The sequence below is a fragment of the Phenylobacterium sp. genome (assembly GCF_016793225.1).
Taxonomy (GTDB): domain Bacteria; phylum Pseudomonadota; class Alphaproteobacteria; order Caulobacterales; family Caulobacteraceae; genus Phenylobacterium.
Map to the genome: position 1 here is coordinate 1 of NZ_JAEUMN010000192.1, position 44700 is coordinate 44700.

Genomic DNA, 44700 nt, shown 5'->3' on the forward strand with positions numbered 1-44700 from the left:
CCCTCATCCGCAAGGGGCGCGACATCGAGCGCCGGGTGCTGGCCCGCGCCGTGCGCTGGTTCCTGGAGGACCGGGTGCTGCCGAACGGCCGCAAGACCGTGGTGTTCACCGACTGATGCGCGCCGCCCTGGCCCTCGCCGCTGCGCTCCTGGCCGCCACGCCGGCGGCGGCCCAGCCCATGGGCCTGGCCGGGCTGGACGGCGACCGGGACGGGCGGATCACCCGCGCCGAGTACCGCAGCGGGTTCGTGGGCGAGTCCATGAAGTTCGACAGGAACGGCGACGGTCGGGTCACCCGGGGCGAGCTGCCGGCGCTGGCCCGCCTTCCGGGCGCGAAGGGGATCGTCGACCGCGTCTTCCGGGGCAACGACGCCGACGGCGACGGGGCGCTGTCACGGGCCGAGCTGACCGCCCGGGCCGAGGTTCGGTTCCGCGAGCTCGACACCACCGCGGACGGCCATCTCGACGCGGCGGAGATCAAGGCGGCCCGCCGCAGCCGCTGACCCTTCCCTTCCCACTGAGGGAAAGCCAGCGGTGCAATGCGCTCGGGCTCGCCGATGTTGACGTCGCGGGATGAGGCTCGCCCTCTCCACCACCCGCTCTACGGCCGGCTCAGGCCGGCCTCGGCGAGCGGTCCCCCTCTCCCGCTGCGCAGGAAAGGAAGTCCGGCTTGCGCTTCTCGCGGTGGGAGGCGAGGCCCTCGGCGGCTTCGGGGCCGGTGAAACCCAGGAATTCCATGGCCAGGGAGGCGTCGAAGGTGGGACCGGCCGTACGCAACCAATGGTTTAGCGTATGTTTGGTCCAGGCGATCGCCCGGGTGGCGCCGTTCGCCAGCTTGGCGGCGACCTCAAGGGCCTTGGCGTCCAGCTGGTCGTCGGGCACGCACAGCGAGATGAGGCCGATCCGCTCGGCCTCGGCCCCGTTCAGCGGGTCGCAGGTCAGCAGGTAGTACTTGGCCTTGGCCATGCCGCAGAGCAGCGGCCAGACGATGGCCGCGTGGTCGCCCGCCGCCACGCCCAGGCGGGTGTGGCCGTCGATGATCCGCGCGTCCGGCGTGGCGATGGAGACGTCCGCGAGCAGGCCGCAGACCAGGCCCGCCCCCACCGCCGGCCCGCGGATGGCGCTCACCACCGGCGTCTGGCAGTCGATGATGTTGAGCACGATGTCGCGGGCCTCGCGCATCACCCGGACGCGGACCTCGAAGTCCTCGACGATCTGCTCGATCATCCCGAAGTCGCCTCCGGCGGAGAAGGCGGTCCCCTCCCCCGTCAGGATGGCGCAGCGGGTGTCGGGATCGGCGTCCACGTCGCGCCAGATCTCGGCGAGCTCGCGGTGCATCACCTCGTCCGCGGCGTTCAGCTTGCCGGGATTGCTCATGACGATGCGCAGCACGCCGGGCGCCGGGCGCTCGAACTTCAGCCGCTGGTAGCGGGCGTAGCGGTCGGCCAAGTCTGGCTCCTTTCGATGCCTTCCTCCTCGACGGAGGAAGGGGGACGACGGATCTCTCAGTAGATGGTGTAGCCGCCGTCGATGACGAAGCTGTCGCCGGTGTGGAACTTCGAGGCGTCCGAGGCCAGGTAAACGGCGATGCCGGCGAAGTCCTCCCATTCGCCCCAGCGGCGCATGGGCACGCGGCCGATGACCTTGTCGTTGAACTTGTCCCACTTCTGCGAGGCGGCGGTCATGTCCGTGGCGATCCACCCGGGCAGGATCGAGTTCGCCCGGACGCCGTAGCGGGCGTACTCCACCGCCAGTCCGCGCACCATCGACAGCACCGCGCCCTTGGTGGAGGCGTAGGCCTCGTTCCGCGGCGCGCCGTGGATGGCCGAGGTGGAGGACGTCACCACCAGGGAGCCGCCGGGATCGCCGGCCTTGGCCCGCTCCACCATGTGGCGCACCGTCTCGCGGAAGGTCCAGAACACGGCGTCCAGGTTCACGGTCGTGACGCGGCGCCAGCGCTCGGTGGTCATCTCCTCAAAGGCCCCGCCGCCGCCGATGCCGGCGTTCGCGGCGCAGAAGTCGATGCGGCCGAACCGCTCGAGCACCTCGGCCACGCCCTTCACCACCGACGCCTCGTCGGCGACGTCGACCTTCTGAACCAGCACCTCGACGCCGTGCGCCTTCAGGCGCGCCTCGGCCTGGGCGTTCTTGTCGGGGTTCTGACCCCAGACGGCGATCTTCGCCCCCGCCTGCGCCATGCCCTCGGCCATGCCGAGCCCGATGCCGCCGTTGCCGCCGGTGACGAGCGCCACCTTGCCGGTCAGGTCGAAGGGCTTGAACGTCATCTTGAAGGATCCTCCCGCGATTTGGGGAGGACTAGTCGCGGGCGCCGCGACGTCGGTCAAGCGGCCCTGTCGGGCGAATGCGTCAGGCGGGCCGCAGGCGCAGGCCGGCGCCCAGGTCGTCGTTCGCGGTCCGCATGGGCGCGGGGCGCTCGCCGCTCATCCGCTTCCACACCTGCCCGAACAGGGCGCGGACCTCGCGGGCGGCCGAGCCCTCGGCGTCGATCTCGAGCACCGAGCGGCCCTGGGCGAAGGCGGTCTGGTAGATCATGCGCGAGCGCATGGCGATGGCGGCCACCGGCAGGTTGGCGAAGCGCAGCGCCTCGAAGGCCTTCAGCACCGAGGGCGGCTCCACGCCGGCCCGCGCCGGGGGACACTGGTTCAGCACGATCTGCCCCTCGCGGCCCAGGCGCTGGATCACGGCCACCGACATCACCGCCGCCGCCAGGTCCAGGTAGGTCGGCCGCGCCACCGCCAGGCAAAGGTCGGCCACCTTCACCGCCTCGGCCACGTCGGCCTCGGGCGCCGCCGGGGTGTCGATGATCAGGAGCTCGACGCCCGAGCGCCGGCAGGCCTCGGTCAGGGCGAACAGCTTGGACGCGCTGGTCTCGAAGAGCAGCGATGGGGCCTCCTCGCGGCCCTTCAGCACCTCGTGGGCGCTGCGCAGGGGGTCGGCGTCGGCGAGCACGGCCCGCACGCCCATGGCGCGCGCGGCGAGCGTGAGGTTGACCGCGACGGTCGTCTTTCCCGCCCCGCCCTTGCGGGACATCACGGCAAGCGTCTTCACGCGTACGCCCTCGGCTATGCCGGCGCAGCGTCGGCCGCGCCCCCTCCGGCGCGCATCATGCACATGTTATCCACAGGCGGAAGAGCCAGCCTGTGGATGAGCCGCGGGCCGCGGCTCAGTTGCCCTGGAACGACTTCGCGCTCTGGGCCTTGTCGAGCATCTCCCGGTCGTCGCGCTGGCGCTGGTCCCATTCGGCCTGGGTCATGCAGACGCGCTGCTTCATCCGGCTGCCGAGGACGGCCTCGCGCTTGCAGACCTGGGCGCTCGGGTCCTTCGCCTTGTCGGACTTCGTGGGCGGGGCGGCGGCCGTCGCGGCGGGGGCCGCGGGCTCGGCGGCGGCGAACAGGGCGGCCGCCAGAACGAGGGAAATCATCGGCTTTACTCCTGGAGGCGGGCCCTCGCCCGCAGCCTCAGGCTTACCACCGCGCGGTGGTCAGGCAACATCGATCTCCCGTACGTTGTCGATGCCGGCGCCGCGCAGGGCGGCGACGAGCTCCGCGACCGCGCTCGAGAGCGCCTCGGCGTCGCGGCTGCGCACGACCAGGTTCGACCCGTAGCCGTCGGGTCCGAAGAACGGATAGCTGCCCAGGCTCATGTCCGGATGGGCCTTGGCGACCGCCTCCAGGGGCGCGGCGATGACGCCCTCGCCCGAGCCCTCGACGCGCACGGTCCGCGACACCGTCGGGCGGCCGCCGCGCATCCGCGGCCCCACATCCTCGAGCATCCCGCGCATGATGGTGGGCACGCCGGCCAGGGTGAAGACGTTGCCGATGGTGAAGCCCGGCGGGCCCTGGACCGGGTTCTTCACCAGGTCGCCGCCCACCGGCACCCGCGCCATCCGCCGGCGCGCCGCGTTCAGCTCCTGGCCCCAGCGGCGGGTCATCATCTCGATGATCTCGGGGTGCTCCTCGAGCTCCACCCCGAAGGCCAGCGCCACGGCGTCGGCGGTGATGTCGTCGTGCGTGGGCCCGATGCCGCCGGTGGTGATGACGTAGTCGTAGCGGGACCGGAGCGCGTTCAGCGCATCGACGATCTCCTCCATCACGTCGGGCACCGTCCGCGCCTCGGCCAGGTCGACGCCGATGACGTTCAGGTAGCGGGCGATGTCGCGCAGGTTGGTGTCCTGCGTCCGCCCCGACAGGATCTCGTCGCCGATGATCAGAACGGCGCAGGTGACGCGGTCGGGAGGAGTCTCAGCCATGGCCGCGATATGGCTTGAGCGTCCGGGCGAGTTCAAGCACCAGGGCGCATGGACTTTCCCTCGCCCCTCGTCCGCGGGACCCTGGTCAGCCGCTACAAGCGGTTCTTCGCCGACGTGGTCCTGGAGGACGGGACCCCGGTCACCGCCCATTGCCCCAACCCCGGCGCGATGCTGGGGCTGAACACGCCCGGGCTCGGCGCCTGGCTCTCGACGTCGGACGACCCCAAGCGCAAGCTGGCCCACACCCTGGAACTGGTAGAGGCCGATGGCGGCCTCGTGGGGATCAACACCCTGCACCCCAACCGCATCGTCGCCGAGGCGCTTGCGGCCGAAGCGATCCCCGAGGTGGCCGGCTATGCCACGCACCGGCGCGAGGTCAGGTACGGCGCCAACTCCCGCGTCGACTTCCTGCTGGAACACCCGGATCGGCCGCGCTGCTGGCTGGAGGTGAAGAACTGCCATCTGCGGCGCGAAGGGACGCTGGCGGAATTTCCCGACTGCGTGGCGGCGCGCTCGCTCAAGCACCTGCGCGAGCTGACCGCCATGGTGGCGGCCGGCGAGCGGGCGGTGATGCTGTTCGTGGTCCAGCGCACCGACTGCGACGCCTTCGCCGCCTGCCACGACCTGGATCCCGCCTACGCCCGAGGCCTGACCGAAGCCGCCGCGGCCGGCGTCGAGGTACTGGCCTACCGCTGCGCCATCACGCCCGGCGGCGTCGCCCTGGCCGACCGCGTGCCCTGGACCGGGGACGCCTAGGGGGCGTCGCCCGTCTCCCCCGTCATCCCGCGGCTCGTCCGCGGGATCCATGCCGGCGGCGGACTTCGAGGGGCCGGGCGCGCACGGGCGCCCATCCCGCCCGCCCCGCAAGCGGACGGAGGGGTCCCGCGGCCAAGCCGCGGGATGACGGCTGGGTCCGGTGGCCTGCCGGCGGCGAAGGCGCGGTCGACCGCAGAGGACGCAGAGACTCCACCTCCTCAGCGCCTGCCCAGGTCTCCCCCGTGGGCGGACGTTACGGCAAGCGGTCTAGCTTGGCGCATGACCACCGATCCGCATCCGCTGCTCACCGCCCCCGTCGCCAGCACGCTGGCGCGGATGGCGGCGCCGAACCTGATCGGGATGCTGGCGACCACCGCGGTGTCGATCGCCGAGACGGCCTACATCGGGGCGCTGGGACCCGAGCCGCTGGCGGCCGCGGCGCTGGTGCTGCCGCTGATCATGCTCATGGGGATGATGAGCGGGGGCGCGATGGGCGGCGGAGTCTCCTCGGCGATCGCGCGGGCGATCGGCGCGGGCGACGTGGCCCGGGCCGAGGACCTCGCCCGGCACGGCGCGGTGATCGCCCTCGGCTTCGGCGCGGTGTTCACGGTCGGGCTGGCGGTGTTCGGGGCGCCGGTGTTCCACCTGCTGGGCGGACGGGGCGAGACGCTGCAGCTGGCCACCGCCTACGCCGGCGTCGTGTTCTCGGTGGCCGTCGCGGTCTGGCTGGTGAACATCCTGGCCTCGGTCCTGCGGGCGTCGGGGGACATGACGCGGCCCTCGATGGTGATGATCGCGGGCGCCGGACTGCAGGTGCTGGTGGGCGGCTCGCTCTGCTTCGGCTGGGGCCCGGCCCCGGCGCTGGGCCTGATCGGCGTGGGTCTTGGCCAGGCGCTGACCGGCGTCCTGTCCGCCGCGGCCTTCTTCTGGCTGCTGAAGACCCCGCGCGCCCGGGTGAAGCTGACCCTGCTGGGGCCGCTCCGGCGCGACGCCTTCGCCGACATCCTGCGGGTGGGCGGCCCCGCGCTGCTGTCGCCGCTGCAGACGGTGGGCGCGATCCTGATCCTCACCGCCATCGCCGCCCGGTTCGGCACCGAGACCCTCGCCGGATACGGCATCGGGTCGCGGCTCGAGTTCCTGCTGGTGCCCATCGCCTTCTCGGTGGGCGTGGCGTCCCTGCCCATGGTGGGCATCGCCATCGGCGCGGGGCAGGTCGCGCGGGCGCGGCGCGTGGCGTGGACGGCCGGGGCCATGGGCGGTGCCGGGCTCGGCGTGATCGGCGTGCTCCTCGCCCTGTTCCCGGCGCTCTGGGTCAGCATCTTCACCCGCGATCCCGGCGTCGCCGCCGCCGCCGAGCTCTATCTGCGGGTCGCCGGTCCGGCCTTCCTCTTCTTCGGGCTCAACCTGGCGCTCTACTTCTCGGCCCAGGGCGCGGGGCGGATCGGCGGACCGCTGCTGGCGGGCACCCTGCGCCTGATCGTGATCGCCATCGGCGGATGGCTGCTGGTGACCCACGACGCGCCGGCCTGGACGCTCTTCGCCCTCGTGGCCGCGGGCATGGTCACGGCGGGCGCGGCCTCGGTCGTCTTCATGGCGATGACCCCGTGGGGGCCCCGGGCGGCGAAGGTGTAGGCCCGAGTCATCCCGCGGCGTCGCCCGGGCGGCCATCGGGCCGCGGCGTTCATCGGCGGTTGATTTTCCGTGGTAGGATCGCGACATAGCGCGCCGGAGCACCCCATGACCGACACCCTCGACGCGGAATACCGCACCGGCCAGATCAAGCTGCACGGCCCCGAAGGCTTCGAAGGCATGCGCAAGGCCGGACGGCTCGCGGCCGAGTGCCTGGACATGCTTACGCCCTACGTCGTGCCGGGGGTTTCAACCGGCCGTCTCGACGACCTGGCGCGCGAGTTCATCCTGGACCACGGCGCCCTGCCGGCCTGCCTGGGCTACCGCGGCTACACCAAGACCGTCTGCATCAGCCCCAACCACGTGGTCTGCCACGGCATCCCCGGCGACCGGGCGCTGCGGGAAGGCGACATCGCCAACATCGACGTGACGGTCATCGTCGACGGCTGGCACGGCGACACCAGCCGCATGTACGGCGTGGGCGCGGTGGCGCCGCGGGCCAAGCGGCTGGTCGACGTCACCTACGAGGCGCTGGAACGCGGCCTCGCGGCGGTGAAGCCCGGCGCGCGCACCGGCGACATCGGCGCGGCCATCCAGTCGTACGTGGAATCGATGCGCTGCTCGGTGGTGCGCGACTTCTGCGGCCACGGCCTGGGCCGGGTGTTCCACGACGCCCCGAACATCCTGCACTTCGGCCACAAGGGCACGGGCGAGCTGCTGCGGCCCGGGATGTTCTTCACGATCGAGCCGATGGTGAACCTGGGCAAGCATCCGGTGAAGCTGCTGTCGGACGGCTGGACGGCGGTGACCCGCGACAAGTCGCTTTCGGCCCAGTGCGAGCATTCGGTCGGCGTCACCGAGGACGGCGTGGAGGTCTTCACCGCCTCGCCGACGGGCCAGTTCCGGCCGCCGATCCAGAGCGCCTGACCGCCGCCGACCCGCGGATTCTGGACAGGGCCGCGCAATAGGGCGACGCTTGCGCCATGAAGCTCGCCGTCGCCGCCTGCGCCGCCATGATCGCCGCCACGCCCAGCGTCCTGGGCGGCGCGAACCTGGACCCGACCGTCCTGGGCATCGGGTTCATCTGCGGGGCCGAGGACACGCCCGGCGCCGCCGGCGGCTCGGCGACCGGCGTGATGCGCGCGGGCTTCGGCAACGCCCGCATCGCCGTGGACGGCGCCACGCCCGAGGCCGAGGCCTGGTTCAACCAGGCGATGAACCAGTACCACGCCTTCGCCCACGACGAATCCAAGGCCGCGTTCGCCCGCGCCGCGGCGGCGGACCCGACCTGCAGCCTGTGCGCCTCGGGCGTGGCGCTGTCCCTGGGGGCCACGCTGAACACCGGCATGACGCCCGCGGACCGGGCGGCGGCGCTGGCCGAGGCGCAGCGGGCGGTGCGGCTCGCCCGGCCGGGGGACGCCCGCGCCCGCGCCCTCGCCGAGGCCCTGACGGTCCGCTACGCCGAGACCGAGCCCAAGGGCGGCCGCGAGATGGCCTTCGCCGCGGCGCTGGAGCCGTACCTGAAGGCCGCGCCCGACGACGACATGATCGCCAACCTGGCGGCGCACGCGATGCTGATCCCCGCGCGGCAGGAGAACTACGCGGGCGTTGAGCCGGCCATCGCGCTGATCGAAGGGGTCCTGGCGAAGAAGCCGGACGATACGGCGGCCATCCACTACTACATCCACGCCACCGAGTTCGCCGGGCGCGCACCCAGGGCCCTGGCCTATGCCGAGCGCCTGGCCGACCTGGCGCCCGGCTCGGGCCACCTCGTGCACATGGGCACCCACACCCTCATGCGCGTGGGCGACTACGACGAGGTGGCGCTGCGCAACGCACGGGCGCTGAAGGTGGACGTCGAGACCCAGCCGCTGCTGCCGACCTCGGGGTCGCTGGCGCAGCGCTACTACCTTCACAACTACCTCTTCGGCCTGGGCGGGGCCCTGATGGCGGGCGACGACGCGCTCGCGCTCAAGTACGCCGACCACGCGGAGAAGGCGTTCCCGGCCGACGCGCCCGAGCGCAGCCGGGTCATCTCGCGGGCGCGCAGCCTGGTCGCCCTGGCCCGCTACGCCCCCGAGCGCGCGCTAGCGGTCCCCGCCGGCAAGGACGATCCCCGCGTGCTGGCCATCTACCGCCACTATGCCCGCGGCGAGGCCTACGCGGCCCGCCGCAACGTGCGCGCCATCCGCCGCGAGGCCGCCGCCATCGCCGCCCTGGCCAAGGCCGGGCCGCTCAACGACTACGGCCGCGAGATGGAGATCGCCGAGATCGCCGAGCAGGTTCTGCTGGGCCGGGCCGAAATGGCCGCCGGCCGCCCAGACGCCGCCGCGCCCCACTTCCAGCGGGCCGCGGCGGCCCAGGAGAAGGCCTATCCGGTCATCCGATTCTTCGATCCGCCGCGGTGGTGGTACCCGGTGCGGCGCAGCCTGGCCGCCGCGCACCTGAAGGCCGGCCGCCTGGACGACGCCGCCCGCGAGGCCCGCGCGAGCCTGGTGGAGTGGCCGCACGATGGCCTGGCGCTGCGCATCCTGGCCGAGGCCGACCGCGCCGGCGCGGCCGCGCACCGCGACGCCGCCCGCAAGGCCTACCGCGGCGATCCCTGGAAGGCGCCGCTGGAGATCCTCTGAGGCTCGAGGCCGTAACGGACGGCGGAACGTTACACATCCCTCACTTGCTCCCCCGGTCCGCAGGGGGCAGCTTCGGACGCAAGGGACGGGGGTGAAGGTGAGCCTATGCTTCTCATCAAGGGCCTGACGCACGTCTATCCGAACGGGACGCGCGCGCTCGACGGAGTCGACCTGGAGATCGGCAAGGGCATGTTCGGCCTGCTGGGCCCGAACGGCGCCGGCAAGTCGACGCTGATGCGCACCATCGCCACGCTGCAGACCCCCACCAGCGGCGCGATCCAGTTCGGGGACGTGGACGTCATCGCCACCCCCGAGGCGCTCCGCCGCACGCTCGGCTACCTGCCGCAGGATTTCGGGGTCTATCCCCGGGTCTCGGCCGTCGAGCTCCTCGACCACATGGCGGTGCTCAAGGGGATCGCGGACCGCGGCGAGCGCAAGGACACCGTCGAGACCCTGCTGCAGCAGGTGAACCTGTGGGAGGTGCGCAAGAAGGCCGTGGCCGGCTACTCCGGCGGCATGCGCCAGCGGTTCGGCATCGCCCAGGCGCTGATCGGCCAGCCCAGCCTGATCATCGTCGACGAGCCCACCGCCGGCCTCGACCCCGAAGAGCGCAACCGCTTCCTCAACCTGCTGGCCGAGATCGGCGAGAACGTGGTGGTGATCCTCTCCACCCACATCGTCGACGACGTGTCGGACCTCTGTCCGAAGATGGCGGTGCTGGCGGGTGGCCGGATCCTCAAGGACGGCGCGCCGGCCGACCTCATCCGCGAGCTCGACGGCCGCGTGTGGCGCAAGACCATCGACCGGCAGGACCTCGCCGCGGAGCAGGCCCGTCACGCCGTGATCTCCACCCGCCTCTCGGGCGGGCGCCTGGTGGTGCACGTCCTGGCCGACGGCGACCCCGGCGACGGCTTCGCCGCCGTGCAGGGCGGCCTGGAAGACGTCTACTTCTCCACCCTGGCCGCTTCGCGCCGCCTCGCCGCCTAGGACCGGGTCGCAGCATGTTCGGCAAGATCGCGGCCTTCGAGCTGCGCTACCAGCTTCGGCAGCCGATCTTCTGGATCAGCGCGGTCGTGTTCTTCCTGATGCCGTACATCGCGGTGGCGACCGACAACCTGAACATCGGGGCGCCCGGCAACATCCACAAGAACGCGCCCGTCGCCATCGCCTACACCACGGCGACCATGGCGACGATCTTCATGTTCGCCTCCACAGCGTTCGTGGCGAACGTGGTCACCCGCGACGAGGAGACCGGCTTCGGGCCGCTCGTCCGGTCCTCGCGCCTGAGCAAGTTCGACTACCTGTTCGGCCGCTTCACCGGCGCCTTCGGCGCGATCCTGCTGCTGTTCCTGGCCGTGCCGCTCGGCAACGCCGTGGGCTCGCTCATGTGGTGGATCGACCCGGACAAGCTGGGCCCGGTCATGCCGGCGGCCTATGCCTACGCCTACTTCTGGGTGGCGCTGCCCACGATCTTCCTGGTGTCGTCGCTGTTCTTCGCCGCGGCCACCGTGACGCGCTCGATGATGGCCACCTACGTGGCGGCCGTGGCCTTCCTGGCCGTCTTCCTCACCGCCAGCGTGGTCCTCTCCGACCCCGAGAGGCTGGAGACCGCGGCCCTGGTCGACCCGTTCGGCGCGGCGGCCCTGCAGCTCGTCACGCGGTACTTCACGGCGGCGGACGCCAACACGCTGATCCCGCCGCTGGGCGGGGCGCTGCTCTGGAACCGGCTGGCCTGGAGCGCGCTGGGCGCGCTGGCCCTGGCCGGCGCCTACTTCGGCTACCGGTTCGAGGCCCGGCCCGGCCGGCGCGCGCCCGAGCGGCGCGAGGCGGCCGCGCCGGCGCCCCGGCCCGGGCAGCGCCCGCTGGCCCGGCCGCGCTTCAACACCTTCACCGCGACCGTGCAGTTCTGGGAGCAGATGCGGTTCGAGGTGAGCCAGACGTTCAAGAGCCCGGCATTCCTGGTCCTGCTGCTGCTGGGCGTGTTCAACGCCCTGGGCAACCTCCTGGGGCGCGGCGAGCTGGACGGGGCGGCGCTCTACCCCGTGACGCGCTGGGTCATCGAGGTGCTGCAGGGCAGCTTCGTGATCCTGGTCTGGGTGGTGGCGATCTACTACGCCGGCGAGCTCGTGTGGCGCGACCGCGAACGCCGCACCCAGGAGTTGATCGACGCCAGCGCCCTGCCCGACTGGGCGCTGCTGATCCCCAAGGTGGTGGCGATCTGCCTCGTCATGCTGTCGATGATGAGCGTCGCGGCGCTGACCGGGATGCTGGTGCAGCTGGGCCAGGGCTTCACCCAGATCCATCCTGACCGCTACCTGTTCTGGTACGTGATCCCCAGCACGATCGACTGGTCGCTGCTGGCGGTGCTGGCCGTGGTCGTCCAGGCGCTGTCGCCGAACAAGTTCGCCGGCTGGGGCGTCCTGATCCTGATCCTGGTGGGCCGGCTGGTGCTGCCCAGGCTGGGCCTCGACCACGCGCTCTACCTCTACGGCGGCAGGCCCGCGTATCCCGGCTTCAACGGCGAGCCGCTGTCGGACATGAACGGCCAGGGCGACTTCGCCGCCATCGCGGCCTGGTTCCGCGCCTACTGGACGGCGTTCGCGGTGCTCCTCGTGGCGCTGGCCTACGCCCTGTGGCCGCGCGGCCGCGAGGCCCGGCTGTCGACCCGCCTGCGCCAGCTCCCGCGGCGCCTCCGCGGCGGCGCAGGGGTGGTCGCGGGCGGCGCGCTCGTGGCCTTCGTCGGCCTCGGCGGCTTCATCTTCCACAACACCAACATCCAGAACGAGTACCGTACGCGGATCAGCGACGAGGAATGGCTGGCCGACTACGAGAAGGCGTTCCTGAAGTACGAGACCCTGCCGCAGCCGTCGGTCACCGACGTCCAGCTGGAGGTCGAGATTTACCCCCGCGCGCCGAAGCTGATCGTCGAGGGCGTCTACCACCTGATCAACGACACGGGCGCGCCGGTGCGCGAGCTGCACGCGCGGCTCGACCGCGAGACCAAGGCCCTGCAGATGAGCGTCAACGGAGCCTCGAAGGTCCGGACGTACGACCGCTACAACTACCGCGTCTTCACCTTCGACCGGCCGCTGCAGCCCGGCGAGCGCACGGTGCTGTCGTTCCAGACGGCGATGGGCCAGACCGGCTTCAGGAACTCGGGGAACATGACGCGGGTCGTGGAGAACGGGACCTTCGTCAACAACTACGAGTTCGGGCCCGTGGTGGGGATGGACCGCGGCCGCCTGCTGCAGGACCGCACCAAGCGCAAGAAGTACGGCCTGGTCCCCGAGCTGCGCCCGGCGAAGCTGGAGGACCTGTCGGCGACCCGGCGCAACTACATCGCCGACGCCGACTGGGTGAACGCCGACATCCGCATCACCACCGACGCCGACCAGACCCCCGTCGCGCCCGGCTACCGCATCTCGGACGACACCCGCCAGGGCCGCCGGACCATCCGCTACCGCACCGACGCGCCGGTGCTGAACTTCTTCTCGGTGCAGTCGGCGCGCTACGAGATCAGGCGCGAGACCTACAAGGGCGTGGAACTGGCGATCTACTACGACGCCCAGCACCCCTGGAACGTCGACAAGATGCTGGCGTCGCTGCGCACGGGCCTCGACTACTTCCAGGCCAACTTCAGCCCCTACCAGTTCCGCCAGGCGCGGATCCTGGAGTTCCCCGGCTACGCCCGCTTCGCCCAGGCGTTCGCCAACACCATGCCCTACTCCGAGACGATCGGGTTCGTGGCCGACACCACCAAGCCCGACAAGATCGACTACGTCACCTACGTCACGGCCCACGAGCTGGCCCACCAGTGGTGGGCGCACCAGATCATCGGCGCCGACATGCAGGGCGCCACGAGCCTCTCCGAGACGCTGGCCCAGTACTCGGCGCTGATCGTCATGGAGAAGACCTACGGCGCCGACGGGATCCGCAAGTTCCTGAAGTACGAGCTGGACCGCTACCTCAGCGCGCGCGGCGGCGAGCTGGTCGAGGAGCTGCCGCTCAACCGCGTCGAGAACCAGCCCTATATCCACTACCGCAAGGGCTCGCTGGTCATGTACCTGCTGCGCGACCGGATGGGCGAGGCGAAGGTCAACGCGGCGCTGCGCCGGCTGCTGCGCCAGTACGCCTTCAAGGGCGCCCCCTACCCCCGCTCGCAGGACCTGATCGACGCGCTGCGGGCCGAGGCGGGCGCGGACCCGGCCGCCCAGCAGCTGATCACCGACCTCTTCGAGAAGATCACCCTCTACGACCTGAAGACCCGCACCGCCGAGGCGCGCCGCCGCCCCGACGGCCGCTACGACGTGACCCTGACGGTCGAGGCCAAGAAGCTCTACGCGGACGGCGCCGGCAAGGAGACCGCCGTGGCGCTCGCCAAGGACGAGGTATTCGACCTGGGCGTCTTCACGGCCGAGCCCGGCCAGCCCGGCTTCGGGCGCAAGGACGTGCTGGCCTTCCGCCCGGTGGGCCTGCGCACGGGCGTGCAGACGATCACGGTCACGGTGGACAAGCCGCCGAAGTTCGCCGGCGTGGATCCCTACAACAAGCAGATCGACCGCGCCTCGGACGACAACGCGATCCGGGTGACCATGCGCTGAGGCGGCGGCACGGCGCCGGCCGGCGCCCCGCTAGGCGGCGGCGATCACCAGGACCATCGCGAGGGCGACGGCCATCACCGAGAACACCGTGGTCAGCTTCATGCCCCGCACCCCTCGCCCGATCATGAGGATGCGGCGGCGCGGGTGCGTCGTCCTCCCCCGAACGGGGGCTTGCCAAGCTGGAACGTTTGCGGAACAACTGGCGGCGCCATGGCCCGACCGTTCGCTGTCGAAGACGCCGCCGCCCAGCCCGACCTCTGGCGCGGGCGGCCCACGTCCGAGCCGAAGCCGCACTACGCCGGCCATCGTGAGCGGCTGCGCGAGCGGGCGGAGGCCGGCGGGCTGGCGGCGCTGCCCGACTACGAGGTGCTTGAGCTCTTCCTGTTCCGCTCCATCCCCCGCGGCGACGTCAAGCCGCTGGCCAAGCAGCTTCTCGCCCGCTTCGGGTCGCTGGGCGGCGTGCTGGGCGCGACGGCCGAGGAGCTGCGCACCGTCCGCGGCGTCGGCGAGGCGCTGGCGCTGGACCTGAAGCTGCTGCACGAGGCGGGCCTGCGGACCGCCCGCGAGCAGGTGGCGCGCCGCACCGTGATCTCGTCCTGGACCGCCCTGCTCGCCTACGTGAAGACGGCGATGGCCCACGAGGCCCGCGAGCAGTTCCGGGTGCTCTTCCTCGACAAGAAGAACCAGCTGATCGCCGACGAGGTCATGAACCGCGGCACGGTCGACCACGCGCCGGTCTACCCCCGCGAGGTGGTGCGCCGCGCGCTGGAACTGTCGGCCAGCGCGATCATCCTGGTCCACAACCACCCCAGCGGCGATCCGACGCCCTCGTCGCCCGATGTCGAGATGACCCGCCAGATCGTGGACGCGGCGCGGCCGATGCGCATCTCCGTGCACGACCACCTCGTCGTCGGGCGCGACGGGGTCGCCAGCCTCAAGGCGCTGGGCCTGATGTAGCGCCTTGCCCGCGCCGGCTCGGCGCGCCGCGGAATTTGAGCAACCGGTTTACAAGTCCGCCGGCCGCCCGGACTATGCGCGCCAACCCGCCGCCAGCGGGAGCGACCATAAGGGCAGGAAGCATGACGGAAGCTGTTGGCCGCGCTCAGGCGGCTTCAGGCGCGCAACCCGGTCCGCCTACGATCTGGACCAAGCTCGCCTATGGCTTCGGCTCGGTGGCCTATGGGGTCAAGGACAACGGCTTCAACTACTTCCTGCTGCTGTTCTACAGCCAGGTGATCGGGGTCGACGCGCGGCTGGTGGGCCTGGCGATCACCACGGCGCTGGTCCTCGACGCGCTCAGCGATCCGATCGTCGGCTACTGGTCCGACAATTTCCATTCCCGGTTCGGCCGCCGGCACCCCTTCATGTACGCCTCGGCCATCCCCGTGGCGGCGACCTACTTCCTGATGTGGAACCCGCCGCAGGGCTGGTCCGACCAGGCGCTGTTCGTCTACCTGCTGGTCATGGCCGTGCTGATCCGCACGTTCATCACCTTCTACGAGACGCCCAGTTCCGCGCTCGCGCCCGAGCTGACCGACGACTACGACCAGCGCAGCTCACTGCTGAGCTTCCGGTTCTACTTCGGCTGGACCGGCGGCAACGTGATGTCGGTGCTCATGTTCATGGCGCTGTTCCCCATGTTCGTGACGGCGACCATCCCCGACGGCCGGTTCAACCGCGAGGCCTACGAGCTCTACGGGATCATCGCCTCGGCCCTGATCTTTCTGGCGATCATCGTCTCGGCCGGCGGCACCCATGCCCGCATCCGGCACCTGAAGCCGCCGCCGCCCAAGCGCAGCATGACGCTGAGCACGGTGTTCCGCGAGATCATCGAGACCCTGGTGAACCGCTCGTTCGTCTCGCTGTTCTTCGCCGCCCTGCTGGGCGCCGTGGCGACGGGCCTGTCGGCGGCGCTGGCCTTCTATTTCAGCATCTACTTCTGGCGGTTCGATCCGCAGCAGATCGGCTGGGTGACGATCAGCGTCTTCGGCTCGGCGATCATCGGCTCGGTGATGGCGCCCTACATCACCCGCACCCTGGGCAAGAAGCGGGGCGCGATCATCATCGGGCTGGTCGCCTTCCTCGGAAACCCGCTGCCGGTGACCCTGAAGCTCATCGGCGTGCTGCCGGACGACCCCGGCTTCAACTTCCCCATCGTGGTGGCGACCACCATGATCGACACCGGCCTGATCATCTGCTTCCAGATCCTGTCGTCGTCCATGCTGGCCGACCTGGTGGAGCAGGCCGAGCTGCGGACCGGCCGCCGCTCGGAGGGCCTGTTCTTCGCGGCGTCCACCTTCATCCGCAAGGCGGTGCAGGGCGTGGGCGTGATCGCCGCGGGCTTCGTGCTCACCTTCGCGGGCTTCCCGGCCGGCGCGTCCCCGGACCAGGTGTCGGACGAGACGCTGTGGCGGTTCGGCGCGCTCTACGTCCCGACGATCCTCGCGATCTGGCTGGCGATGATCGCGGTGATGACCACCTACAAGCTGAGCCGCGACGACCACGAGGAGAACCTGCGCAAGCTGGCGCAGGCCCGCAGCGGCGGCGGAGGCTAGCCCTCCACCACGAAGCTCAGGCCTGCGTTCGCCTCCAGCCGCTCGACCAGCCGGCCCTGGAGCGCCGCGGCCGGGGTGAGCACGCCGCCGGGCACGTCGGGGGCGCGCACCAGAGCGATCGCGGTCTCGGCCAGCATCTTGGACGTGGAGCCGTAGCCGGGGTCCATGTCGCCCTTCACCGCCACGCGCACCTGGCGGCCGTCGCGGTCGATGCCGATGAACAGGATGTCGTAGAAGCCCGTCTCGCGCTCCTCCTTCGTGGGCCCCTCGCCCGGCTTCGGCGGGCCGCCCGGGATCGAGCCCAGGTCGGTGAAGCCGGGGCCGCCCGAGCCCGGCGCCCCCATGGCCATCTCGTCGTAGACGAAGTCCCGGCCGTAGGGGTGGCCCATCAGCAGGTTCGAACGGTGGACGTTCTTGCTGTTGATCACCGCCATCATGAACGGCGAGACGGGGCCGACGTCCGGGTCCTCCTCCGGCGTCTGGCCGGGAGGCTGCGGCGGTCCCTCGAAGCCCGGCGTCAGGCCGAACGGGCTCATCATGATCGCCAGCAGCGACGGATCCTTCTGGATCGCCGCCATGGTGGCCGCGCCGCTGGCCGCGGTGCCGCCGGACAGGCCGCCCTTCATGCCGCGGATGCGGGCCTTCACGCGCGGGACGGCGTGCCCCAGCTTCGCCTTCGCGGTCTCCTGGCAGAACCAGACGCCGGCCTCGAACGGGATGGAGTCGAAGCCGCACGAGTGCACGATCCGCGCGCCCGACGCCTTCGCCGCGGCGTCGTGCTTGTCGATCATGGCCCGCATCCAGTTGGGTTCGCCCGACAGGTCCAGGCAGTCGGTTCCGGCCGCCACGCAGGCGGCCACGAGCTCGTTGCCGTAGAGCTGATAGGGGCCGACGGTGGTGATCACCGCCTTCGCGCGCGCCACCATGGCGGCCAGCGACGCCGGGTCCGAGGCGTCGGCCACGATCAGCGGCGTCCCCTTCGGCGCGCCGATCTCGTCGCGCACCGCCGCGAGCTTGTCGGCCGAGCGGCCGGCCATGGCCCACGTCACCTCGCCGCCGACGCCGTAGCGCTTCGCCAGGTGCTCGGCCACCAGGCGGCCGGTGTAGCCGGTGGCGCCATAGACGATCAGGTCGAATTGGGCGTTGGGGTTCATGGGCGTTCCTCCGGCGACATGCGGACGGCGACCTTACGAATTTACATCGTTATCGCAACCGCCGTCGGCTAATCAGGGACCATGACTCCGGAACTCGGCATCATCGAGGGCTTCTTCGGGCGGCCCTACACCTGGGACGAGCGCGCCGGGATGGTCCGCGCGCTGCAGCCGGCCGGCTACGGCTTCTACATCTATGCGCCGAAGATCGACGGCTACCTCCGCCGGCGCTGGCGCGAACCCTATCCCGAGGCCGAGCTTGCGGCCCTGGGGGGCTTCGCGGACGCCTGCCGCGCGGCCGGCGTCCGCTTCGGCGTCGGCCTGTCGCCGTACGAGCTGTTCATGGACTTCGACGAAGCGTCCAAGGCCGCGCTCGCCGCCAAGCTGGAGCAGCTGGACAGCCTGGGCCTCGCCGACCTGGGGGTGTTCTTCGACGACATGAAGGGCGACCAGGCCGACCTCGCCGAGCGCCAGGTCGAGATCGCCCACTGGATCGCCGAGCGGAGCCGCGCCGGCCGCCTGATCGTCTGCCCCAGCTACTACACGGACGATCCCATCCTGGACCGCGTCTTCGGCCGCCGGCCCGACAACTACCTCGAGGATCTCGGCCGCGGCCTGGACCCCGCCATCCAGCTGATGTGGACCGGCGAGGAGGTGTGCGCCAAGGAGTTCTCGCCCGGCCACCTGGCGCGCGTGACCGAGCAGTTCCGACGCAAGCCGTTCCTCTGGGACAACTATCCCGTCAACGACGGCCCGCGCATGAGCCAGCACCTGCACCTGCGCGCCTTCACGGGGCGGCCCGCCGCGATCGGGCCCCACATCGCCGCGCATGGGGTGAACACCGCCTCTCAGGCGGTGCTGTCGCGCATCCCCGCGTTGACGCTGGCCGAGAGCTACGCCCGGGGCGAGGACTACGAGTACCTCGCCGCCTTCCGCCGCGCCGCGGTGGAGGTCTGCGGCCCCGAGCTGGCGGACGCCCTGGAGCGCACGATCCTGCTGCTCGACGACACCGGGCTGGACCGGCTCGGCGACGAGCGGCACGGCAACCTGCGGAAGCGCTTCGCCGCCTTCGACCATCCGGCCGCGCGCGAGGTCCTGGCCTGGCTCGACGGCCACTGGCGCATCGGGACCGAGGAGCTGCAGACCCAATGACGGGCCGGGACGGGTGACCACCCGGCGCACGCTTCTCACGCGCGCAGGGCTCCTGGCCGCGGGCGGCGCGGCCCTCTTCCTGGTGCGCGACCGCCTCCCCTGGCCACCGCTGGAACCCAGGTTCGCCGATGGCCGCGCCACACCCTGGCTGCCGATCCCGCGCCAGGGGCTGATCGAGGTCCCGGCGGTGGTGAACGGCCGGCGCCTGCGCGCCATCGTCGACACCGGCGCGGAGTTCACGGCCGTGGACGCCGCCTTCGCCGAGCGCGCCGGGCTCGAGCGCCCGCTGGCGGCGCCGGTGCTGGCCTACGGCGTCAGCGGACGTCCCTCGCTCGCCCACACCGTGCGGCTGGATCTGAGGCTGCCCGGCTTCGCCATCGACCGCGTGCGGGCGGCCGCCCTCGACCTGGCCGCCATCTCGGCGGCGACCGGCCGCGACTTCCAGCTCCTGATCGGACGCGACGTGCTGTCCCGCGTCGTGCTCGAGGCGGATTTCACGCGCGACCGGGTGCGCCTCGTGGCGGCGGACCGGGCCGCGACGCCGGCGGAGGCGATGATCCTGCCGCTGACCCCGCGCAGCGGCGCGCCCACGGTGCCCGTCGCGATCGAGGACGCCGCGCCGCTGGACCTGCTGGTGGACACCGGCGCCAGCGGCTGGATCGCCCTGTCGGAGGCGGCGGCCGCGCAGGCGGGCCTCCTGGCGCCCGGCCGCCAGGTCTCCCAGGCGCACTCGGTGGGCCTCGGCGGCCTGAGCGTCGATCGCCTGGTCACGGCGCGCCGGGTGCGATTGGGCCCGGTGACGCTGCGCGACATCGACGTGCAGATCTATTCGCCCGCCGCCCATGCGCCGGCCCCCTCGGGCCTGATCGGCCTGCGGCTCCTGCGCCGCTTCGGCATGGCCGTCGACCTGGGACGGCGGCGGCTCGTGCTGCAGACCCCGGCCCTCAGCGTCGTGTCCGGAACAAACGCCCGCTGAGCCGGGTTGCTCGCCCACATTTGATCCAGGGAGAGCTTGATGAAGACCCCGACCCTATTCGCGGCCGCAGCGGCCGCGCTTGCGCTGGCCGCGTGCCAGAAGACCGACAACCCGCCGGCCTCCACCGACGCGGGCACCACGAACGAGACCGTCAACGCCGCGCAGGATGCGACCAGCGCCGCCGTGGGCGCCGTGGCGGCCAACACCATGGGCCCCATGACCACGGAATCGTTCGTCACCAACGCCGCGATCAGCGACATGTACGAGGTCCAGGCCGGGCGGATCGCCCAGCAGAAGGCCCGCTCGGCGGACGTGAAGGCGTTCGGCCAGATGATGGCCACCGACCACACGGCCATGATGAACCAGATAAAGCCGCTGGCCACCGCGGCCAACCAGACGCCGCCGACCGGCCTCGACGAGCGCCGCAAGGGCATGATCGACAACCTGAACGCGGCCTCGGCCGCCGACTTCGATCGCGTCTACCTCAGCCAGCAGGAGGCGGCCCACAGCGAGGCGCTCGACCTCATGCGGGGCTACGCCGAGCGCGGCGACAACGCCGGGCTCAAGGACATGGCCGGGAAGGCCGTTCCCAAGATCCAGCAGCACCTCGACCGCGTGAAGCAGCTGCAGCAGGCCGGCGGCGCGACCTGACGCCGGTCCTCGCTTACGGACCCGACGCCCGCCGAGCGCCCGCCCGGCGGGCGTTTTCGTGTCGGCGCGCGCCCCATCACTTTGTCAGGCCCGTGGAACGAAGACCCCCGCTCGCGGGTCTCGCTGGGACAGCCCACAGCCACCCTGGAGCCCGCCCGTGTCCATCGCCGACCCTGAGCTCGACGCCGCCGCCCCGAAACGCCGCAGGAAGTCGGCCGCCCCGGAAGCCCTCGCCACCGAGCCGCGGTCCTGGACCTTCGACCAGGCGGCCGCCGCGCCGCTGCACGGCGCGGCCGCGCCGCTGCCGGGGGGCGGCCAGGCGCACTTCTTCGCCGACCGCGTGCGCGCCCGGCCCGCCGTCGCGCCGCAGGTGTCCTTCATGCTGGGCCAGAACGCGATCGGCCTGGGCCTCTGGGGCCTGTTCGCGCCGGGCAGCGTCAACAGCTTCCTGGGCCTGACGAACTCGCCCGAGATCACCCGGCTGGCGTTCGGCGCGCGGGAGATGGCCACCGGCGTCACCCTCGCCTCAGATCCCACGCGCGCCTCGGTGCTGTGGGCGCGGGTCGCCGGCGACGCCTTCGACATCGCCGTGCTGAGCCGCCTGTGCGGACCCGAGAATCCCAAGCGCGGCAACGCCCGCGTCGCCCTCGGCGTCGTGCTCGCGGTCACGGCGCTCGATCTCTTCGCGGCGGTGCGCATGAGCACCGTCAAGCGCAACTGCGTCTGACCGGAGACCACGCATGAAAGCCATCTGCTGGCAGGGCAAGAAGGATCTCCGCTGCGAGGTCGTGCCCGACCCCATCATCGAAGACCCGAAGGACGCCATCATCCGGGTCACCTCCACCTGCATCTGCGGGTCGGACCTGCACCTGCGCAACGGCCTGGTCCCGACCATGTGCCTGGGCGACGTGCTGGGCCACGAGCCCATGGGCGAGGTGGTCGAGGTCGGCCCCGAGGCGCGCGCGGGCGGCCTGAACGTCGGCGACCGCGTGGTCGTGCCGTTCCAGATGATCTGCGGCGAGTGCGAGCAGTGCCTGGCGGGCAACTTCTCGGTCTGCCAGGTCACCAACCGCAACGCCCACCTCGCCAAGGCCTTCTTCGGCGACACGACGGCGGGGCTGTTCGGCTATTCGCACATCACCGGGGGCTACGCCGGCGGCCAGGCCGAGTACATGCGCGTGCCCTATGCGGCGAGCACGGTCGTCAAGGTCCCCCACACCGGCGAGGACGAGAAGTACCTGTTCCTCTCCGACATCCTGCCCACCGGCTGGCAGGCGGCGAAGTTCGCCGACATCCAGCCCTCGGACACGGTGGCGGTGTGGGGCTGCGGGCCCGTCGGCCTGTTCACGATCCAGTCGGCGATCGTGCAGGGGGCCCGCCGCGTGATCGCCATCGACGACGTGCCCGAGCGCCTGGCCGTCGCCCAGCGCCTCGGCGCCGAGATCCTCGACCGCAGCCAGGTGAACGTGATCGCCGCGCTGAAGGAGATGACCGGCGGCCACGGACCGGAGAAGTGCATCGACGCCGTCGGCATCGAGGCGCACGGGCCCACGCCGGTCCTGCAGATGATCGACCGCGTGCAGGTGGCGCTGAAGCTCGAGACCGAGCGGCCGGTGGCCCTGCGCGAGGCGATCATGGCCTGCAAGTCGGCCGGCACGGTCTCGATCCCGGGCGTCTACGGCGGGATGTCGAACATGATCCCGATGGGCGCGCTGATGAACAAGGGGCTCACCATCCGCACCGGCCAGACGCACGTGAAGCGCTGGACGGACGATCTCCTGCAGCGCATCGACTCCGGCGAGATCGACCCGACCTTCGTCGTGACGCACACCGAACCGCTGGGCCGCGCGCCCGAAATGTACGGCCTGTTCAACGACAAGAAGGACGGTTGCATCAAGGTGGTGCTGAAGCCTTGACGCGCGGGGTGGAGGTCCGGCGCAACGCCGGGTAAGCCCTGGGGGTGAGCCCGCCCCGTCCCGGCCCGACCCCGGTTCCGCCGCCGCCCTCCGCGGCGGCGGTGCCCGTCCTGCTGCTCACGGTCATCCTGAGCCTGATCGGGTTCGGCGTGGTGATCCCGCTCCTGCCGTTCTTCGCCACGGCGTTCGACGCCGAACCCTGGCAGGTGACGCTGCTGTTCGCCGTCTATTCGGCGGGCCAGTTCGGCGGCGAGCTCTTCTTCGGCCGCCTGTCCGACCGGATCGGCCGCCGGCCCGTGCTCTTGATCACCATCGTCGCCTCGGGGCTGGGCTACCTGGCGCTCGCCTTCTCGCCGACGATCTGGATCGCCATCCTCGTCCGCGCGCTGGCGGGCTTCTTCTCCGGCAACATGTCGGTGATCCAGGGCTACATCGTCGACGTCTCGCCCGCCGCCGCCCTCCCGCACCGGCTGGGGCTGGTGGGCTCGGCGTTCAACGTGGGCTTCGTGGTGGGACCGGCCCTGGGAGGGCTGATGGCCCAGCCCAGCCTCGGCCCCACCGGCTTCCAGCCGCCCCTGATCGTGGCCGCGGCCCTCTGCGTGGCGGCCACGATCGGGGTGATCGCGTTCGTGCGCGAGAGCCGGCATCCGCAGACCAGCGCTGGGCCGCGCGGCAACCCCTTCGAGGCCATGGGCGAGGCGTGGCGCCATCCGGTGCTGCGCCGGGCGTTCGCCACCATCTTCCTGGGCTTCTTCGCCTCGTCGTCCATGTGGTCGGTGCTGGGACTCTGGACCGAAGCGCGGTTCGGATGGGGGCCGCGCCAGGTGGGGCTCGTCATGGCGGGAACGGGCGTCGCCGCCGCGGTCACCCAGGCCGTGCTGTCGGGGATGCTGGTGCGCCGCTGGGGCGCGGGCGCGACCATCGCAGGCGGACTGGCCTTCGCATCGGTCTGCATGCTGGCCATGGCCGCCTCGCCCGTGGGCTGGATGGCGGCCCTTGCGCTGACCGCCTCGGTCGTCGGGCACTCCGTCTGGCAGCCGGCCACCACGACCCTGGTCTCGCGGTCCACGCATCCCGACCGCCAGGGCGCCGTCCTGGGTGCGGGCAGCGCCTCCGGCGCCGCGTCACGGGTGGTCGGCCCGGTTCTGGGCGGCGCGCTGTTCTCCATCGTGGGCCCCTGGGCGCCGGTGGTCGCGGCGGGGCTGTTCATGCTGCCGGCGGCCTGGCTGGGCTGGCGGGCGGCCGAGGCGCTGCGGCGGCACGGCGGCCATCCCGGCTGATCCCCTTCCGCAAGACGCGGCCAAGGGCCTATGCTGCCCGCGACGGACTCGAAGATCCGGTTTGTTCCGCGGCCCGCTCGGGCGTCGCGGGACCCATAGGAGGAAGCCCATGACCCGCCGCCTGGCGCTCGCCGCCCTGGCCGCCGCGATCGCGGCGGCGCCCCTCGTCATCCCCGAGGCGTCTCATGCCGCCCTTTCCGACCCGGCCGCGTACGCCAAGGGCTACAAGGCGCCGCGCAACGCCTGGGGCCAGCCCGACCTGGCCGGCGTGTGGTCGCCCGCCACGATCACGCGCCTGGAGCGGGACGCCGCGCTGGGCCAGCGGCTGGTGCTGACCGACGCCGAGGTGAAGGCCGCCGAGAGCGCCAACGCCCAGCTGAACGCCGCCGGCGCCGCGCCGACCGACCCCAAGCTGCGCACCGAGGACCTGCCGCACGAGTGCGGCCGCGGCTTCTCGGGCGTGAACTGCGGGTACAACAACTTCTGGGTCGATCCCGGCACGCGGGTGATGCGCGTCGGCGCCGAGGCCCGCTCGTCGATCCTGGTGTCGCCCGCGTCCGGCCGGCTGCCCATGCGACCGGAGGCGCTCGCCCGCCAGCGGGCGCAGTTCGGCAACGCGCAGGTGGGCAACTTCGACGGCCCCGAGCGCCGCCCGCTGGGCGAGCGCTGCCTCGTGGGGTTCGGCTCCACGTCCGGCCCTCCGATGCTGCCGGTGCTCTACAACAACCACTACGCCATCGCGCAGTCGCCGGACCAGGTCGCCGTGCAGATCGAGATGGTGCACGACGTGCGGGTCTTCCGGCTGAACGACCGCCACGAGCCGGCGTCGATCCGCAAGTGGATGGGCGATAGCGTCGCACGCTGGGAGGGCGAGACGCTGGTGGTCGAGACCGCCAACTTCCGCCCCGACCAGACCTTCCGGGGCGCCACGGCCGACATGCGCGTGACCGAGCGCTTCACCCGCATCTCACCGACCCAGCTCCTCTACCAGTTCCGCGTCACCGACCCGGCGACCTTCACCGAGCCGGTGGAGGGCGAGGTGGCCTGGAACCTCAGCAAGGACCAGATCTATGAGTACGCCTGCGCCGAGGGGAACTACGCGCTGCCCGGCATCCTGGCGGGCGCCCGGGAAGAGGAGCGCAAGGGCCGGGAAATGGAAGGCAACCGCGGCGAGGTGAAGGAGGAAGGCGGCGACTGACGCCTACTTCCGCTCGCCGCCCGTCACCGTCCCGCCCGTGGGCGCGGGCGCGTCGGCCGGCGGCGTCACGACGACGGCGGTGTTCGAGCCCTGCGGCGTCTCGGCGATGGCCGCCGCGCCCTGGGCGGCCGCCTCGAGCTGCTGGTCGCTCACCTGGCTTTCCGGCAGCGTGGTCTTCACCTCGACCTCGGCGGTCCCCGTGTTGACCTCGGCCTCGCGTTCCTTCGAACAGGCCCCCAGGGTGAGCGCGAGGGTGGCGGCGGCGACCGCGGCGAACGGCAGGTTCCGGTGCATTCGGATGTCTCCTTGGGTGGCCGTGCGGAAAAGCGCGACGGGCCCCGGTAGTTCCGGCGCTGCTGCAACCGAAGGGGGCCGGCACGGTTGTGGACCGTCCCCCAAGGAGATCGCCATGCGCACCCACGCCATGATCGCCACGCATCCCCAAGTCCGCGGGGCCACGAACGACGCCCTCATCCGCGCCATCGAACTCGCGGCCGACTGCGCCCAGGTCTGCGCCTCCTGCGCCGACGCGTGCCTCGCCGAGCCAAATGTGGCGGAGCTGACCCAGTGCATCCGCTTCAACCTCGACTGCGCCGACCTGTGCACCAGCACGGCGCTGGTCGGGGCGCGCCGCACCGGCTCCAACGAGCGTGTCATCCAGCGCCTGCTGGCGACCTGCGCCGAGGCTTGCCGGCTCTGCGGCGACGAATGCAGCCGTCACGCCCAGCACATGGAGCACTGCCGGATCTGCGCCGAGACCTGCCGCGAATGCGAGCAGGCCTGCAGCGAGGCCGCCGACAGCATCACGCCCGGCGTCCACTGACCCGCGCGGCGCGCTACAGCCTCACGCCGCGCAGCCGCAACGCGTTGCCGACGACGCTGACGCTGGAAAGCGCCATCGCGGCCGCGGCGATCTGCGGCGACAGCAGCCAGCCGAACACCGGGTAGAGCAGGCCCGCCGCCACGGGCACGCCCGCGGCGTTGTAGGCAAAGGCGAACACCAGGTTCTGGCGGATGTTGCGCATCACCGCCCGCGACAGCCGCCGCGCCCGCACGAGGCCGATGAGGTCGCCGCTCAGCAGGGTCACCCCCGCGCTCTCGATCGCCACGTCCGACCCCGCGCCCATGGCCACGCCCACGTCGGCGGCCGCCAGGGCCGGGGCGTCGTTGACGCCGTCGCCCGCCATGGCGACGCGGCGGCCTTCGCGCCGAAGCCGCTCCACGACGGCGGCCTTGTCCTGCGGCAGCACCTCGGCCGCGACCTCGTCGATGCCCAGCCGGCGGGCCACCGCCTCTGCGGTGGTGCGGTTGTCCCCGGTCATCATGACCAGCCGGACGCCCTCGGCCTTCAGCGCACGGACCGCCTCCGGCGTCGTGGCCTTCACGGGATCGGCGATGGCGAAGATCGCCGCGGCCTCGCCGTCGAGCGCCATGAAGATCGCGCTGGCCCCCTCGGCCCGAAACGCCTCGGCCTCGGTCTCGAGCGTCGAGGTGTCGACGCCGAGCTCGGCCAGGAAGCGGCCCGACCCCAGCGCCACCCGACGCCCGCCGACGACCCCGGTCACGCCCTTGCCGACGGGCGAGTCGAAGCCGGTGGGCTCCGCGAGCGTCAGTCCGCGCGCGCGAGCGGCCTGCACGATGGCGTGGGCCAGAGGATGCTCGCTCCCCCGCTCGAGACTCGCCGCGAGCCGCAACGCCTCGGCCTCGTCGAGGCCCGCGACCGGCCGGATCGCGGTGACGGCCGGCCGCCCCTCGGTCAGGGTTCCGGTCTTGTCGACGACCAGGGTGTCCAGCGCCCCGAAGCGCTCGAGCGCCTCGGCGTCCTTGATCAGCACCCCGGCCTGCGCGCCGCGGCCCACGCCGACCATGATCGAGATCGGCGTCGCGAGGCCCAGCGCGCACGGACAGGCGATGATCAGCACCGACACCGCCGCGACCAGCGCGAAGGCGAAGGGAGGCTCGGGCCCGAACACCCACCAGCCCGCGAACGCCAGCACGGACGCGGCGATCACCGCCGGCACGAACCAGCCCGACACCCTGTCCGCCATCCGCTGGATCGGCGCGCGGCTGCGCTGGGCGGCGGCGACCATCTGCACGATGCGGGCAAGCAGGGTCTCGGCGCCCACCTTCTCGGCCCGCATGACGAAAGAGCCGGTCCTGTTGATCGAACCGCCGACCACCTTCGCCCCGGCCTCCTTGGTGACGGGCATGGACTCGCCCGTGACCATCGACTCGTCGATCGAGACGCGGCCTTCCAGGACCTCGCCGTCGACGGGGACCTTCTCGCCCGGGCGGACCCGCAGCCGGTCGCCCGGCTGGACGGTGTCCAGGGTCACCTCCTCGTCGTCGCCGTCCTCGCGCACCCGGCGCGCGGTCTTGGGCGCGAGGTCGAGCAGGGCCCGGAGCGCCCCGGACGTCTGCTCGCGGGCCCGCAGCTCCAGGACCTGGCCCAGCAGCACCAGGACGGTGATCACCGCGGCCGCCTCGAAGTAGATCGGGACGCTGCCGTCGTGTCGCCGGAAGGCCGGCGGGAAGACCCCGGGCGCCAGCGTCGCCACGAGGCTGTAGGCGAAGGCCACGCCCACGCCCATGGCGATGAGGGTGAACATGTTGAGGTTGCGGGTGCGCAGCGAGGCCCATCCGCGCTCGAAGAACGGCCAGCCCGCCCAGAGCACGACCGGCGCCGACAGGGCGAGCTGCAGCCAGTTCGAGACCTGGGGCGCGATCAGGGCGTGCAGATTCACGAGGTGGCCGCCCATCTCCAGCGCGAACACCGGCAGGGTGAACGCCAGGCCGACCCAGAACCGCCGCGTCATGTCGGCCAGTTCGGGATTGGGCCCTGCGTCGGCGGTGACCGTCTCGGGCTCCAGCGCCATGCCGCAGATCGGGCAGCTGCCCGGGCCCTCCTGACGGACCTCGGGGTGCATGGGGCAGGTGTAGATCGCGCCGGGCGCAGCGGGCGGCGGCGGCGCGCGCTCGGTCTCCAGGTACTTCGCCGGATCGGCGACGAACTTGGTGCGGCAGCCGGCGCTGCAGAAGTGGAACGGGACGCCCGCGTGCTCGGCACGGTGCGGGCTCGTGAGCGGATTCACCTTCATGCCGCACACCGGATCGGTGGCGGTCTTGCCCGCATCTGCCGGCGTCCCGCCGTGATCGTGATCGTGGGCGTGGGCGTGGTGGTGATCGTGATGGGCCATGGCTGCCTCCAGGCCATGTCAGATATACCCCCATGGGGCATTGCGCAATTACCCGGGCAGGGTATATCTGTCGCCCTATGGAACGTGAGAACAAGCCCCGCCTCCTGAACCGCCTGAACCGCATCGAGGGGCAGGTGCGCGGCGTCGCGCGCATGGTCGAGGAAGACCGCTACTGCATCGACGTGCTCACACAGATCCAGGCGGTGCGCGCCGCCCTGGCGAAGGTCGAGACCGAGATGCTGCGCGACCACCTGGGCCACTGCATCGAGGGCGCGATCGTCGCCGGCGACAAGGACGAGCAGCGCCGCAAGGCGTCCGAACTGATCCAGCTCCTGGAGCGGACGGCCCGCTGATATGCCTGTCGTGTCCTGCCTAGCCCGCCGCACGCCGGCGGCGCAGTCCCTTGAGATCGCGCGCCAGCCGGATGACCAGGATGATCAGGCCCGTCACCGCCATGGGCAGCGACAGCGCCGCCGCGGCGATGATCAGCGGGTGGTTGAAGTCCTCGCCCGTCCTGAAGTCCAGGATGTGGAGCCGCCAGAAGAAGTCGTAGAACCGCCAGACGTCGGACCGCCGGCTCACCACCTCGCCCGTCTCGGGCGAGACGTAGAAGCGGGTCTTTTCGGCGTCGTCGAAGTCGACGGCCCAGAGCGGCCCCCGCCGCCCCGCCTCCTGCGGCGGCTCGGCGAACCAGCGCACGGCGACCGGCTTGCCCTGCCCCTGGTACTGCGCGCCCGCCAGGAAGCGCGCCTCGGCCTGGGGCAGCGCAGTCACGTGGTTCCCGGTGGCGGCGTCGGCCACGTGCGTGCGGCCGTCGGCGTCCTTCAGCACCCAGAGCGGGCCGCGAAGCGTCGACTTGAGCGTCGCCTCCACGGGCGTGACGCCCAGGCGCGCGGCCGCGGCGGCGTAGCTCACCAGGCCCTCGGCCGGCAGCGCGTCGGCCTGGAAGCGCGCCAGATGGTGCTCGCCGCGCACCCGTTCGATGGGAATGGCGGTCATGACCAGGCCGCCCGCCACCCAGGCCAGCACCTGCAGTCCCACCACCAGGCCCAGCCACTTGTGGATCTGGGTCGACACCCGAAGCATGACGCGCCTCCCCCGCCGTCGGCGAACGAATCCCGCCACGAACAGAGCCTAAGGACCCCCCGTGATGCGCCCCCGCGCAACTGATTTCGACAGACGCCAGCTCCTGCGCGGCGCGGCCGCCCTCGGCGGGGGCGGCGCGCTCGCGGCGCTTCTGCCCGCCTGGGCCCGCAGCCAGACGCCCGGGCTCGCCGCCGCACGTGCGCTGACCGGCCCCGAGATCAGGCTCACGGTCGACCACATCCCCCTGACCGTCGACGGCCGCGCAGGGCACGGGATCGCCATCAACGGTTCGGTCCCCGGCCCGCTGATCCGGCTGAAGGAGGGCGAGACGGTCCGCATCGCCCTCGAGAACCGGCTGAAGGACGAACAGACCTCGATCCACTGGCATGGCGTGCTGCTGCCGTTCCAGATGGACGGCGTGCCGGGTGTCAGCTTCCCGGGCGTCGATCCCGGCGAGACCTTCGTCTACGAGTTCCCCATCCGGCACGCGGGGACGTTCTGGTACCACAGCCACTCGGGCCTGCAGGAGCTGGTCGGCCACTACGCGCCGATCATCTTCGATCCCGCGGGCGCCGACCCGGTCGCCTACGATCGCGAGCACATCCTGGTGCTCTCGGACTACAGCTTCCTGCACCCGCACACGCTGATGAAGAAGCTCAAGCAGGAGCCCGGCTACTTCAACCGCCAGAAGCAGACCGTGGCCGGGCTGCTCGCGGGCCGCGACCAGCCGCTGAAGGACCGCGTCGATTGGGCCTCCATGCGGATGGACCCCACCGACATCCTCGACGTGACCGGCTCGACCTACCGCTACCTGGTGAACGGCCACGGCCCGCGCGACAACTGGACCGGCCTGTTCAGGCCCGGCGAGCGGGTGCGCCTGCGCCTCATCAATGCGGGGGCGATGACGCTCTTCAACCTGCGCATCCCGGGGCTGCCGATGACCGTCGTCCAGGCCGACGGCGAGAACGTGCGCCCGGTGGTGGTCGACGAGCTGCAGATCGCCAACGCCGAGACCTATGACGTGGTGGTCACGATCCCCGACGACCGCGCCTACACCCTCGTCGCCGAGGCGGCCGACGGATCGGGAATGGCCCGCGCCACGCTGGCCCCCCGCCCCGGCATGTCGGCCGAGGTTCCGCCCCTGCGTCCGCGCAAGGTGCTGACCATGCGCGACATGGGCATGGACATGTCGGGCCATGCCGGCCACGGCGGCGGCGGCCACAGCATGTCGATGCGCGACCCGAAGAACGCGCCCCAGGTGAAGCTGACGCCCAGCGTCCAGATGATCTCGCCGATGCCGGTCGACCGGATCGGCGAGCGCCCCACCGGCCTGGAGGACGCGCCCGGCCGCGTGCTGACCTACAAGGACCTGGTGGCCCTCGCCCCCAACCCGAAGGCCTCGCCGCCGACCCGGCAGATCGAGGTCCACCTCACGGGCAACATGGAACGCTTCATGTGGTCGTTCGACGGAGTGAAGTACTCCGAAGGCGCCGAGCCCATCCCCTTCCGCCTGGACGAGCGCGTCCGCGTCGTCCTGGTCAACGACACCATGATGAACCACCCGATCCACCTGCACGGGCACTTCTTCGAGGTGGTCAACGGGGCCGAGGCGGACCGGCAGCCGCGCAAGCACACAGTCAACGTCATGCCCGGCGCGAAGCTCGCCTTCGACCTGACGGCCGACGCGCCCGGCGACTGGGCGTTCCACTGCCACATGCTCCTGCACATGCACGCCGGGATGTTCCGGGTGGTGACCGTGCGACCGATGGCGCACGCATGAACCCCGCCCTGATCCTGGCGCTCGCCGCCATCGCCGTCCCCGCCGCCGCCCCCGCCGCCGCCCAGCCGTCCGATCCGCACGCCGCGCACCGCGCTCCGGCCGCGCCCGCAGACCCGCACGCGCATCACCGGCAAGCCCCGCCCGCTTCACCGGCGGCTGACCCGCACGCGCATCACAGGTCGGCCCCGCCCGCTCCCGCTGTGGCCGACCCGCACGCCGGCCACGCCGCGCCCGCGACGCCGGCCGATCCGCACGCCGGCCATTCGGCGCATGACGCTCATGCCGGCCACGGCGCGCAGCCTGCGCCGATCCCGTCCGCGCCGGCGCCGCCGGTTCCCACCGATCACGCTGCCGACCGGTTCTTCCCGCCGGCCGACATGGCGGCCGCGCGCCGCCTGCTGCGTCGCGAGCATGGCGTGATGAACTGGGCCACGACGCGCCTGGAGACCTTCGAATATCGCCCCGCCGGCCGCGGCGACGGCTATGCCTGGGAAGGGACCGTCTCGTACGGCGGCGACATCGACCGGCTGGTCATCGCGACCGAGGGCGAGAGCGAGGGCCATGGACTGGAGAACGCCGAGGTCCAGGCGCTGTGGTCCCACGCCATCGGGCCCTACTTCGACCTGCGCGCCGGCGTCCGCCACGACGTGGAGCCGCGCCGCCGGACCTACGCCACGGTGGGGGTCGAAGGCCTGGCGCCCTACTGGTTCGAGGTCGGCGCGCACGCGTTCCTGTCAGACCGGGGCGACGTCACCGTGCGGCTGGAGGGCTCGTACGACCTGCGCCTGACCCAGAGGCTGATCCTGGAGCCGCGGGCCGAGGCGAACCTGGCCGCGCAGGACGCGCCCGCCCTGGGGCTGGCCGCCGGCGTCACCGATCTCGAGCTGGGGTTGCGGCTGCGCTATGCCGTCGCGCCGGAGTTCGCGCCCTACGTCGGCGTCAACTGGAGCCGCAAGCTGGGCGAAACCGCCGGCCGCGCGCGCGCGGCCGGCGATGATGTGGAGGACACCCGTCTGGTGGTGGGCCTGCGCGCCTGGTTCTGAACAGGCGCGGCAGGCCCTGACGGGATCAGTGCTGCGCGGCGGGGCCGGACAGCTCGTCGCGCACGGCCCGGGACCCCGCCTCGGCGATCGAGGCGGCCTTCTCGCGAAGGGTGGCGCCGTCGCCGTCGGGACCGGTCTGCCGATGCAATTCGTCCTTCACCTGATCGTAGGCGCGCGCGGCCGTGCCCTTGAGCTCGCCCAGCTGCGCCTTCGCGGCCTCGGTCGCCTTGGTCCGCGCGGGGCCGATGTAGCGCCGTTCGACCGGGGTCGACGGCAGCGCGGCGCCCAGCGCAGCGCCCAGCGCGACACCCAGGGCGCCGATCACCAGCGGCTCGGCTTCCAGCGTGTCGTCGAAGCGCTGCTTGGCCGCGTCGCCGTACTCGCTCGCCTTGGCCCGCGCCGCATCGGCGAGTTCCGCTGCCCGGGCCTTGGCGCCGGCGGCGCCGTCGCCCGCGGCGTGCGTGGCCGCGCTCAGCCGCGCCTTCGCGCCGTCGGCCGTCCGGGCCAGCTTGGCCTTGGCCGCCTCGGCCTTCTCCCGGACCTTGGCCCGCAGGCCCTCTTCGCCTTCGTACCCTTCGTAGGTCGGGTAGTAGCCGTCGGCGCCCATGGCCGAGGAGCCCGCGAGATGGGTGCGCCGCGTCTGCGAGATGGCGAGCCACGCCACGCCGAGCCCGATCAGCGCGATCGGCAGGGGGTTTTCCTTCAGCTGCTCGACCGTGGTGGTCAGCACCTTGTTGCTTGCGCCGCTCATGATCCTCGTCGCCTCGTCGAACAGTTCCTGGGGTTGCATCTTGTCCTTCAGCGCACCGACGGTCTGGTCGATGCGGCCGCGGGCGTCTTCGACCTCGCGCTCGATCTCGGCCGAACTCTTCATGGCTTGTCTCCCTTGATCAGTTCAGCGTCCTTGCGGAGCTGCCGGGCAGCCCGGTCGGGTTTCAGTTCGTCGGGGCTGAGCGCCTTCATGCCGACGCGCACCAGGAGGCCCCCGAGCACGGCGACGCCGAGCCCCACCAGGAGCGAGGCCCAGACCGGATCCATCACCTTCGACAGGGCCAGCACGAGCGCCTGGAGCAGCACGAGGAGCGCCGCCACCAGCAGGAGACCGCCCGCGGCGATGTCGCCGACGGCCTTGGCCGCGCCCCGCAGCTTCTCCGAAAGCTCGGCCCGGATGAGTTCGGATTCCTTCCGCACGAGGGCGGCCAGGTCCGTCCCGAGCTGGCCCACCAGGTCGACGAGCCCGACGCTCCGTGGGGCTTGACCCCCATCCATGGCGCTAACGGCTCCCGATGGGCGGCGAGGCCGTAGGATCGGCTTCCGTCAGGTCGGGGATGTCGTCGGCCACGCCCACCGGCGAGGCGGTCTCGGTGGCGTCAGACCCGGACAGGTCGCCCAGGTTGTCGGCAAGGGGGGCCGCGTAGCCGCCGCTGGCGCCGAGGTCCGTCGCGTCCTCGAACGACGCCTGGGGCTCGAACGCGAGGTCCTCGCCGGCCAGGGCCGAGGCGTCGTAAGGCTCCGAGGCCCGGACGAAGCGCCCGAGGGCCACGCCCAGCAGCACCGCGCCGCCGATGAAGGCCGCCGGATTGCGCCGGCCGAAGTCGCGGACGGCGTTCAGCAGGTCGCCGGGGTCCTTGTCGGCCAGGTCGCGCGACAGGCCCTCGAGCCCGTCCGCGGCCTTCTGGACCAGCCGCGAGGTGGGGCTCTGGTCGGCGCTGGCGAGTTCGTCGCCGGCGCGGCGAATGGCGTTGGCGAAGTCGCCGAGCGTCTTGGCGCCGGCCTGCGTGCCCTTCTGCGCTTCGGCGCGGACCCGCTCCTGCGCCACGCTCGCGAAGCTCTGCGCCTCGGACTTCAACGTCTGGCTGGCCTGGCCGATCAGCTCCTTGGCCTGGGCCTTGCGGCCCGAGGCGCCGGCGCCCGTCGCCGTTCCCGTATCGATGTCGGTCATTGCACGCTCCGCTGGCAGGCATGGGGCGACCTGCCCGGCCGCCCTGTGCCAGCGTGAACGCGCGAAGGGCGCTCAGGGGTTCCGGCCGAAACCCCACGAGCGCTGATTTTTCAGCGGAAGTCGGGAAGCCGACTTAAGCGCGCCGGCCGCGCCGGGCGAGGGTGACGCCCAGCGCCAGCCCGATGGCGAGACCGAGCGCGCCCATCGCCAGCGCCTCGCGGTCGAGCGCGCCCTCGATGGCCCGGGCCGCGGCCGCAGCCCGGCGGCGCACCCGCCCGCGGCTGTCTTCCTCGTAGCCCTCGTAGATCTCGTACTGCCCCGACAGCCGCTCGGGCTTCAGGTGTCGCGCCCAGTCCTGGGTCTTGCCCAGCTTGCGCATCGAATCGTCCAGCACGCCCATGGTCACCACCCTGTCGCCGCCGCCGCGTCGAACGTGCGCGCGGTCTGCAGCTTTCACTTCTATACGAGAGATATGACGCGACTCTTTCCAGCCCTAGCTTTCGCTTTCGCGGCCATTCTGCCGGCGCAGGCGCAGGAAATCTCGGCCGAGCGGCTTTCGGGCATCACCCGCGAGCTTGCCTCGGACGCCTACCAGGGCCGCGCGCCCGGCGGTCCTGGCGAGGCGATGACCATCGACTTCATTGTCGGCCAATTCAAGGCGCTGGGCCTGGAGCCCGCGGGCGATGGCGGCGGCTGGACGCAGGACGTGCCGCTCTGGCGCTACCAGACCGAACCGGGCGGAACCTACACGCTGACGGTGAACGGCCAGTCCAAGGCGCTGCACGAGCAGTCCGACCTTCGTATCGAAACCCAGCGGCCGGTGGAGCGCGTGGCGATCCGCGCGGCGCCGATCGTGTTCGTCGGCTACGGGGTCACCGCGCCCGAGCGGCAGTGGGACGACTTCAAGGGCGTCGACCTCAAGGGCAAGATCGCCCTCGTCCTGATCAACGACCCGGACTTCGAGGCCCAGCCCGGCGAGCCGGTGGCGGGCCGCTTCGGGGGGCGCGCGGCGCTGTACTACGGGCGTTGGGTCTACAAGTACGAAGAGGCGGTCCGCCGCGGCGCCCTGGGCGTGCTGATCGTGCACGAGACCGCCGGCGCGGCGTACGGCTGGTCGACCGTGGTCGCGCCGAACGGCGAAAGCTACGACGTCGTGCGCAGGAACCCCGCCAAGGATAAGCTGCTGCTGCAGGGCTGGATCCAGCGCGACCTGGCGGTCGACCTCTTCCGCGAGGCCGGGCTCGACTTCGAGGCGGAAAAGGCCCGCGCCCGCACCGCCGCGTTCCGCCCGGTGACCCTGAAGAACGCGACGTTCTCCGCCGACTACCGCAACCGCTTCACCCGGCTCGTCAGCCGCAACGTGCTGGCGCGCATCGCGGGCGCGACGCGGCCCGACGAGACGATCCTCTACGCCGCGCACTGGGACGCCTACGGCGTGGGTCCCGCCTCGGCCGACGGGGCGACGGTCCGGCCCGGCGCCGTGGACGACGCGGTGGGCGTGGCGGGCGTCATCGAGACGGCGCGCGCCTTCAAGGCGGGACCGCCGCCCGCGCGGACCATCCTTTTCGCCGCCTGGACGGCCGAGGAGCGCGGGCTCCTGGGCAGCGAATACTGGGCGCAGGCGCACGAGGCGGCCCTGCCCCGGTTGGCGGCCAGCTACACCTTCGACGTCCTGCAGACCGCGGGCCCGGCGAAGGACGTGGTGCTGGTGGGCTCGGGACAGAACCAGCTGGAACCGCACCTCGCCGCCGTCGCCGCCCGGCGCGGCCGCACGGTGACGCCCGACCCGCGGCCCGAGCGCGCCCTGTTCTATCGCGCCGACCACTTCTCGCTGGCCAAGCGGGGCGTGCCCACGGTGCTCTTCATGGGGATGAGCGGCGGCGCCGACCTGGAGACGGGCGGCCGGGCCGCCGGGGACCGCTGGGTCGAGGACTACACGGCTCGCTGCTACCACCAGACCTGCGACCGGTGGGAGGCGACCCAGGACTACCGCGGTGCGGCCGCCGACGTTCAGCTCGCCTTCGAGGCCGGCCGCGAGCTGGCCGACGGCGGCCGCTGGCCCGACTGGAACGACAGCAGCGAGTTCAAGGCGGTCCGCGCCGCCTCGGCCGGGGCGCGGCGCTGAGCGAACCTGTCGGCGGCGTTCAGGCTGGGTTCAGGGTCAACGCCCGTTAACTCTCCTCCAAGATCAGGAGGCTCTCATGCGCAAGTACGTCGTCTCGGCCCTGGCCGCCATCATGGCCGCCGGACCCGTCCTGGCCGTGGCCGGCCCGGCCGATGCGGGCGACCGCCGCCACTACTATCGGCACCACCATCGCGGCGGAGGCGGCAACGACGTCGCCGTGGCCGCCATCGCGGGCATCGCGGGCCTCGCCCTGGGCGCCGCCCTGTCCGACAACGATCGCCGCAGCCCGCGCACGTACAGCCGCAGCTACAGCAGCGGCTACCGCTACGATCCCTACTACGACAGCTACTACGGCGGATATTATCCGCGCGATCGGCGCATCTGCGTCACGCGCGAGCGGGTCTGGGACCCCTACATCGGTCGTCACGTGAAGATCCAGCGCGAGTACCCCTGCTGAACCCCGGGGGCCGATGCAGGCCCTCGCCAATCCCGCCCCACGACGCTACCGTAGGATGTAGATCCCTGGCGTGGCGCTCGTGGGGCTGGAATGGCGTCGTCCGAGACCCCTGAGGCTGAGCTCCGGCGGCTGCGCGCGCGCGTGGCCGAGCTGGAAGCCGAGCTGTCGGCCAAGCCGACCATTGACCGTGCGAGCCTGTACCGCACGCTCGAGAGCGCGCCCTGGGGCGTGATGGCCCTGTCCGTCGACGGCCGCATCGACGTCGCCAGCCGCGCCGCACAGCGCTGGCTCGCCGTGCCGGCGCCGGCCTTCGGCGTCGCCGCCGACGAGGCGCTCCTCCCAGCGCTGCGCGAGGCGCTGGAGGCGCCGCTGGCCGCCGCCTTCGAGGGGCACGCCACCGAGGGCGACGTCACGCTGCGCGACATCGAGGGCGAGGTCCGCGCGCTGCGGCTGCTGGTCTCGCCCCGGGCGTCCGGCCCGAAAGGGATCACCGGCGCGGTGGTGACGCTCTACGACGTCACCGAGACCCAGGCGCTGGACCGCACGGTCAGGGAGAACGAGGCGCGCCTCACCCACATCAACGCCGTCACGCCGACCGCCAACTACATCTTCGACTTCCTGGAGGGCCGCGTGCCATGGGCGGCCGGCATGATGGAGGCGGTCTACGGGGTCTCGGCCGAGGCTATGCAGGCGGCCGACCGGACGTTCCTCCGCGGCCTGATACATCCGGAGGACTTCCCGCGGGTCATGGCCCGCGTGGCCGCGCTCGCGAAGCAGCCGGACGGCGTGGTCATGGAGCTGGAGCTTCGGATCCGCCGGGCGGACGGCAGCTACCGCTGGATCCTCGACCGTGGGGCCGTCTTCGAGCGCGACGCCGCGGGCCGGGTCGCCCAGACGCTGAACGCCGCCATCGACATCGACGAGCGCAAGCGCGCCGAGGAGCGCCGCAGCCTGCTGATCAACGAGCTCAACCACCGGGTCAAGAACACCCTGGCCGCCGTGCAGTCGATCGCCCGCCAGAGCCTGCGCAGCGGGCGCGACCCGGCGGAGATGTCCGCGGCCTTCACCTCGCGCCTCGTCTCGCTTTCCGCGGCCCACGACATCCTCACCCGCGAGCACTGGGAGGGAGCGGCCGTGCGCGAGATCGTGCAGGTCGCCCTGGCCCCCTTCGACGAGGCGCGGATCCAGGCGTCGGGCGCCGAGGTCCGCCTGGGGGCGCGAGCGGCCATCGCGCTCTCCATGGCGCTGCACGAACTGGCCACCAACGCGGCGAAGTACGGCGCGCTGTCGGGCGACGCGGGCCGGGTGATCCTCGGCTGGCGGGCGCACTGCGAGGGCGAGCAGGCTCGGTTCGAGCTCGAGTGGCGCGAGGTCGGGGGGCCACCGGTGACGCCGCCAAGGCGGCGCGGCTTCGGCTGGCGCCTCCTTTCCCAAGGGCTTCGCGCCGACCTCAACGGGGAAGCCGAGCTGCATTTCGACCCGGAGGGGGTTGTCTGCCGGATCTCCGCGCCTCTTGAGACGGCGCCGCGCCCGGACCAGATCTGACGGGACTCCAAGCGGCCGGTTGACAGCCGCGACTCCAGTATTTACTAAACTCTCAACAACTGGATTTCCGAGATCTCGCCACTCGGGCCCTTGCCCCGGCGCTCCCCACGCCAGGGCCAGCCCGCACCCCCCCACCTCCCCCACGGCGGCGGGCGGCCCGGGTGGCGAGCCCCCCCGTCGGGAGGCGACGCGATGCGCCCGCGCTACATCATCCGCTGGGCCAGGGTCACCGAGATCCTCGCGCTCACGGCGTCGGCGGCCGGCGTCATCGCCGTGACGGCCGGACTCCTCTGAGGCGAGGCTGTTCCTTAACGCTTAGAATCCGAACGATCGGCCGCGGAAACCCTGCCGGACCGTGTCTCCGGCGGCGGCTTCTCCAGGGGCGCGGCCCGCGCGAATCAGCCGGGTTAACGGCGATTCAGCACCTTCGATAAAGTTACCTTAAACCGCCCCGGGACATGGTCGGGCCAGCAGGCGCACCCCCCCCAGCGCCTCCCAGCCGGAGCAGTCCAGTGTCGGAGACGACTGGCGACGGCGGCAGGCCGCTCAAGGTCCTGCACGTCGATGACGACCCGATGAACCTGCGCGTCGTGCAGGAAATCCTGGGCGCCTTCGGGCATCAGGGCGTGATCGCCTGCTCGGGACAGGAAGCCCTCGACCGCCTGGCCGTCGAAGCCTTCGACCTCGTGCTTCTCGACATCCACATGCCCGGGATGACCGGCGTCGAAGTGGTCGAGAAGCTGCGTGCCCCCGCCAGCCCGCAGCGCGACGTGCCCGTGATCGCGCTCACCGCCGACATCTATTCGCGCCGGCCGGCCGAGTACGTCGCCCTCGGGTTCTCGGACTTCGTCTCGAAGCCGATCCTGGTGTCGAACCTGATGGCGGCCATCAAGCGCTGCTGCGGCGCGCCCCCGGCGATGGCGTCCCTGCAGCGTCAGGCGGGCTGAGGCGGTCAGTCCGCGTCGGCCTCCACCGGCTGCGCGGCGATCGGTTCGGGCTCGCCCGCCAGCGCCGCCGCCAGCTTCCCGCGATCGAGCTGCCCCTCCCAGCCGGCCACGACCAGGCTCGCGACCGCGTTGCCGATGAAGTTGGTCAGGGCCCGGCACTCGCTCATGAACCGGTCCACCCCCAGGATCAGCGTCATCCCCGCGAGCGGCACCGTCGGCACCACCTGGAGCGTGGCGGCCAGGGTGATGAAGCCCGCGCCCGTGACGCCGGCCGCGCCCTTTGAGCTCAGCATGGCGACGGCGAGAAGCAGGAGCTGGTCGGCCAGCGAGAGGTCGATGCGCAGGGCCTGGGCGATGAACAGGGCCGCCAGCGTCATGTAGATGTTCGTGCCGTCGAGGTTGAACGAATAGCCGGTGGGCACCACCAGCCCCACCACCGGCTTGGCCGCGCCCGCACGCTCCATCTTCTCCATCAGCGAAGGCAGAGCGGCCTCGGACGACGAGGTCCCGAGCACCAGCAGCAGCTCTTCCTTGAGGTAGCGGATCAGCTTCAGGATCGAGAACCCGTTCAGCGCCGCGATCGCCCCCAGCACCACGAGCACGAAGGCGAGCGACGTCAGGTAGAAGGTCGCCACCAGCGCCGCCAGGCTCACCACCGAGCCGATCCCGTACTTGCCGATGGTGAAGGCGAACGCGCCGAACGCCCCGATCGGCGCCGCGCGCATGAAGATCGCCACCAGCTTGAAGAAGGCCTGAGCGGTGGCGTCCAGGACCTTCAGCACCGGCTCGGCCCGCTCGCCGATCATGGCCAGCGCGATTCCGAAGGGGATCGAGAAGAACAGCACCTGCAGGATGTTCCCGTCGACGAACGCGCCCGCCACCGACGAGGGGATGATGTCCATCAGGAACCCGACGATGGTGAGGTCGTGGGCCTTGGTGGCGTAGTCGGTCACCTTGGAAGGATCGAGCGTGGCCGGGTCCACCGGCGCCATGCTCCAGCCCGGCTTGAGGACGTTGGCCACGATCAGCCCCACCACCAGGGCGAAGCTGGAAACGGCGATGAAATAGCCGAACGCCTTCACCGCCGTGCCGCCGGCCTTGCCCAGGTCGCGCATGTGGGCGATGCCGGTGGTGACGGTCAGGAAGATCACCGGGGCGATGATCATCTTCACCAGCTTGATGAAGGCGTCGCCCAGCGGCTTCAGGCTCTCGCCCACCGTGGGCCAGACGTGGCCGATCAGGGCGCCCAGCGCGATCGCCGCCAGCACCTGCACATAGAGCTGCGTCCACAGCGGCCGCCGCGCTGGCGGCGGAGCCTCGGCAAGCGGTCCGGCCACGGAAGTCCCCCCAAAGTCGTCGGCGGGCAATCTAGACGACGCGCGGCCGCGCTGTCCGCGACCATTTCCGCGCCGCCGCGCCCTTGACGCCCTGTCGGCGCCGGCGCCCGATGACCGCGGGAGGCGCACATGAGCCACGAGACTTCGACCGACCGCCGGGTGCTGCTGGCGGGCCTGGGCCTCGCCGCGCCCATGGGCCTGTTCTCGTGGGACGCCGCGGCGGCCGCGGCCCCGGGGGCCCGCCGCCGGCCGGCCCCGCTGGCCCGGCTGGCCGGAGCGAAGCCGCGCAACATCGTGGTGATCCTGACCGACGACCACCGCTACGACGCCCTCGGCTTCCTGAAGGCCCAGTCGTTCCTCGAGACGCCCAACCTCGACCGCCTCGCCGCCGAGGGCGTGCACTTTCGCAACGCCATGGTCACGACGGCCCTCTGCTCGCCGTCGCGGGCCTCCATCTTCACCGGCCTCTACGCCCACCAGCACCGGGTCGTGGACAACAACCACGCCATCGACCCGGCGCTCACCTTCTTCCCCGAGCACCTGCAGCGCGCGGGCTATGAGACCGCCTTCGTCGGCAAGTGGCACATGGGCCCCGAGGGCGACGACCCGCAGCCCGGCTTCGACCACTGGGTGAGCTTCAAGGGCCAGGGGACCTACCTGCCCAGCCCGAACGGGCTGAACGTCGACGGCCGCAAGGTCCCCCAGCAGGGCTACATCACCGACGAACTCACCGACTATGCGCTGCGCTGGCTCGAGGGGCGGACGGGCGAGCGGCCCTTCCTGCTCTTCCTGTCGCACAAGGCCGTGCATTCCGACTTCGTGCCCGCCGCCCGGCACACGGGCCGCTACGCCGGCGCGCCGTTCCGCTACCCGGCCACCATGGCGGCGCCCGCCAACCCGGGATCGCGGCCGCGCTGGGTGCAGGACCAGCGCAACAGCTGGCACGGCGTCGACTTCCCCTATCACTCGCGGCTCGACATCGCCGAGTACTACCGCCGCTACGCCGAGACCCTGCTCGCCGTCGACGAGAGCGCCGGCCGGCTGATGGACCACCTGGAGCGCCGCGGCGTCCTGGACTCCACGCTGATCCTCTACATGGGCGACAACGGCTTCGCCTTCGGCGAGCACGGCCTGATCGACAAGCGCACCGCCTACGAGGAATCGATCCGCATCCCCATGCTGGCCCGCTGCCCCGAGCTGTTCCCGACCGCGACGGTGGTCGACCAGGTGGTGGCCAACATCGACGTCGCGCCGACCCTGCTCGCCGCCGCGGGCCTGCAGGCGCCGAAGGGCCTGGCGGGCGCCAACGCCCTGCCGCTCGCCCAGGGCAAGCCCGCGCCGTGGCGGCAGGCGCTGCTCTACGAGTACTACTGGGAGCGCAACTTCCCCATGACGCCCACGGTCCACGCCGTGCGCGAGCAGCGGTACAAGTACATCCGCTACCACGGCCTCTGGGACATCGACGAGCTCTACGACCTGCAGGCCGACCCGCTGGAGGCCGAGAACCTCATCTTCAGCCCGGGCCACGAGGCGATCGTGAAGCAGCTCAACGGCAAGCTTTTCGACATGCTGGCCGCCAGCGGCGGGACCGACATGCCCCTGCCCCGGGACGCGGGCTTCCGCGCGATGCTGAGGCGCGCCGACGGGGCGGCCCAGGCGCCCTTCCCGCCCGAGTTCGCCCGGCCGGCCGGACCCGGGACGCGCTGAGCGAAACACGGCCGCAAAACGGCTGGCCCATTCTTCGAAGACAGGGAATGCTGTGGCGCGAGAGTCCGCGAACGGACCGGCGTGGGGAGGACAGGATCAGATGCTCGATCGGCGCAATCTTCTGCTGGGGGCGGCCGCGGCCGGCTTCGCGGCCCCGGCCTGGGCGAAGGTCACGGTCCAACCCCCTGCTTCCGCAGGCTTTTCCGCCGCCGGCGTGGCGGCGCTGAACCGCGAGATGCACGCCCTCGTCGACCAGCAGAAACTGGCCGGCGTGGTCACCCTGCTGGCCCGCAAGGGCAAGGTCGTGAACCTCGACGCCTACGGGCGGCAGGACGTCTCGCAGGCCACGCCGATGGCCGCCGACTCGATCTTCCGGATCGCCTCCATGACCAAGCCCATCGCCGGCGTGGCCATGATGCAGCTGTGGGAGCAGGGCAGGTGGAAGCTGGACGACCCGGTCGCCAGGCACATCCCGCAGTTCGCCGGCCTGAAGGTGAAGACGGCCGCGGGCCTCGTCGACCAGGCGCAGCCGATGACCATGGCCCAGCTGATGAGCCACACCGCCGGTTTCGGCGTCAGCTCGGTCTACGCCGACAGGAACCTGGCCGAGACCGACCTCCAGGGCATGATCGACAAGCTGGCCGCGCTGCCGCTGGAGAGCCAGCCGGGCACGGACTGGGCCTATGGCCCCGTCGTGAATATCCAGGGCTATGTGGTTGAAAAGCTTTCGGGCCTCGACCTCGCCACCTACTTCCAGCGGCACATCTTCGATCCGCTGAAGATGCCCGACACCCAGTTCTGGGTGGACCCGTCCAAGACCGCCCGCGTGGTCCGTGTCCACACCTACGCCGACGGCAGGCTCGTCCCGGCCGGCGAGCCCCGCATCCAGACCAGCAAGCCGCGCTTCCTGTCCGGCTCGGGCGGCCTGTTCTCCACGGCGCCCGACTACTACCGCTTCTGCCAGGCGCTGCTGAACGGCGGCGAACTCGATGGCGCGCGCATCCTGAAGCCCGAGACCGTGAAGCTGATGCGCAAGAGCGTGCTGCGGCCCGGCGTCGGCGTCGATCTGTACGGCCCGGTGCAGAAGGGCCTCGGCTTCGGCATGGACTTCGCGGTCCACGAGCGGCCGGCCGAGAGCGGCCTGCCGCACGGCCAGGACAGCTACTGGTGGGGCGGCGCCTTCGGCACCTGGTTCTGGATCGACCCCACCCACGACATCGTCTTCGTCGGCATGATCCAGAACCTCGACGGGTCGATCCCCGGCCGCGGCACCCCGCCGGTCCGCGAAATCTCGCCCAACGCGGTCTACGCCGCCCTCACCGACAGAAAGGCCTGAGCCGATGCGCGCCCTCTTCCCAAGACTCGCCATCGGCTTCGCCGCCGCCCTGCTCGCCGCCGCGCCCGCGGCCGCCGCCAGCGCCGACGCCGTCTGGAAGGCGCCCAGGAACGCCTTCGGCCAGCCCGACCTCGAGGGGGTCTGGACCAACGCCTCCCTGACCAGCCTCGAGCGCGGCCCGCAGTTCAAGACCCTGACCATTCCCGAGGCCCAGGCGCAGCAGGTCGAGGCCATGCGGGCGCGGATGATGGCCGCCCAGAACCGCCCGTCCGACCCCAACGCCGGCGCCCCGGCGGCCGGCGAGGATCCCGGCGGCTACAACTCCTTCTGGGTCGACCCCGGCACCCGCATGGGCCGCATCGCCGGCGAGGTGCGCACCTCCTGGCTGGTGGAGCCCGCCGACGGCAAGCTGCCCTACCGGCCCGAGGGCTGGAAGCGCTACCAGGACACCCTGATGAAGGCCCGCAACACCTTCGACGGCCCCGAGGCGCGGCCGCTGGGCGAGCGCTGCATCCTGGGCTTCGGCTCCACCGCCGGGCCGCCGATGATGAACGTGCTCTACAACAACCACTACCAGATCCAGCAGACCGTCGACGCCGTGGTCATCGTCGTCGAGATGAACCACGACGCGCGCATCATCCGCCTCACCGACACGCGCCGGCTGCCCAAGGACCACCCGGAGTGGATGGGCAAGTCCACCGGCCGCTGGGAGGGCGATACCCTCGTCGTCGAGACCACGGGCTTCAACCCGGGCGAGTCCCTCCGGCCCTACTTCGGCGCCAGCCTCTACCTCAGCCCCGACGCCAAGGTGACCGAGCGCTTCACGCGCATCTCCAAGGACCAGATCCTCTACCGCTTCGAGGTGGACGACCCCGCCGTCTACAAGTCGGTCTGGAAGGCCGAGATGCCGCTCAACGCCTCGAAGGGGCCCGTCTACGAGTACGCCTGCCACGAGGGGAACTACTCGCTCCCCGGCATCCTCGCCGGCGCCCGCAAGGCCGAGGCCGAGGGCCGGAAGCCCGAGTCGGTGGAACTGTCGGAGTAGCGGCCATCTTTGCGGGCGCCGCAGGCGCTCCACTGAGCCGCGGAGGACGCCGAGAAGAACGCAGAGAGCGCAGAAATCTCCGCGCCGCCTCTGCGATCTCTGCGGTTAGAAGCGGGGCGGTTTCACCGCCCCCATCCTTCCAGATGCGACAGCCCTCCCCCATCGGGGGAGGCGGAGGTCAGAACCACGTCAGGTCTGTGCGCTTCGACCCGATGATCAGGCCCTTCACCCGCGCCTTGCCGTCCCGGCCGATCGACAGGACCGCGTAGCCGGGCGGGCCGCCCTCGGGGCGCGCCCGCAGCAGCTCCGCCTCGATCGCCTCGGCCTCCTCCTGCTCGAGGTGGATGCGGTCGACGCCGAGATCGAGTCCGACCATCAGGGGCTCCGGC

General features: G+C 71.8%; 42 protein-coding genes and 1 pseudogene. 28 read left to right on the forward strand and 15 right to left on the reverse strand.

Annotation, left to right across the window (positions count from 1 at the left end; all coding sequences use genetic code 11):
- Together purU and JNK30_RS22455 are read left to right on the forward strand one after the other, a co-directional pair.
- Positions 1 to 116 (forward strand): annotated as a pseudogene (purU, locus tag JNK30_RS22450) (formyltetrahydrofolate deformylase); the annotation flags it as partial.
- Positions 116 to 502, forward strand: coding sequence for a hypothetical protein (locus JNK30_RS22455; protein WP_293485929.1), 387 nt, complete (start codon positions 116 to 118; stop codon positions 500 to 502). The pseudogene purU and the gene JNK30_RS22455, both read left to right, overlap by 1 nt.
- A 109-nt stretch (positions 503 to 611) precedes the next feature.
- Here the strand turns inward: JNK30_RS22455 and JNK30_RS22460 are convergent, their stop codons facing one another.
- The 5 genes from JNK30_RS22460 to JNK30_RS22480 all read right to left on the reverse strand — a co-directional run bounded on the left by JNK30_RS22460 (position 612) and on the right by JNK30_RS22480 (position 4269).
- Positions 612 to 1448: an enoyl-CoA hydratase/isomerase family protein gene (locus JNK30_RS22460; RefSeq protein WP_293485930.1), complete on the reverse strand. Its 837-nt coding sequence runs from the start codon at positions 1446 to 1448 to the stop codon at positions 612 to 614.
- Between the two features lie 56 nt (positions 1449 to 1504).
- Positions 1505 to 2284 carry an SDR family oxidoreductase gene (locus JNK30_RS22465; RefSeq protein ID WP_293485932.1) on the reverse strand — a complete coding sequence of 260 codons (780 nt, stop codon included), beginning with the start codon at positions 2282 to 2284 and terminating at the stop codon, positions 1505 to 1507.
- 82 nt (positions 2285 to 2366) lie between these two features.
- A complete protein-coding gene (locus JNK30_RS22470; RefSeq protein ID WP_293485934.1) occupies positions 2367 to 3068 on the reverse strand; it encodes a ParA family protein in 702 nt (233 codons plus the stop codon).
- Positions 3069 to 3183: 115 nt separating this feature from the next.
- Positions 3184 to 3441, reverse strand: a complete 258-nt coding sequence (locus JNK30_RS22475) for a hypothetical protein (RefSeq protein ID WP_293485936.1) — start codon at positions 3439 to 3441, stop codon at positions 3184 to 3186.
- A gap of 60 nt (positions 3442 to 3501) precedes the next feature.
- Positions 3502 to 4269, reverse strand: coding sequence for a competence/damage-inducible protein A (locus JNK30_RS22480; protein WP_293485937.1), 768 nt, complete (start codon positions 4267 to 4269; stop codon positions 3502 to 3504).
- A 48-nt stretch (positions 4270 to 4317) separates the two neighbouring features.
- Between JNK30_RS22480 and sfsA the strand changes: the two genes are divergently transcribed.
- From sfsA to JNK30_RS22520, 8 genes are all read left to right on the forward strand, one after another.
- The gene (gene sfsA / locus JNK30_RS22485) at positions 4318 to 5025 is read left to right on the forward strand and encodes a DNA/RNA nuclease SfsA (RefSeq protein ID WP_293485939.1); all 708 of its coding nucleotides are present in this window, start codon (positions 4318 to 4320) and stop codon (positions 5023 to 5025) included.
- A 279-nt stretch (positions 5026 to 5304) separates the two neighbouring features.
- A complete protein-coding gene (locus JNK30_RS22490; protein WP_293485941.1) occupies positions 5305 to 6657 on the forward strand; it encodes an MATE family efflux transporter in 1353 nt (450 codons plus the stop codon).
- Positions 6658 to 6762: 105 nt separating this feature from the next.
- Positions 6763 to 7581 (forward strand): type I methionyl aminopeptidase, encoded by an 819-nt coding sequence (map, locus tag JNK30_RS22495; RefSeq protein WP_293485943.1) that lies wholly within the window; start codon positions 6763 to 6765, stop codon positions 7579 to 7581.
- Between the two features lie 56 nt (positions 7582 to 7637).
- Positions 7638 to 9284, forward strand: coding sequence for a hypothetical protein (locus tag JNK30_RS22500; protein WP_293485945.1), 1647 nt, complete (start codon positions 7638 to 7640; stop codon positions 9282 to 9284).
- A 105-nt stretch (positions 9285 to 9389) separates the two neighbouring features.
- Positions 9390 to 10271, forward strand: a complete 882-nt coding sequence (locus tag JNK30_RS22505; RefSeq protein ID WP_293485947.1) for an ABC transporter ATP-binding protein — start codon at positions 9390 to 9392, stop codon at positions 10269 to 10271.
- 14 nt (positions 10272 to 10285) lie between these two features.
- Positions 10286 to 13885 carry a M1 family aminopeptidase gene (locus JNK30_RS22510; protein ID WP_293485949.1) on the forward strand — a complete coding sequence of 1200 codons (3600 nt, stop codon included), beginning with the start codon at positions 10286 to 10288 and terminating at the stop codon, positions 13883 to 13885.
- Positions 13886 to 14095: 210 nt separating this feature from the next.
- Positions 14096 to 14842: a DNA repair protein RadC gene (gene radC, locus JNK30_RS22515; RefSeq protein ID WP_293485951.1), complete on the forward strand. Its 747-nt coding sequence runs from the start codon at positions 14096 to 14098 to the stop codon at positions 14840 to 14842.
- A 122-nt stretch (positions 14843 to 14964) separates the two neighbouring features.
- Positions 14965 to 16440: an MFS transporter gene (locus tag JNK30_RS22520; RefSeq protein WP_293485953.1), complete on the forward strand. Its 1476-nt coding sequence runs from the start codon at positions 14965 to 14967 to the stop codon at positions 16438 to 16440.
- Here the strand turns inward: JNK30_RS22520 and JNK30_RS22525 are convergent.
- On the reverse strand, positions 16437 to 17594 hold the full coding sequence (locus JNK30_RS22525) for a saccharopine dehydrogenase NADP-binding domain-containing protein (protein WP_293485955.1): 1158 nt from the start codon (positions 17592 to 17594) through the stop codon (positions 16437 to 16439). The two genes, JNK30_RS22520 and JNK30_RS22525, sit on opposite strands and share 4 nt — an antisense overlap.
- Before the next feature lie 81 nt (positions 17595 to 17675).
- Here JNK30_RS22525 and JNK30_RS22530 point away from each other — a divergent pair, with 81 nt between their 5' ends.
- The 7 genes from JNK30_RS22530 to JNK30_RS22560 all read left to right on the forward strand — a co-directional run bounded on the left by JNK30_RS22530 (position 17676) and on the right by JNK30_RS22560 (position 24764).
- A complete protein-coding gene (locus JNK30_RS22530) occupies positions 17676 to 18743 on the forward strand; it encodes a beta-N-acetylglucosaminidase domain-containing protein (RefSeq protein ID WP_293485957.1) in 1068 nt (355 codons plus the stop codon).
- Positions 18744 to 18756: 13 nt separating this feature from the next.
- Positions 18757 to 19719: a pepsin/retropepsin-like aspartic protease family protein gene (locus JNK30_RS22535; protein ID WP_293485959.1), complete on the forward strand. Its 963-nt coding sequence runs from the start codon at positions 18757 to 18759 to the stop codon at positions 19717 to 19719.
- Positions 19720 to 19758: 39 nt separating this feature from the next.
- The gene (locus tag JNK30_RS22540) at positions 19759 to 20370 is read left to right on the forward strand and encodes a DUF4142 domain-containing protein (RefSeq protein WP_293485961.1); all 612 of its coding nucleotides are present in this window, start codon (positions 19759 to 19761) and stop codon (positions 20368 to 20370) included.
- A gap of 157 nt (positions 20371 to 20527) precedes the next feature.
- Positions 20528 to 21097 carry a hypothetical protein gene (locus tag JNK30_RS22545; RefSeq protein ID WP_293485963.1) on the forward strand — a complete coding sequence of 190 codons (570 nt, stop codon included), beginning with the start codon at positions 20528 to 20530 and terminating at the stop codon, positions 21095 to 21097.
- A gap of 13 nt (positions 21098 to 21110) precedes the next feature.
- A complete protein-coding gene (locus JNK30_RS22550) occupies positions 21111 to 22286 on the forward strand; it encodes a zinc-dependent alcohol dehydrogenase (protein WP_293485965.1) in 1176 nt (391 codons plus the stop codon).
- A gap of 44 nt (positions 22287 to 22330) precedes the next feature.
- On the forward strand, positions 22331 to 23566 hold the full coding sequence (locus JNK30_RS22555) for an MFS transporter (RefSeq protein WP_293485967.1): 1236 nt from the start codon (positions 22331 to 22333) through the stop codon (positions 23564 to 23566).
- Between the two features lie 109 nt (positions 23567 to 23675).
- Positions 23676 to 24764: a hypothetical protein gene (locus tag JNK30_RS22560; RefSeq protein WP_293485969.1), complete on the forward strand. Its 1089-nt coding sequence runs from the start codon at positions 23676 to 23678 to the stop codon at positions 24762 to 24764.
- A 3-nt stretch (positions 24765 to 24767) separates the two neighbouring features.
- Here JNK30_RS22560 and JNK30_RS22565 read toward each other — a convergent pair whose 3' ends face one another.
- The gene (locus JNK30_RS22565) at positions 24768 to 25058 is read right to left on the reverse strand and encodes a hypothetical protein (RefSeq protein WP_293485971.1); all 291 of its coding nucleotides are present in this window, start codon (positions 25056 to 25058) and stop codon (positions 24768 to 24770) included.
- Between the two features lie 115 nt (positions 25059 to 25173).
- Between JNK30_RS22565 and JNK30_RS22570 the strand changes: the two genes are divergently transcribed.
- Positions 25174 to 25587 (forward strand): four-helix bundle copper-binding protein, encoded by a 414-nt coding sequence (locus JNK30_RS22570; protein WP_293485973.1) that lies wholly within the window; start codon positions 25174 to 25176, stop codon positions 25585 to 25587.
- 13 nt (positions 25588 to 25600) lie between these two features.
- Here the strand turns inward: JNK30_RS22570 and JNK30_RS22575 are convergent, their stop codons facing one another.
- The gene (locus JNK30_RS22575) at positions 25601 to 27961 is read right to left on the reverse strand and encodes a heavy metal translocating P-type ATPase (protein WP_293485975.1); all 2361 of its coding nucleotides are present in this window, start codon (positions 27959 to 27961) and stop codon (positions 25601 to 25603) included.
- A gap of 77 nt (positions 27962 to 28038) precedes the next feature.
- Here JNK30_RS22575 and JNK30_RS22580 point away from each other — a divergent pair, with 77 nt between their 5' ends.
- On the forward strand, positions 28039 to 28314 hold the full coding sequence (locus JNK30_RS22580) for a metal-sensitive transcriptional regulator (protein ID WP_293485977.1): 276 nt from the start codon (positions 28039 to 28041) through the stop codon (positions 28312 to 28314).
- Positions 28315 to 28333: 19 nt separating this feature from the next.
- Here JNK30_RS22580 and JNK30_RS22585 read toward each other — a convergent pair whose 3' ends face one another.
- On the reverse strand, positions 28334 to 29047 hold the full coding sequence (locus tag JNK30_RS22585; protein ID WP_293485979.1) for a PepSY domain-containing protein: 714 nt from the start codon (positions 29045 to 29047) through the stop codon (positions 28334 to 28336).
- Between the two features lie 64 nt (positions 29048 to 29111).
- Between JNK30_RS22585 and JNK30_RS22590 the strand changes: the two genes are divergently transcribed.
- Together JNK30_RS22590 and JNK30_RS22595 are read left to right on the forward strand one after the other, a co-directional pair.
- A complete protein-coding gene (locus tag JNK30_RS22590; RefSeq protein WP_293485981.1) occupies positions 29112 to 30827 on the forward strand; it encodes a copper resistance system multicopper oxidase in 1716 nt (571 codons plus the stop codon).
- The gene (locus JNK30_RS22595; RefSeq protein WP_293485983.1) at positions 30824 to 31870 is read left to right on the forward strand and encodes a copper resistance protein B; all 1047 of its coding nucleotides are present in this window, start codon (positions 30824 to 30826) and stop codon (positions 31868 to 31870) included. The genes JNK30_RS22590 and JNK30_RS22595 overlap by 4 nt, the downstream gene beginning before the upstream one ends.
- Positions 31871 to 31895: 25 nt before the next feature.
- On the opposite strand, the gene JNK30_RS22600 is transcribed toward JNK30_RS22595, so the two are convergent.
- From JNK30_RS22600 to JNK30_RS22615, 4 genes are all read right to left on the reverse strand, one after another.
- A complete protein-coding gene (locus tag JNK30_RS22600; protein ID WP_293485985.1) occupies positions 31896 to 32744 on the reverse strand; it encodes a DUF3618 domain-containing protein in 849 nt (282 codons plus the stop codon).
- Positions 32741 to 33139 (reverse strand): phage holin family protein, encoded by a 399-nt coding sequence (locus tag JNK30_RS22605; RefSeq protein WP_293485987.1) that lies wholly within the window; start codon positions 33137 to 33139, stop codon positions 32741 to 32743. The genes JNK30_RS22600 and JNK30_RS22605 overlap by 4 nt, the downstream gene beginning before the upstream one ends.
- Positions 33140 to 33143: 4 nt before the next feature.
- On the reverse strand, positions 33144 to 33812 hold the full coding sequence (locus JNK30_RS22610; RefSeq protein WP_293485989.1) for a hypothetical protein: 669 nt from the start codon (positions 33810 to 33812) through the stop codon (positions 33144 to 33146).
- A 133-nt stretch (positions 33813 to 33945) separates the two neighbouring features.
- The gene (locus JNK30_RS22615; protein ID WP_293485991.1) at positions 33946 to 34269 is read right to left on the reverse strand and encodes a hypothetical protein; all 324 of its coding nucleotides are present in this window, start codon (positions 34267 to 34269) and stop codon (positions 33946 to 33948) included.
- Between the two features lie 15 nt (positions 34270 to 34284).
- Here JNK30_RS22615 and JNK30_RS22620 point away from each other — a divergent pair, with 15 nt between their 5' ends.
- The 4 genes from JNK30_RS22620 to JNK30_RS22635 all read left to right on the forward strand — a co-directional run bounded on the left by JNK30_RS22620 (position 34285) and on the right by JNK30_RS22635 (position 38886).
- On the forward strand, positions 34285 to 35937 hold the full coding sequence (locus JNK30_RS22620; RefSeq protein WP_293485993.1) for a M20/M25/M40 family metallo-hydrolase: 1653 nt from the start codon (positions 34285 to 34287) through the stop codon (positions 35935 to 35937).
- Positions 35938 to 36013: 76 nt separating this feature from the next.
- Positions 36014 to 36394, forward strand: coding sequence for a hypothetical protein (locus tag JNK30_RS22625; RefSeq protein WP_293485995.1), 381 nt, complete (start codon positions 36014 to 36016; stop codon positions 36392 to 36394).
- 90 nt (positions 36395 to 36484) lie between these two features.
- Positions 36485 to 37939, forward strand: coding sequence for an HWE histidine kinase domain-containing protein (locus tag JNK30_RS22630; RefSeq protein ID WP_293485997.1), 1455 nt, complete (start codon positions 36485 to 36487; stop codon positions 37937 to 37939).
- Positions 37940 to 38451: 512 nt separating this feature from the next.
- Positions 38452 to 38886: a response regulator gene (locus tag JNK30_RS22635; protein ID WP_293485999.1), complete on the forward strand. Its 435-nt coding sequence runs from the start codon at positions 38452 to 38454 to the stop codon at positions 38884 to 38886.
- Between the two features lie 5 nt (positions 38887 to 38891).
- On the opposite strand, the gene JNK30_RS22640 is transcribed toward JNK30_RS22635, so the two are convergent.
- The gene (locus JNK30_RS22640) at positions 38892 to 40223 is read right to left on the reverse strand and encodes a dicarboxylate/amino acid:cation symporter (protein WP_293486001.1); all 1332 of its coding nucleotides are present in this window, start codon (positions 40221 to 40223) and stop codon (positions 38892 to 38894) included.
- Positions 40224 to 40352: 129 nt separating this feature from the next.
- Here JNK30_RS22640 and JNK30_RS22645 point away from each other — a divergent pair, with 129 nt between their 5' ends.
- The 3 genes from JNK30_RS22645 to JNK30_RS22655 all read left to right on the forward strand — a co-directional run bounded on the left by JNK30_RS22645 (position 40353) and on the right by JNK30_RS22655 (position 44311).
- Positions 40353 to 41930, forward strand: a complete 1578-nt coding sequence (locus JNK30_RS22645; protein ID WP_293486003.1) for a sulfatase — start codon at positions 40353 to 40355, stop codon at positions 41928 to 41930.
- Between the two features lie 100 nt (positions 41931 to 42030).
- The gene (locus tag JNK30_RS22650) at positions 42031 to 43266 is read left to right on the forward strand and encodes a serine hydrolase (protein WP_293486005.1); all 1236 of its coding nucleotides are present in this window, start codon (positions 42031 to 42033) and stop codon (positions 43264 to 43266) included.
- Positions 43267 to 43270: 4 nt separating this feature from the next.
- Positions 43271 to 44311, forward strand: coding sequence for a hypothetical protein (locus JNK30_RS22655; protein ID WP_293486007.1), 1041 nt, complete (start codon positions 43271 to 43273; stop codon positions 44309 to 44311).
- A 178-nt stretch (positions 44312 to 44489) separates the two neighbouring features.
- On the opposite strand, the gene JNK30_RS22660 is transcribed toward JNK30_RS22655, so the two are convergent.
- Positions 44490 to 44700, reverse strand: a 211-nt coding sequence (locus tag JNK30_RS22660; protein WP_293486009.1) for a hypothetical protein, incomplete at its 5' end; no start/stop codon positions are given.

Excerpts from the sequence above, each read along its gene's own strand:
- JNK30_RS22455 (WP_293485929.1), top strand. The coding sequence starts at position 116 with ATGCGCGCCGCCCTGGCCCTCGCCGCTGCGCTCCTGGCCGCCACGCCG.
- JNK30_RS22465 (WP_293485932.1), bottom strand. The coding sequence starts at position 2,284 with ATGACGTTCAAGCCCTTCGACCTGACCGGCAAGGTGGCGCTCGTCACC.
- JNK30_RS22475 (WP_293485936.1), bottom strand. The coding sequence starts at position 3,441 with ATGATTTCCCTCGTTCTGGCGGCCGCCCTGTTCGCCGCCGCCGAGCCC.
- JNK30_RS22480 (WP_293485937.1), bottom strand. The coding sequence starts at position 4,269 with ATGGCTGAGACTCCTCCCGACCGCGTCACCTGCGCCGTTCTGATCATC.
- sfsA (WP_293485939.1), top strand. The coding sequence starts at position 4,318 with ATGGACTTTCCCTCGCCCCTCGTCCGCGGGACCCTGGTCAGCCGCTAC.
- JNK30_RS22490 (WP_293485941.1), top strand. The coding sequence starts at position 5,305 with ATGACCACCGATCCGCATCCGCTGCTCACCGCCCCCGTCGCCAGCACG.
- map (WP_293485943.1), top strand. The coding sequence starts at position 6,763 with ATGACCGACACCCTCGACGCGGAATACCGCACCGGCCAGATCAAGCTG.
- JNK30_RS22500 (WP_293485945.1), top strand. The coding sequence starts at position 7,638 with ATGAAGCTCGCCGTCGCCGCCTGCGCCGCCATGATCGCCGCCACGCCC.
- JNK30_RS22505 (WP_293485947.1), top strand. The coding sequence starts at position 9,390 with ATGCTTCTCATCAAGGGCCTGACGCACGTCTATCCGAACGGGACGCGC.
- JNK30_RS22510 (WP_293485949.1), top strand. The coding sequence starts at position 10,286 with ATGTTCGGCAAGATCGCGGCCTTCGAGCTGCGCTACCAGCTTCGGCAG.
- radC (WP_293485951.1), top strand. The coding sequence starts at position 14,096 with ATGGCCCGACCGTTCGCTGTCGAAGACGCCGCCGCCCAGCCCGACCTC.
- JNK30_RS22520 (WP_293485953.1), top strand. The coding sequence starts at position 14,965 with ATGACGGAAGCTGTTGGCCGCGCTCAGGCGGCTTCAGGCGCGCAACCC.
- JNK30_RS22525 (WP_293485955.1), bottom strand. The coding sequence starts at position 17,594 with ATGAACCCCAACGCCCAATTCGACCTGATCGTCTATGGCGCCACCGGC.
- JNK30_RS22530 (WP_293485957.1), top strand. The coding sequence starts at position 17,676 with ATGACTCCGGAACTCGGCATCATCGAGGGCTTCTTCGGGCGGCCCTAC.
- JNK30_RS22540 (WP_293485961.1), top strand. The coding sequence starts at position 19,759 with ATGAAGACCCCGACCCTATTCGCGGCCGCAGCGGCCGCGCTTGCGCTG.
- JNK30_RS22550 (WP_293485965.1), top strand. The coding sequence starts at position 21,111 with ATGAAAGCCATCTGCTGGCAGGGCAAGAAGGATCTCCGCTGCGAGGTC.
- JNK30_RS22560 (WP_293485969.1), top strand. The coding sequence starts at position 23,676 with ATGACCCGCCGCCTGGCGCTCGCCGCCCTGGCCGCCGCGATCGCGGCG.
- JNK30_RS22565 (WP_293485971.1), bottom strand. The coding sequence starts at position 25,058 with ATGCACCGGAACCTGCCGTTCGCCGCGGTCGCCGCCGCCACCCTCGCG.
- JNK30_RS22570 (WP_293485973.1), top strand. The coding sequence starts at position 25,174 with ATGCGCACCCACGCCATGATCGCCACGCATCCCCAAGTCCGCGGGGCC.
- JNK30_RS22575 (WP_293485975.1), bottom strand. The coding sequence starts at position 27,961 with ATGGCCCATCACGATCACCACCACGCCCACGCCCACGATCACGATCAC.
- JNK30_RS22580 (WP_293485977.1), top strand. The coding sequence starts at position 28,039 with ATGGAACGTGAGAACAAGCCCCGCCTCCTGAACCGCCTGAACCGCATC.
- JNK30_RS22585 (WP_293485979.1), bottom strand. The coding sequence starts at position 29,047 with ATGCTTCGGGTGTCGACCCAGATCCACAAGTGGCTGGGCCTGGTGGTG.
- JNK30_RS22590 (WP_293485981.1), top strand. The coding sequence starts at position 29,112 with ATGCGCCCCCGCGCAACTGATTTCGACAGACGCCAGCTCCTGCGCGGC.
- JNK30_RS22595 (WP_293485983.1), top strand. The coding sequence starts at position 30,824 with ATGAACCCCGCCCTGATCCTGGCGCTCGCCGCCATCGCCGTCCCCGCC.
- JNK30_RS22600 (WP_293485985.1), bottom strand. The coding sequence starts at position 32,744 with ATGAAGAGTTCGGCCGAGATCGAGCGCGAGGTCGAAGACGCCCGCGGC.
- JNK30_RS22605 (WP_293485987.1), bottom strand. The coding sequence starts at position 33,139 with ATGGATGGGGGTCAAGCCCCACGGAGCGTCGGGCTCGTCGACCTGGTG.
- JNK30_RS22610 (WP_293485989.1), bottom strand. The coding sequence starts at position 33,812 with ATGACCGACATCGATACGGGAACGGCGACGGGCGCCGGCGCCTCGGGC.
- JNK30_RS22620 (WP_293485993.1), top strand. The coding sequence starts at position 34,285 with ATGACGCGACTCTTTCCAGCCCTAGCTTTCGCTTTCGCGGCCATTCTG.
- JNK30_RS22625 (WP_293485995.1), top strand. The coding sequence starts at position 36,014 with ATGCGCAAGTACGTCGTCTCGGCCCTGGCCGCCATCATGGCCGCCGGA.
- JNK30_RS22630 (WP_293485997.1), top strand. The coding sequence starts at position 36,485 with ATGGCGTCGTCCGAGACCCCTGAGGCTGAGCTCCGGCGGCTGCGCGCG.
- JNK30_RS22645 (WP_293486003.1), top strand. The coding sequence starts at position 40,353 with ATGAGCCACGAGACTTCGACCGACCGCCGGGTGCTGCTGGCGGGCCTG.
- JNK30_RS22650 (WP_293486005.1), top strand. The coding sequence starts at position 42,031 with ATGCTCGATCGGCGCAATCTTCTGCTGGGGGCGGCCGCGGCCGGCTTC.
- JNK30_RS22655 (WP_293486007.1), top strand. The coding sequence starts at position 43,271 with ATGCGCGCCCTCTTCCCAAGACTCGCCATCGGCTTCGCCGCCGCCCTG.